54 protein-coding genes and 6 pseudogenes (2 of these 60 running past the window's edge) are annotated in these 55,338 nt (G+C 72.9%); 41 read left to right on the top strand and 19 right to left on the bottom strand.

From position 1 onward, the window contains the following. Window positions 1–220, top strand: the final stretch of a protein-coding gene (locus tag V2W30_RS37680; RefSeq protein WP_338703092.1) for an erythromycin esterase family protein. It extends 992 nt beyond the left edge of the window; the window shows 220 of its 1,212 coding nt (coding positions 993–1,212); its start codon lies off the left edge, out of view; it ends in the stop codon at window positions 218–220. Here the strand turns inward: V2W30_RS37680 and V2W30_RS37675 are convergent. Next, entirely contained in the window at window positions 217–960 is a 744-nt protein-coding gene (locus V2W30_RS37675; RefSeq protein ID WP_338703091.1) for an MgtC/SapB family protein, read from the bottom strand. The genes V2W30_RS37680 and V2W30_RS37675 overlap by 4 nt on opposite strands. A 191-nt stretch (window positions 961–1,151) precedes the next feature. Between V2W30_RS37675 and V2W30_RS37670 the strand changes: the two genes are divergently transcribed. From V2W30_RS37670 to V2W30_RS37630, 9 genes and pseudogenes are all read left to right on the top strand, one after another. After that, complete coding sequence (locus tag V2W30_RS37670) at window positions 1,152–1,355, top strand: hypothetical protein (RefSeq protein WP_338703090.1); 204 nt, start codon at window positions 1,152–1,154, stop codon at window positions 1,353–1,355. Window positions 1,356–1,441: 86 nt separating this feature from the next. Then, a complete protein-coding gene (locus V2W30_RS37665; protein WP_338703089.1) occupies window positions 1,442–2,704 on the top strand; it encodes a cytochrome P450 in 1,263 nt (420 codons plus the stop codon). A gap of 10 nt (window positions 2,705–2,714) precedes the next feature. After that, window positions 2,715–3,518, top strand: coding sequence for an arylamine N-acetyltransferase family protein (locus V2W30_RS37660; RefSeq protein ID WP_338703088.1), 804 nt, complete (start codon window positions 2,715–2,717; stop codon window positions 3,516–3,518). Window positions 3,519–3,605: 87 nt separating this feature from the next. Further along, window positions 3,606–4,735: pseudogene (locus V2W30_RS37655) on the top strand (substrate-binding domain-containing protein). A 103-nt stretch (window positions 4,736–4,838) separates the two neighbouring features. Further along, window positions 4,839–6,191 (top strand): sugar ABC transporter substrate-binding protein, encoded by a 1,353-nt coding sequence (locus V2W30_RS37650; RefSeq protein ID WP_338703087.1) that lies wholly within the window; start codon window positions 4,839–4,841, stop codon window positions 6,189–6,191. A 31-nt stretch (window positions 6,192–6,222) separates the two neighbouring features. Beyond that, window positions 6,223–7,209 carry a sugar ABC transporter permease gene (locus V2W30_RS37645; protein WP_338703086.1) on the top strand — a complete coding sequence of 329 codons (987 nt, stop codon included), beginning with the start codon at window positions 6,223–6,225 and terminating at the stop codon, window positions 7,207–7,209. Beyond that, a complete protein-coding gene (locus V2W30_RS37640; protein ID WP_338703085.1) occupies window positions 7,206–8,069 on the top strand; it encodes a carbohydrate ABC transporter permease in 864 nt (287 codons plus the stop codon). Before V2W30_RS37645 ends, V2W30_RS37640 begins: the two co-directional genes overlap by 4 nt. A 23-nt stretch (window positions 8,070–8,092) precedes the next feature. Next, window positions 8,093–9,073, top strand: a complete 981-nt coding sequence (locus V2W30_RS37635) for a hydroxyacid dehydrogenase (protein WP_338703911.1) — start codon at window positions 8,093–8,095, stop codon at window positions 9,071–9,073. Beyond that, window positions 9,070–10,956: a DUF2264 domain-containing protein gene (locus V2W30_RS37630; protein ID WP_338703084.1), complete on the top strand. Its 1,887-nt coding sequence runs from the start codon at window positions 9,070–9,072 to the stop codon at window positions 10,954–10,956. The genes V2W30_RS37635 and V2W30_RS37630 overlap by 4 nt, the downstream gene beginning before the upstream one ends. On the opposite strand, the gene V2W30_RS37625 is transcribed toward V2W30_RS37630, so the two are convergent. Continuing rightward, window positions 10,932–11,525, bottom strand: a complete 594-nt coding sequence (locus tag V2W30_RS37625; protein ID WP_338703083.1) for a TetR/AcrR family transcriptional regulator — start codon at window positions 11,523–11,525, stop codon at window positions 10,932–10,934. The genes V2W30_RS37630 and V2W30_RS37625 overlap by 25 nt on opposite strands. A gap of 3 nt (window positions 11,526–11,528) precedes the next feature. After that, window positions 11,529–13,001 (bottom strand): MFS transporter, encoded by a 1,473-nt coding sequence (locus tag V2W30_RS37620; RefSeq protein WP_338703082.1) that lies wholly within the window; start codon window positions 12,999–13,001, stop codon window positions 11,529–11,531. A gap of 160 nt (window positions 13,002–13,161) precedes the next feature. Here V2W30_RS37620 and V2W30_RS37615 point away from each other — a divergent pair, with 160 nt between their 5' ends. Next, on the top strand, window positions 13,162–14,091 hold the full coding sequence (locus V2W30_RS37615; RefSeq protein ID WP_338703081.1) for a Gfo/Idh/MocA family protein: 930 nt from the start codon (window positions 13,162–13,164) through the stop codon (window positions 14,089–14,091). On the opposite strand, the gene V2W30_RS37610 is transcribed toward V2W30_RS37615, so the two are convergent. After that, window positions 14,059–14,586 carry an aminoglycoside phosphotransferase family protein gene (locus V2W30_RS37610; RefSeq protein ID WP_338703080.1) on the bottom strand — a complete coding sequence of 176 codons (528 nt, stop codon included), beginning with the start codon at window positions 14,584–14,586 and terminating at the stop codon, window positions 14,059–14,061. The genes V2W30_RS37615 and V2W30_RS37610 overlap by 33 nt on opposite strands. Window positions 14,587–15,044: 458 nt before the next feature. On the opposite strand from V2W30_RS37610, the gene V2W30_RS37605 reads away from it, so the two are divergent. Further along, on the top strand, window positions 15,045–16,241 hold the full coding sequence (locus V2W30_RS37605; protein WP_338703079.1) for a DUF4032 domain-containing protein: 1,197 nt from the start codon (window positions 15,045–15,047) through the stop codon (window positions 16,239–16,241). 19 nt (window positions 16,242–16,260) lie between these two features. On the opposite strand, the gene V2W30_RS37600 is transcribed toward V2W30_RS37605, so the two are convergent. Beyond that, on the bottom strand, window positions 16,261–16,815 hold the full coding sequence (locus tag V2W30_RS37600; RefSeq protein WP_338703078.1) for a hypothetical protein: 555 nt from the start codon (window positions 16,813–16,815) through the stop codon (window positions 16,261–16,263). Window positions 16,816–17,268: 453 nt separating this feature from the next. On the opposite strand from V2W30_RS37600, the gene V2W30_RS37595 reads away from it, so the two are divergent. The 5 genes from V2W30_RS37595 (at window position 17,269) to V2W30_RS37575 (ending at window position 21,982) form a co-directional block, all read left to right on the top strand. Further along, the gene (locus V2W30_RS37595) at window positions 17,269–18,123 is read left to right on the top strand and encodes a helix-turn-helix domain-containing protein (protein WP_338703077.1); all 855 of its coding nucleotides are present in this window, start codon (window positions 17,269–17,271) and stop codon (window positions 18,121–18,123) included. 51 nt (window positions 18,124–18,174) lie between these two features. Next, window positions 18,175–19,215: a PhlD gene (locus V2W30_RS37590; RefSeq protein ID WP_338703076.1), complete on the top strand. Its 1,041-nt coding sequence runs from the start codon at window positions 18,175–18,177 to the stop codon at window positions 19,213–19,215. A gap of 80 nt (window positions 19,216–19,295) precedes the next feature. Further along, window positions 19,296–19,967 (top strand): TetR family transcriptional regulator, encoded by a 672-nt coding sequence (locus V2W30_RS37585; RefSeq protein WP_338703075.1) that lies wholly within the window; start codon window positions 19,296–19,298, stop codon window positions 19,965–19,967. Between the two features lie 7 nt (window positions 19,968–19,974). Then, window positions 19,975–20,766, top strand: coding sequence for an SDR family NAD(P)-dependent oxidoreductase (locus V2W30_RS37580; protein WP_338703074.1), 792 nt, complete (start codon window positions 19,975–19,977; stop codon window positions 20,764–20,766). A 115-nt stretch (window positions 20,767–20,881) separates the two neighbouring features. Beyond that, window positions 20,882–21,982, top strand: coding sequence for an acyltransferase family protein (locus tag V2W30_RS37575; protein WP_338703073.1), 1,101 nt, complete (start codon window positions 20,882–20,884; stop codon window positions 21,980–21,982). Here V2W30_RS37575 and V2W30_RS37570 read toward each other — a convergent pair. Then, complete coding sequence (locus V2W30_RS37570; protein WP_338703072.1) at window positions 21,963–22,658, bottom strand: DUF2470 domain-containing protein; 696 nt, start codon at window positions 22,656–22,658, stop codon at window positions 21,963–21,965. The two genes, V2W30_RS37575 and V2W30_RS37570, sit on opposite strands and share 20 nt — an antisense overlap. Before the next feature lie 290 nt (window positions 22,659–22,948). Between V2W30_RS37570 and V2W30_RS37565 the strand changes: the two genes are divergently transcribed. Then, window positions 22,949–23,533 carry a sigma-70 family RNA polymerase sigma factor gene (locus V2W30_RS37565; RefSeq protein WP_338703071.1) on the top strand — a complete coding sequence of 195 codons (585 nt, stop codon included), beginning with the start codon at window positions 22,949–22,951 and terminating at the stop codon, window positions 23,531–23,533. Continuing rightward, window positions 23,530–24,282, top strand: coding sequence for an anti-sigma factor (locus V2W30_RS37560; RefSeq protein ID WP_338703070.1), 753 nt, complete (start codon window positions 23,530–23,532; stop codon window positions 24,280–24,282). Before V2W30_RS37565 ends, V2W30_RS37560 begins: the two co-directional genes overlap by 4 nt. A gap of 130 nt (window positions 24,283–24,412) precedes the next feature. On the opposite strand, the gene V2W30_RS37555 is transcribed toward V2W30_RS37560, so the two are convergent. Beyond that, window positions 24,413–25,051, bottom strand: coding sequence for a fasciclin domain-containing protein (locus tag V2W30_RS37555; RefSeq protein ID WP_338703069.1), 639 nt, complete (start codon window positions 25,049–25,051; stop codon window positions 24,413–24,415). Between the two features lie 78 nt (window positions 25,052–25,129). Continuing rightward, window positions 25,130–25,720 (bottom strand): annotated as a pseudogene (locus V2W30_RS37550) (molybdopterin-dependent oxidoreductase); the annotation flags it as partial. 447 nt (window positions 25,721–26,167) lie between these two features. On the opposite strand from V2W30_RS37550, the gene V2W30_RS37545 reads away from it, so the two are divergent. From V2W30_RS37545 to V2W30_RS37535, 3 genes are read left to right on the top strand one after another with little or no spacing between them, the layout of a single operon-like run. Then, window positions 26,168–26,458, top strand: a complete 291-nt coding sequence (locus V2W30_RS37545; RefSeq protein ID WP_338703068.1) for a hypothetical protein — start codon at window positions 26,168–26,170, stop codon at window positions 26,456–26,458. A 48-nt stretch (window positions 26,459–26,506) separates the two neighbouring features. After that, window positions 26,507–27,106 carry a VanZ family protein gene (locus V2W30_RS37540; protein ID WP_338703067.1) on the top strand — a complete coding sequence of 200 codons (600 nt, stop codon included), beginning with the start codon at window positions 26,507–26,509 and terminating at the stop codon, window positions 27,104–27,106. A 5-nt stretch (window positions 27,107–27,111) separates the two neighbouring features. Continuing rightward, the gene (locus V2W30_RS37535; protein WP_338703066.1) at window positions 27,112–27,513 is read left to right on the top strand and encodes an ATP-binding protein; all 402 of its coding nucleotides are present in this window, start codon (window positions 27,112–27,114) and stop codon (window positions 27,511–27,513) included. A 51-nt stretch (window positions 27,514–27,564) separates the two neighbouring features. Here the strand turns inward: V2W30_RS37535 and V2W30_RS37530 are convergent, their stop codons facing one another. Together V2W30_RS37530 and V2W30_RS37525 are read right to left on the bottom strand one after the other, a co-directional pair. Further along, entirely contained in the window at window positions 27,565–28,194 is a 630-nt protein-coding gene (locus tag V2W30_RS37530) for an MBL fold metallo-hydrolase (protein ID WP_338703065.1), read from the bottom strand. Then, on the bottom strand, window positions 28,194–29,279 hold the full coding sequence (locus tag V2W30_RS37525; protein ID WP_338703064.1) for an S-(hydroxymethyl)mycothiol dehydrogenase: 1,086 nt from the start codon (window positions 29,277–29,279) through the stop codon (window positions 28,194–28,196). The genes V2W30_RS37530 and V2W30_RS37525 overlap by 1 nt, the downstream gene beginning before the upstream one ends. Window positions 29,280–29,452: 173 nt before the next feature. Here V2W30_RS37525 and V2W30_RS37520 point away from each other — a divergent pair, with 173 nt between their 5' ends. Further along, the gene (locus tag V2W30_RS37520) at window positions 29,453–30,184 is read left to right on the top strand and encodes an ABC transporter permease (RefSeq protein ID WP_338703909.1); all 732 of its coding nucleotides are present in this window, start codon (window positions 29,453–29,455) and stop codon (window positions 30,182–30,184) included. 145 nt (window positions 30,185–30,329) lie between these two features. Continuing rightward, a complete protein-coding gene (locus tag V2W30_RS37515; RefSeq protein ID WP_338703063.1) occupies window positions 30,330–30,821 on the top strand; it encodes a glutathione peroxidase in 492 nt (163 codons plus the stop codon). 249 nt (window positions 30,822–31,070) lie between these two features. Here V2W30_RS37515 and V2W30_RS37510 read toward each other — a convergent pair whose 3' ends face one another. Further along, a complete protein-coding gene (locus V2W30_RS37510) occupies window positions 31,071–31,985 on the bottom strand; it encodes an aminoglycoside phosphotransferase family protein (RefSeq protein ID WP_338703062.1) in 915 nt (304 codons plus the stop codon). A 39-nt stretch (window positions 31,986–32,024) separates the two neighbouring features. Continuing rightward, window positions 32,025–32,465 carry an SsgA family sporulation/cell division regulator gene (locus V2W30_RS37505; RefSeq protein ID WP_338703061.1) on the bottom strand — a complete coding sequence of 147 codons (441 nt, stop codon included), beginning with the start codon at window positions 32,463–32,465 and terminating at the stop codon, window positions 32,025–32,027. A gap of 218 nt (window positions 32,466–32,683) precedes the next feature. Between V2W30_RS37505 and V2W30_RS37500 the strand changes: the two genes are divergently transcribed. The 5 genes from V2W30_RS37500 to V2W30_RS37480 all read left to right on the top strand — a co-directional run bounded on the left by V2W30_RS37500 (window position 32,684) and on the right by V2W30_RS37480 (window position 37,859). Continuing rightward, the gene (locus tag V2W30_RS37500; protein ID WP_338703060.1) at window positions 32,684–33,892 is read left to right on the top strand and encodes a sigma factor; all 1,209 of its coding nucleotides are present in this window, start codon (window positions 32,684–32,686) and stop codon (window positions 33,890–33,892) included. Window positions 33,893–34,122: 230 nt separating this feature from the next. After that, window positions 34,123–34,305, top strand: a complete 183-nt coding sequence (locus V2W30_RS37495) for a hypothetical protein (RefSeq protein WP_338703059.1) — start codon at window positions 34,123–34,125, stop codon at window positions 34,303–34,305. Between the two features lie 37 nt (window positions 34,306–34,342). Beyond that, a complete protein-coding gene (locus V2W30_RS37490; RefSeq protein WP_338703058.1) occupies window positions 34,343–35,890 on the top strand; it encodes an ATP-dependent DNA ligase in 1,548 nt (515 codons plus the stop codon). Between the two features lie 156 nt (window positions 35,891–36,046). Then, entirely contained in the window at window positions 36,047–36,532 is a 486-nt protein-coding gene (locus V2W30_RS37485; protein WP_338703057.1) for a cation:proton antiporter regulatory subunit, read from the top strand. A gap of 4 nt (window positions 36,533–36,536) precedes the next feature. Further along, window positions 36,537–37,859 carry a cation:proton antiporter gene (locus V2W30_RS37480; protein ID WP_338703056.1) on the top strand — a complete coding sequence of 441 codons (1,323 nt, stop codon included), beginning with the start codon at window positions 36,537–36,539 and terminating at the stop codon, window positions 37,857–37,859. 14 nt (window positions 37,860–37,873) lie between these two features. Here V2W30_RS37480 and V2W30_RS37475 read toward each other — a convergent pair. Continuing rightward, window positions 37,874–38,047: pseudogene (locus V2W30_RS37475) on the bottom strand (PepSY domain-containing protein); the annotation flags it as partial. Window positions 38,048–38,088: 41 nt separating this feature from the next. Between V2W30_RS37475 and V2W30_RS37470 the strand changes: the two are divergent. The 5 genes and pseudogenes from V2W30_RS37470 to V2W30_RS37450 all read left to right on the top strand — a co-directional run. Beyond that, window positions 38,089–38,250, top strand: a pseudogene (locus tag V2W30_RS37470) (sigma factor-like helix-turn-helix DNA-binding protein); the annotation flags it as partial. 144 nt (window positions 38,251–38,394) lie between these two features. Continuing rightward, on the top strand, window positions 38,395–39,921 hold the full coding sequence (locus tag V2W30_RS37465; protein WP_338703055.1) for an MFS transporter: 1,527 nt from the start codon (window positions 38,395–38,397) through the stop codon (window positions 39,919–39,921). Between the two features lie 79 nt (window positions 39,922–40,000). After that, window positions 40,001–40,561: a GAF domain-containing protein gene (locus tag V2W30_RS37460; RefSeq protein ID WP_338703054.1), complete on the top strand. Its 561-nt coding sequence runs from the start codon at window positions 40,001–40,003 to the stop codon at window positions 40,559–40,561. Window positions 40,562–41,140: 579 nt separating this feature from the next. Continuing rightward, window positions 41,141–41,617 (top strand): NUDIX domain-containing protein, encoded by a 477-nt coding sequence (locus V2W30_RS37455; protein WP_338703053.1) that lies wholly within the window; start codon window positions 41,141–41,143, stop codon window positions 41,615–41,617. 93 nt (window positions 41,618–41,710) lie between these two features. Then, window positions 41,711–43,105 (top strand): NADP-dependent succinic semialdehyde dehydrogenase, encoded by a 1,395-nt coding sequence (locus V2W30_RS37450; protein WP_338703052.1) that lies wholly within the window; start codon window positions 41,711–41,713, stop codon window positions 43,103–43,105. On the opposite strand, the gene V2W30_RS37445 is transcribed toward V2W30_RS37450, so the two are convergent. The 6 genes and pseudogenes from V2W30_RS37445 to V2W30_RS37420 all read right to left on the bottom strand — a co-directional run. Beyond that, window positions 43,080–43,646 (bottom strand): DUF2877 domain-containing protein, encoded by a 567-nt coding sequence (locus V2W30_RS37445; protein ID WP_338703051.1) that lies wholly within the window; start codon window positions 43,644–43,646, stop codon window positions 43,080–43,082. The genes V2W30_RS37450 and V2W30_RS37445 overlap by 26 nt on opposite strands. Continuing rightward, a complete protein-coding gene (locus V2W30_RS37440; RefSeq protein ID WP_338703050.1) occupies window positions 43,639–43,920 on the bottom strand; it encodes a hypothetical protein in 282 nt (93 codons plus the stop codon). Before V2W30_RS37440 ends, V2W30_RS37445 begins: the two co-directional genes overlap by 8 nt. Then, the gene (locus V2W30_RS37435; protein WP_338703049.1) at window positions 43,917–45,332 is read right to left on the bottom strand and encodes a DUF1116 domain-containing protein; all 1,416 of its coding nucleotides are present in this window, start codon (window positions 45,330–45,332) and stop codon (window positions 43,917–43,919) included. Before V2W30_RS37435 ends, V2W30_RS37440 begins: the two co-directional genes overlap by 4 nt. A gap of 205 nt (window positions 45,333–45,537) precedes the next feature. Continuing rightward, window positions 45,538–47,094: a transcriptional regulator gene (locus tag V2W30_RS37430; RefSeq protein ID WP_338703048.1), complete on the bottom strand. Its 1,557-nt coding sequence runs from the start codon at window positions 47,092–47,094 to the stop codon at window positions 45,538–45,540. 123 nt (window positions 47,095–47,217) lie between these two features. Next, window positions 47,218–47,727 (bottom strand): PucR family transcriptional regulator, encoded by a 510-nt coding sequence (locus tag V2W30_RS37425; RefSeq protein WP_338703047.1) that lies wholly within the window; start codon window positions 47,725–47,727, stop codon window positions 47,218–47,220. A gap of 112 nt (window positions 47,728–47,839) precedes the next feature. Further along, window positions 47,840–48,727: pseudogene (locus V2W30_RS37420) on the bottom strand (PucR family transcriptional regulator ligand-binding domain-containing protein); the annotation flags it as partial. A 263-nt stretch (window positions 48,728–48,990) separates the two neighbouring features. Between V2W30_RS37420 and V2W30_RS37415 the strand changes: the two are divergent. The 7 genes and pseudogenes from V2W30_RS37415 to V2W30_RS37385 form a co-directional block, all read left to right on the top strand. Then, complete coding sequence (locus V2W30_RS37415) at window positions 48,991–49,599, top strand: hypothetical protein (protein ID WP_338703046.1); 609 nt, start codon at window positions 48,991–48,993, stop codon at window positions 49,597–49,599. Next, entirely contained in the window at window positions 49,551–50,042 is a 492-nt protein-coding gene (locus tag V2W30_RS37410; protein WP_338703045.1) for an amino acid kinase, read from the top strand. Before V2W30_RS37415 ends, V2W30_RS37410 begins: the two co-directional genes overlap by 49 nt. A 325-nt stretch (window positions 50,043–50,367) precedes the next feature. Next, complete coding sequence (locus V2W30_RS37405) at window positions 50,368–51,528, top strand: acetamidase/formamidase family protein (protein WP_338703044.1); 1,161 nt, start codon at window positions 50,368–50,370, stop codon at window positions 51,526–51,528. A 209-nt stretch (window positions 51,529–51,737) separates the two neighbouring features. After that, window positions 51,738–52,376, top strand: a pseudogene (locus V2W30_RS37400) (amidohydrolase family protein); the annotation flags it as partial. Between the two features lie 167 nt (window positions 52,377–52,543). Next, the gene (locus V2W30_RS37395) at window positions 52,544–53,014 is read left to right on the top strand and encodes an amidohydrolase family protein (protein WP_338703043.1); all 471 of its coding nucleotides are present in this window, start codon (window positions 52,544–52,546) and stop codon (window positions 53,012–53,014) included. 1 nt (window position 53,015) lies between these two features. Further along, window positions 53,016–53,600: a DUF1097 domain-containing protein gene (locus V2W30_RS37390; RefSeq protein ID WP_338703042.1), complete on the top strand. Its 585-nt coding sequence runs from the start codon at window positions 53,016–53,018 to the stop codon at window positions 53,598–53,600. Window positions 53,601–53,703: 103 nt separating this feature from the next. Then, window positions 53,704–55,338: the 5' portion of a polysaccharide lyase 8 family protein gene (locus V2W30_RS37385; protein WP_338703041.1), read on the top strand. The gene runs 822 nt beyond the window's last position; only the first 1,635 of its 2,457 coding nucleotides appear in the window; the start codon lies at window positions 53,704–53,706; its stop codon lies off the right edge, out of view.

Raw genomic sequence — 55,338 nt, 5'->3', positions numbered from 1 at the left:
GGACATCCCCCCGGCGGACACCCTCGAAGGACTCCTGTACGCGCTCCCCGAGGACCCCTGCGTCGTCGATGCCCGACGGCTGTCGAGCATCCTCGGAGACACGCGTCCCGCGCAGCGCGTCTCCCCCTGGTTCGGTTACGCGCCGTTCGACCCGGCGCACCTGTCGGACAGTGACGGCCTCGTGTTCGTCCGGGACCTGCGCGACACGTCCGCGGGCTAGTCGTCCGCGGACGCCACCATCGACGCCACATCCAGTACGCCGTCCGACTCGGCCAGTACGGCGACGAGTTCGGGCACGTCGGCCATGCCCTCGATCTCCATGCCGACGGCCATCGTGCCGGGTCTGCCGGGCTCCGCCTCCCCGTCCGTCCGGTCGGTGCGCACCTCGACGACGCGGGAGCCTCGGCCGGTGCACTCCTCCAGGACGCGGGTCAGGACGCTGCTGCCGACGCGGTAGGCGAGATGGAGCCCCGAGCGCCGTTCGACGGTCAGGGCCGGGCCGCGGCGGGTCGGCCAGGGGTAGCCGCGCACGACGAGGAAAGGGCAGGCGGTCGCGGCGAACGCCAGGAGCGGAAGGCCGCCGCCGCAGGCCATTCCTATGGCGCAGGTCAGCCAGACGGTGGCGGCGGTGGTCAGGCCGCGGACGGCGTCCCTGCGGACGAAGATGAGGCCGCCGCCGATGAACCCGATGCCGGAGACGATCTGCGCGGCGACGCGCGACGGGGCGAACGAGACGCCGTCCAGACCGAGTACGGAGGTGAAGCTGTGCTGCGAGACCTCCCTGAACAGGGCGCTGCCGACCCCGACCAGGGTGTGCGTGCGCAGTCCCTCGCTCTTCTGCCGGACCGCGCGCTCCGCGCCGATCAGGGTGGACAGGACCAGGGCGAGACCCAACTCGGCCAGTCGCCCGGCGCCTTGGCCCGCCGCGGGGTCGAACAGCGGTCCTGCGAGCGACGACACGGGTGATCACTCCTCTCGCCTCACGACGCGACTGGCGTCGCACGGCGTTTCCGGGGAGGGGAATTGTCAGACCCGTACGCAAGAGTGGAGGCATGAACGGGACCAGGAACACCAGGCAGTACGGACCGCATGGACCTCAGGGAGCGCACGGAGCGCACGGAGCGCATGGGCCGCAGAATCGGAGTCGCGAGGTGGCGGCGGCGCAGGCGTGCCTGCGCCTGCTGCACACGGCGCGTGCCGCGCTCTCCGGCAGCGAGCCACCCGGCACCGCGACGGTGCTCGCCGTGCCGCTCGCGGAGGCCGACGAGGCGCTGCGCCGGGCGGGACTCGCGGGCAACGAGGGGTGGCTGCTGGAGCGGATCTACGACCTGGGCCTGGAGCCGGAATCGCCCTAGGATCCAAGAGCGCTTCACGCGGGGGGAGTTGGCGGGTCGACCGGGAGTTCCCCCGTGCCCGTGCCCCGACCTGTCAGGAGTCCGCGTTGACGTCGTCCCCCGAAGTACCCGCCGCCGAGGTGCCGTACCGCATCGACCCGGCGGGCGGCTGTCCGCACGCGGTGAACGCGCGGCTGAGGGAGCGCGGCTCCGTCGCGCCCGTCGTGCTGCCCGGTGACGTGCCGGGCATGCTCGTCCTCGGGCACGACACGCTCAAGGAGTTCCTGGCGCACCCCGATGTCGCCAAGGACGCCCGGCACTTCACGGCGCTCACCGAGGGCCGGATACCGGACGGCTGGCCGCTGCGGACGTTCGCGACGGTGCGCGGGATGACGACGGCCGACGGCGACGACCACCGGCGGCTGCGGTCGCTGGTCGGCCGCGCGTTCACGGTGCGCCGCGTCGAGGCGCTGCGGCGGCGCGTCGAGCAGCTCACGGACGAGCTGCTCGACGGTGTCGCCGAGGAGGCGGCGGCCCAGGGCGTGGTGGAGCTGCGCAAGCGGTTCGCGCTGCCGTTGCCGATGCGGGTGATCTGTGAACTCTTCGGGGTGGACGAGGAGTTCAGGGCCCGGCTGCACCATCTGTCGAGCCAGGTCGTGTCCACCCGGACGCGGCCCGAGGACGCGGTCGCCGCCAACCGGGAGATGGTGGCGGTGCTCGCGCAGGTGGCCGCCGCGCGGGAGCGGGAGCCGGGCGACGATCTGACCAGCGCGCTGCTCGCCGCACGGGAGGCGGACGGGGACCGGCTCGCGCAGGAGGAGTTGATCGGCACGCTCATCCTGTTCGTCATCGCCGGTCACGAGACGACGCTGAACCTGATCACGAACGCGGTGCGGGCCCTGTGCGCGCACCGCGACCAACTCGCGCTGGTGCGCGCGGGCCGGGCGTCCTGGTCGGACGTGGTGGAGGAGACGCTGCGCTGGGACAGCCCGGTGAGCTACTTCCCGTTCCGCTACCCGACGCGCGATCTGACGGTGGACGGCACGCTGATACCGAAGGGCACACCGGTGCTCGCCGGCTACTCGGGGGCGGGCCGCGACACGGCGGCGCACGGCCCGGACGCCGACCGGTTCGACGTGCTGCGGCCCGCGCGGCGGCCGCATCTGTCCCTCGGGCACGGCGCGCACTACTGCCTGGGCGCGCCGCTGGCCCGCCTGGAGGCGACCGTCGCCCTGGAGCGCCTGTTCACCCGCTTCCCGGACCTCGCTCTCGCCGTCCCGGACGAGGAGCTGCCCGCGCACGCCGGGTTCGTCGGCAACAGCGTGCGGGAGCTGCCGGTGCGGCCGGGGCCCGACGCGGGGCATCGGTGACACTGGGCGCATGAACCACGAACCGCTGGACCGGCCCCGTACCGACGCCTACCTGACCCGGATCGGCGCGGCGCGACCGGCCGCGCCGACCGGCGCGGCGCTGCGCGCCCTGCATCTCGCGCATCTGCGGACCGTTCCGTTCGAGAACCTGTCGGTCCATCTGGGCGAGGAGGTACCGCTCGACACCGACGCCCTCGTCGCGAAGCTCGTGGACCGGCGGCGCGGTGGCTTCTGCTACGAACTCAACGGAGCGTTCGCCGCGCTGCTCGGCGCTCTCGGGTACGAGGTGACGCTGATGCAGGCGCGGGTCGCCGGCAAGGACGGCCGGTTCGGGATCCCGTACGACCATCTGGCGTTGCGGGTCCGTGCCGAGGACGGCTCGTCGTGGCTGGCCGACATCGGGTTCGGCACGCACACCCACTTCCCGCTGGCGTACGAGGAGCGGGGCGAGCAGCGGGACCCGGGCGGTGTCTTCCGCATCGAGGACGCCGCCGACGGGGATCTGCTGGTGCTGCGCGACGGCGATCCGCAGTACCTGCTCGACCCGCGCCCGCGCGCGCTGCGGGACTTCGAGGCGGGGGCCTGGTACCACCGCACCTCGCCCGCCTCGCACTTCACACAGTCCCTGGTCTGTTCATTGCTCACGGAGGACGGCCGGGTGACCCTGAGCGGTCATACGCTCACGACGACGACCGGCACGGACCGCGCGCGGACCGAGCTGCCCACCGACGCCGCCGTCCTCGCCGCCTACGACCAGCACTTCGGCATCGTGCTCGACCGGATTCCGGCCGAACCGAATACCGCCGAGGGCTGACCCCGCGCGGCACCCCCTGGTTATGCTGCCGCCGAAGCGTTCAGTGAAGCGCTCAAACGAACAGCGGGTTGTGAGGGGGCCAACAGCATGCGCGAACCGGTCGATCTCAGGCGGCAGCGGATCCTCGCCGTCGTGCAGTCGCGCGGGGCGACCCGGGTCAGCGACCTGGCCGCGGAGCTCGCGGTGTCGGTGGTGACCCTCCGGCGCGACGTGGAGGAACTCGCCCGCGAGGGCAGGCTGCGGCGCGGCCACGGAGTGGCCCGTCCGGTGCTCGGCGAGACGGAGCAGGCGGCGGCGCCCCCGAGCCGACGGCGGACGGCGGGCCTGTCGCCGTCGTCGTGCCGGAGCGCCACGCGTATTTGTACGAGGCGCTGCACGGTGCGCGCAGCGCGTTCGAGGAGGCCGGGATCCGGATCGCGCTGCACATCGCGCCGGCTGCTCCGGGGGCCGAACAGCCCCTGGTGGAGCGGGCGTTGGCCGAGGGGGCGCGGGGTCTGCTGATCGCGCCGCGCTGGCGCAGCCGGGCGACGGAGGAGGCCGACTACACCTGGCTGTCTCGCCTGACGGTCCCGACGGTCGTGATGGAGCGCAGGCCGCGGCGCGGCAGCGCGCTGCACGCCGTGGACACGGTCTGCACGGACCACTGGTACGGCGTCCATCTGGCGGTCGAGCACCTCACGGGACTCGGGCACCGGCGCATCGTGCTCGCCGCGCGCGACGACAGCCCGACGGCGCGCGCTGTGCGCTCCGCGTTCCGGGAGATCGCGGCGGACCACCCGGACATCGACAGGTGGGCGGTGGCCCTGAGCGCACCGACCGCGGTGCCCGACCCGGCGGCGGCCGACGACTGCGCACCCGTCGAACTGCGCGCCCTGCTCGGCGAGTTGGGCGCGACCGCCGCCGTCCTGCACGGCGACGTGGACGCGCTGATGCTGGTGCAGGCGCTGCGCGACAGCGGTCTTCGGGTGCCGGAGGACTGCTCGGCCGTGGCGTACGACGACGTGGTCGCGGGGCTCGGCAGCACGCCGCTGACCGCCGTGTCCCCGCCGAAGGCGGAGGTCGGCCGGGCGGCGGCGGAGCTGTTGCTGCGCCGGCTCACGGACCCGGCAGCGGCGGCCTCGCCGGTGCGACGCGTCGAACTGCTCCCGTCGCTCCAGGTGCGCGGCTCGACGCAGCCCCCGCCCGGAGCCGTCGAGCCAACACCTGCACCAGAGTGAGCGTTTGACCGTTTCATTTTCTTCTGATCGATCTATTGACCAGGTCCGCTCAGCCGATCAGTATTCCCGTGACTCGAACACGCAGGAGCCGCGGGAGGCGCCCATGCCTGGTCGACAGAGCCGTCGATCCCTGCTCGCCGCGATCACCGCGCTGCCGCTGACGGGCGCCCTGAGCGCCTGCACCGGAGACGACAGCGCGTCGCATCGCTCGGCGAGCACCAGCACGTCCGGTACCAAAGGCACCACCACCATCACCTTCTGGTCCGCTCTGCGCGGCAGCCAGGAAGTGGTGGACGCGTTCAACAAGACCCACGACCACATCCAGGTCGCCTTCGAACAGATACCGTCCGGCACCCAGGGCGGCTATCTCAAGCTGAGCAACGCGGCGCGGGCGGGCAACGCCCCCGACGTCGCGACCATCGAGTACCCCCAGCTGCCGGGATTCGCCATCGACGGCGTCGCCCGCGACATCACCTCGATGATCAGCGACGACCTCCGGTCCAAGCTGCTGCCGCAGTCGCTGGGCCTCACGACGTTCGAGAACCGCACGTTCAGCGTGCCGCTCGACGTCGAACCGATGGTGATGCACTACCGCAAGGACCTCTTCGACCGGTTCGGCTTCGACGTCCCCACGACGTGGGACGAGTTCGCCGAACTGGCCCGCAAGGTGCCGCGCACCGGCGGGGGCCGCAGGCTCACGCTCTTCCCCACCGACAGCTTCACGCAGTTCGCCGCCTGGTCCTGGCAGGCGGGCGCCCAGTGGTTCGACACGTCGAAGGGCGCGTGGAACGTGTCCCTGGCGGACGCGCCCACCCGCAAGGTCGCCGCGTACTGGCAGCGCCTCATCGACGAGGACCTGGTCTTCGTGAACTCCGCCAGCAGCCGGCTCGCCGACGCGCAGATCGGCAACGGCCTGGTCCTGACCCGGCTCAGCGGCGCGTGGGACGCGGGCGCGCAGATGAACGCCCGCCCCGAGCAGAAGAACACGTGGCGCATCGCCCCGCTCCCCCAGTGGGATCCGGCACGCCCCGCGCTCGGCACGCACGGCGGTTCGACGTTCGCCGTGACGAAGGACAGCCGCCACCCCGAGGCCGCCATGGAGTTCATCGAGTGGCAGGTCTCGCACCCGGACGCGCTCAAGGCCCGCCTCTCCAGCGGCGCGAGCAGCCAGTACCCGGCCGCCACCGGGCTGATCCCCGTGGGCCGCAAGGCGTTCGACGCGTCGTACTACGGCGGCCAGGACATCTACACCCTCTTCGAGGAAGAGGCCCGCAAGATCAGCGACGGCTGGACCTGGGGACCGCGCATGACCGCCACCGGCAACGTCATGCAGGACGCCTTCGCCCGCGCCGGCAGCGGATCGGGCACGGTCCTGTCCTCCGTACGGGCCGCGCAGGACGGCACGATGCCCGACCTCAAGGCGCTCGGCCTCGCCACCACCCAGCGCTCCACGTGAACGCCCGCACCCCGAAAGGCAGGTGACCCCCATGACCGCGACGACAGCTCACGCCCCGACGGCGCCGCCCGCTGCGCAGCCGGCCGTCGACCCCGCACACGGCAAGGCGTACAAGGCGGCCGCGCGCCGCCGCACCGGCGCTGCGGGCGTCCTCATGGCGCCGTTCCTCGTCCTTCTCACGCTCGTCTTCCTGATCCCGGTCGGGACGGCGGTGTGGCTGAGCTTCTTCAGCGACGACCAGCCGGGACTCGGTTTCGGCGCGGAGCGCACGGTGTTCGTGGGCCTGCGCTCGTACGGCGCCGTCCTGACCGACCCGACGTTCCTGTCCGGCCTCGGGACGGTCGCCCTCTACTGCGTGATCTACATCCCGCTGATGGTGATCGGCTCCCTGGCGCTCGCGCTGCTGCTCGACTCGGGTGTCGTACGGCTGCGCTCCTGGGCCCAGTTGGGCCTGTTCCTGCCGCACGCGGTGCCCGGCATCATCGCCGCGCTGATCTGGCTGTACCTGTACACGCCGGGCATCAGCCCCGTCATCGAGATCCTCGGCAAGGCCGACATCACCGTCGACTTCCTCGGCCTGCACACCACGCTGCCGTCGATCGTGAACATCGCCCTGTGGTCGAACCTCGGCTACAACATGGTCGTGTTCTACGCGGCCCTCCAGGCGGTCCCCCGCGAGGTGCTCGAGGCGGCGGTCGTCGACGGCGCGGGCCCGGTGCGCACGGCACTCCAGGTGAAGGCCCCACTGGTGCGCTCCTCGATCGTCATGGTCGCGATGTTCACGCTGATCTGGGCGCTGCAACTGTTCACCGAACCGATGCTGCTCCACCAGTCGTCGCAAATGATCAACACCCGGTTCTCGCCGAGCATGTACATCTACGACGCGGCCTTCAGCCGCAACAACTACTCGCTCGCGGCAGCCGCCTCGGTGATCCTCCTGATCATCACGATCGCCGTCTCGTACGGCGTCACCCGCTGGACCAACCGCGTCGCCCCGGCCGAGGAGAACGCCCGATGAGCACCACGGACAGCCGGCTCCTGCGCCCTCGCCTGCTCGGCCGGGCGACCGTCAACGTCGTCGTCACGATCTCCGTCCTGTACACGCTGCTGCCGGTCCTGTGGCTGGCCCTGGCCGCGACGAAGTCCCGTGACGCCCTGTTCAGCAGCAGCATCCTGTCGTTCAGCGACTTCTCCCTGGTGCAGAACGTCAAGGACCTGTTCGCGATGGACGGCGGGCTGTACGGACGCTGGTACGGCAACAGCCTCCTGTACGCGGTCCTGGGCGCGGCGCTCGGCGCGCTGATCAGCGTCGCCGCCGGGTACGCCTTCGACAAGTACGCCTTCCGGCACAAGGAGAAGCTGTTCGGCCTGGTGCTCGCGGCGGTCATGGTGCCGCAGACGGTGCTCGCGCTGCCGCTGTACCTGCTGGCGTCGCAGACCGGCGTCGTGAACACGTTCTGGTCCGTGTTCATCCCGGTCCTGTTCAACCCGTTCGGGGTGTACCTGGGCCGGATCTTCGCCCAGGGGTACGTACCGAACGAGGTCCTGGAGGCTGCGCGCGTCGACGGGGCCGGCGAGCTCGCGACGTACTTCAAGGTCGCGCTCCGCATGCTCGGCCCCGGCCTCGTCACGGTGTTCCTGTTCCAGCTGACGACGATCTGGAACAACTTCTTCCTGCCGATGGTGATGCTGTCCAACCAGAAGCTGTATCCGGTCAGCCTGGGCCTGTACCAGTGGAACAGCCAGGCGTCCGTCTCTCCCGAGTACTACCCGGTGGTGATCATGGGTTCGCTTCTCGCGGTCCTTCCCCTCATTCTCGCGTTCGTCCTCCTCCAGCGGTTCTGGCGGTCGGGCCTGACGGCGGGGGCGGTCAAGTGACCCTCCCTCGCGTGGCATTGGCCATGTCGCCGCAGGCCGCCGCGGCCGTCTTCACGCCGCGGTCCCTGGCCGCGCTCGCCGAGGTCTGCGATCCGGCGCCGCTGCCCGCTCTGGACGACCTGACGACCGTACGGGCCAAGGAGGTCCTCGCCGACGTCGAGCTCCTGGTCACCGGCTGGGGCTGTCCGCCACTGGACGCGGCCGTCCTGGCGTCGGCACCCCGGCTCAGGGCCGTGGTCCACGCGGCCGGTTCGGTGCGCGGGCACGTCACCGACGCCTGCTGGGAGCGGGGCATCGAGGTGACGTCGGCGGCGTCGGCCAACGCGCTGCCGGTCGCCGAGTACACCCTCGGCATGATCCTGCTGTACGGCAAGCGGGTCCTGGAGCGGGCCCGCGACTTCCGGCGGACCCGCGAGCGCGGCAACTGGCTGCTCACCCCGGATCAGGTCGGCAACTACCGCCGCACCGTGGGCATCCTCTCCGCCTCGCTGATCGGCCGCCGGGTCGTGGAACTCCTGCGGCCCTTCGACTTCGAGGTGCTGCTGCACGATCCGTACATCACCGACGCGGACGCCGCCGCACTGGGCGTGGAGCGGGTCGGGCTGCCCGAACTGTTCGCGCGCAGTGACGTGCTGACCGTCCACACACCGCTGCTGCCGGCGACCCGCGGGCTCGTCAGCCGGGAGCTGCTCGGCTCGATGCGGCCGGGCGCGACCCTGATCAACACCGCGCGCGGCGCCGTCGTCGACCAGGACGCCCTCACCGACGTGGTGTGCGCGGGCCGGATCAGGGCCGTGCTCGATGTGACGGACCCCGAGGTCCTGCCCGCGGACCACCCGTTGTGGGACTCCCCGGACGCGCTGATCACCCCGCATCTCGCCGGTTCCCAGGGCAACGAGTGGGAAAGGCTCGCCGACACCGCCGTCGGCGAGGTGGCCCGCTGGGCCGCGGGCGACGGCTTCGCCCATCCCGTACGACGTGAAAGGCTGGCGTTCCTCGCATGAGCATCCCGTTCGAACTCCCGGCGGAAGACCGGGCGTTGAGCCCGTACACCGGTTACACCCGCGCGCACGTGGAGGCCGTCGCCGACGGGCTGCTCGGTGCCGCGTGGCGCTGGGCGACTCCGGAGGGCGCCCTGCTCGACCTGCCGGGCCGCCCCTCGGGTTCCGGGGTCCGCTCGGACGGCCTCGAAGGCTATGCCCGTACGTTCCTGGCGGCCGGATTCCGGGTCGCGGGCGCGGACGGCAAGGACCCGCACGGCTGGCTGGAGCGGTACGCGCGGGGTCTGACCGCGGGCACCAGGACGCCCGGCCAGGACGACGCCGAGTCGTGGCCGCTGATCCTCGACCACCATGTGCAGGGCCAGCCGATGGTGGAGTCCGCGTCGGTGGCGCTCGGCCTGATGCTGACCAGGCCGTGGCTGTGGGACCGGCTCGACGAAGACGTGCAGGACCGGGCGGAGACGTGGCTGCGCGGCGCGATCACGCACACGCCCGCGCCGAACAACTGGTACCTGTTCCCCTTCATGGTGGCGTCGTTCCTGGAGTCGGTGGGACGCGGTGACTCGGCCACGGCGCGGTCCATGGAGCGGGCCCTCGACCTGATGGAGACGTGGTACCGCGGCGACGGCTGGTACGCGGACGGCGACGGGCGCGCCTTCGACCACTACAACGGGTGGGCGCTGCACCTCTACCCGATGCTGCACGCCCATCTCGCGGGCGACCAGGCGCTCGCGGAGCGCTTCGGGCCGCGGCTGCGCGAGCACCTGGAGGGCTTCTCGCTGATGTTCGGCGGGGACGGCGCGCCGCTGCACTACGGGCGGTCGCTGAGCTACCGGTTCGCCGCGTCGGCGGCGGTCGGCATCGGCGCCGTCACGGGCCGCACGCCGCTGTCCCCGGGTGCGTCGCGCCGCCTGATCAGCGGAAACCTGCGCTACTTCCTCGACCGGGGCGCGCTGACACCGGACGGTCTCCTGAGTCTCGGCTGGCACGGTCCGCACGACGCGACGCTCCAGCACTACTCGGGGCCCGCGTCACCGTACTGGGCGTCGAAGGGGTTCGTGGCGCTGCTCGCGGGCGACGACCATCCGCTGTGGACGGCCACGGAGGAGCCCGCGCCGAGCGAGGGACCCGACCGGGTCGTCGCGCTGCCCGCGCCGGGTCTGCTCGTCCAGTCGACGCGGGACGACGGCATCGTGCGCCTGCACAACCACGGCAGCGACCATGTCCGGCCGCACGAGGGCGAGTTCGCGGAGCAGGCCGACGCCCACTACGGCCGTCAGGCCTACTCCACGCACACCGGCCCCACGTCCCTGACGAACGTGGCCGACAACCATCTGTCGGTCGAGGTCGGCGGCGTCACCAGTGTGCGGCGGCGCATCCATCCGCTGGGCGCGGGGCACGGCGACGGGTGGGGCTGGGCGGCCTCCTGGCACCGTCCGGTGTTCGTCTCGGGTCCGCCGATGGTGCCGGGGCTGCGCGTCGAGAGCGTCACCGTGGCGCGGGGCCACCACGAGCTGCGGGTCCACCGCGTCGTGGGCGCGCCGCACGGAGCGCGGCTCACGCTGACCGGCTGGGCGACGGACGCGCTGCGCTCGGAGCTGGTCGGGGTGCACGGCTGGAGCGAGCGGGACACCGTGCGGGCGCCCCAGGGCACCGCGTTCGAGCCGTGGGTCACCGTCCCGCGGCTCTCCGCGCAGGCCGAGGGCACCGCGGTGTTCGTCGCCCTCGCGTCGCTGAGCGCCGAGGAGCGGGCGACGCCGCTCGCCGAGGCGGTGGCCGAAGTGGCCTGCGCCGACGGCGGGGTGACGGTGCGCTGGGCCGACGGCCACGAGACCGTCGTGCGCTTCGAGCCGCTGTCGGTTCAGGGGGCCGACGGGTCCAGCTGAGCCTGGACGGCGGGACCGTAGCGGTCCACCACGTCGTCGATGCCCGCGGCCCGCACGTGCGGGCCGCGGGCGATGCCGTACATCACGCCGAGGCCGAGCAGCAGGCCGACGGCGAGTTCGGCGCGCAGGCCCGCGTCGTCGCCGGTGAGACGGGCGGCGAGGCGTTCGCTGACCTGGGTGCGGAAGTTGGCGCGCAGGATGTCCCCCTGGGCGCCGTGCAGCGGGGCGAAGACGATCCGCAGGATCGGGTCGACACCGCGCTCGGCCTGCCCGGTCAGGACGGAGCGCACCATGTGGCGGCCGAGGTCCTGGAGGGGCGCGTCGAGGAGGGCGTCCACGTCGGCCTCGAAGTTCATGACGCCGGAGAACAGGGCGTCCTTGTTCCCGAAGTACTTGAGGATGAGCGGCGGGCTGACACCCGCCCGGTCGGCGACCGCCTTGAGGGTGATGTCGCCGTGGGCGTGCCGGGCCAGCAGGTACCGGGCGGCGCGGACGATCGCCGCCTTGGTCGCCTCCGCGTCGCGGCGCCCCTGCGCGGGCTGCCGCTCGTCGGTGTACGCCATGGTCATCGCTCACGCTCCTTTCGCCGTGGCCACCGGGGCCGCCGCACGCGCCCCGGCCGGTTCGTCGGCGCGGTCGGCCGGGACGGCCAGGGCGACGGCCGCGGCCAGCAGTGCGACCGTACCCGCCATCGTGAAGGCGATCCGGTACCCGTGCAGCGACGGCACCTCGCCGCCGGAGAGCGGCATCGTGTGGTGGACGAGGACCGCGGCGACGGCGGCGCTGGAGACGGCCTGGCCGATGGTGCGCATGAGGACGTTGACGCCGTTCGCGGAGGCGGTGGCGCCGGCCGGGACGGCGCGCAGGATCAGCGTGGGCAGCGCCGAGTAGGCGAGGGTGGTGCCGGTCGAGACGACGGCCGCGCCGACGAGGATCACCCACAGGTCCGTGCTGTCGGCGATCCGCACGGCGTAGCCGAGCGCGAGGACGCCGCCGCCGACGGCGAGGGTGACCCGGGGGCCGCGCGCGGTGGAGATCCGGGCGGACACGGGCGAGAAGAGCAGCATGATGACGCCGCTGGGCAGCATGCACAGGCCGGTCGCGACGATGGACAGGCCGAGGCCGTAGCCGGTGGCGACGGGTGCCTGCACGAGTTGCGCGGTGACGAGCGAATTGGCGTAGAAGGCGAACCCGGTGAGCAGCGCGGCGACGTGCGGCAGGCCGACACGGCGGCCGGCGGCGAGCCGCAGGTCCACCAAGGGGGCGGCGCTGCGCAGTTGCTGCCATGCCCACAGCCCGAGGATCACGATCGCGGCGGCGAACAGGCCGACGACGGGGCCGCTGCTCCACCCCCACTGGCCGCCCTGGGAGACGCCGAGCAGCAGGCAGACGAGGCCCGCGGCGAGCCCGAGCGTGCCGAGCATGTCGAACCGGCCGGGTGCCCTGACGGGTGACTCGCTCACCGTCCACCAGGCGAGGCCGAGCCCGAGCGCGCCGAGGCCGCTGGTCGCCCAGAACATGACGTGCCAGTCGGCGTACTGCACGATGAGCGCCGCGAGGGGCAGACCGAGGGCGGCGCCGACGCCGACGGTGGAGCTCATCAGGGCGACGGCGGATCCGGTGCGGTGGGGCGGCAGTTCGTCGCGCAGGATGCTGATCGACAGGGGCACGACCGCGGCGGCTGCGCCCTGGAGCGCGCGGGCCGCGACGAGGATGCGGATGTCGGAGGTCAGCGCGCACAGGACGGAGCCGACGGTCATCAGGCCGAGCGCCCCGAGCAGCACGCGCCGCTTGCCGTACATGTCGCCGGCCCGGCCGAGGACGGGGGTGAGGACGGCGCCGGCCAGGAGCGTCGCGGTGACCATCCAGGAGACGGCGGCGGGGGACGCGCCGGTCAGCCGGGGCAGGTCGGGGAGCAGCGGCACGACGACCGTCTGCATGACCGCCATGAGGATGCCGCCGAAGGCGAGCACGGGCACGGCGAACCGCTCGCGAGGGCGCGACGGCACGGGGATCGGCGGGCCGGGTATCGGGGCGGGGTCCATGGGTCTCCTGCTCGGGGACGCCGGGGTGAATGGCCATTCACCCGGATCGGTGAATCAGTATTCACCACGGTCGGCGGGCTGTCTGCGGCATACGTCCGCCTCCCGCGGCGACCAGCCCGGTCCGTGTGACGCGCGGGGATGCCGGGGAATACTGCCGACCATGACCTCAACTGACACACCGCGCTTCGGCCTGGTCGGTACGGGCTCGTGGGCCCGGCGCACGTACGGTCCCGCGCTCCAGGCCCACAAGGGCGTCGACCTGGTGGGCGTGTGGGGGCGGCGCCCCGAGGCCGCGGCCGAACTCGCCGCCGCGCACCACACGACGGCGTTCGACGACGTGGACGCGCTGTTCGCGGCGTGCGACGCGGTGGCGTTCGCCGTCCCGCCGGACGTCCAGGCGCCGCTCGCGGCGCGGGCCGCGGCGGCGGGCTGCCATCTCCTGCTCGACAAGCCACTCGCGTTCGATCCGGAGGCGGCCCGTGCCGTGGTGGCGGCCGCGGACGCGGCGGGGGTCGCGTCGGCCGTGTTCTGCACGCTGCGCTACGCGCCCGTGACGGCGGAGTGGATCGCCTGCCAGGCCGCCGCGGAGGGCTGGTTCACGGGGCGGGCCGACTGGTTCGGGGCGCTGTACGAGGCCGGTGACGACGCCGCGGTGCGCGCCGCGTCCCCGTGGCGCGCGGAGCGGGGTGCGCTGTGGGACGTGGGTCCGCACGCGCTGGCGGTGCTGCTGCCGATCCTGGGCGACGTGGTGGCGACGACGGCGCGGCGCGGTCCCGGCGACACCGTGCACCTGGTGCTGCGGCACGCCTCGGGCGCGTCCTCGACGGCGGCACTGAGTCTGACGACTCCCCCGGCCGCGGCGGGCATCTCGGTCGAACTTCGTGGCGCGCAGGGCCTGTTCGCGATGCCGACGGAGTTCGGGGTGGCGCAGGAGTCCCTGGCCGTGGCCGTCGACACCCTCCTGGAGTCGGCGCGTACGGGCGTCCCGGCGGCGTGCGACGCGCGGTTCGGGCTGCGCCTCACGGAGATCCTCGCGGCGGCGCAGGAGTCCCTGGAGTCAGCCGGTCCCGAACCCCGCCTCGGCGAGTGAGCCGAGGTCGGTGACGCCGTCCGGCGACGGCAACTCCCGCAGGTACCAAGGGAGAGCGCTGTAGACGTGCAGCAGCGTGGACGCCATCACGGCGCGCGGCTCGACGGCGCGGCCGCACGCTTTCGTGAAGCGGGACATGAGACGCGGGTCGGCGCGGGTGACGAACAGGCCGACGGCGACGACGTCGTGGACGGGGTCGCCGATCATCGCGGGCTCGACGTCGAACAGCCCGGTCAGTCGCGCAGGCCCGGTGTCGACGAGCAGGTGCCGGCGCATGAACTCCGTGTGCGGCAGGGCGCGTTCACCGTCGTACGCGGGCACGGCGCCGTCGAGGAACGCGTCGATCCGCGCGCACCACTCCTCCGGCAGCCCCTTCTCGCGCTGCCGCACCACCGCTCGTACGCGCTGTCCGGCGACGAACGCGGTCCAGTCGTCGGGCCCGAGGGCGTCCACCAGCGGGCCGGGGTCGAGCCCGTGCAGCGCGGCCAGGGCCACCCCGCGGCGTCGACGAGCCGGTCCTGGTCCGCGCGCGGGACGCGCGGCCAGGCGAGGGCGGCTCTCCCCGCCGGCCGTTCCATGAGGACGTAGCGCCAGCCGTTCTCGTAGGCCCCGGCGGCGGGCACCTCCGGCGTGGGGACGGGAAGCCGGCCGTGCAGATGCTCCAGGACGCGGGCCTCGCGCACCCCGTCCTCGGCGGCCACGGCCGGGAAGAGCTTCAGGACGTGCGCGTCGCCGACGGCGCAGACCGGCCGAGTGCCCTCGGCGAACCGCACGGGATCGGTGTCCGGCAGGCCCAGGCGGGCGCACAGGTCGAGCACGCCGGGACGCAAGCGGGCCTCGTCCCTCATCCGGCACGACCCGGTCCCACGCGTAGTCGCTCTCCACCGGCGGCAGCATGATCGGCACCGTAGCCGCGCCCCTGACCTGCCCGACAGCCGTTTACGCTGGTGACCATGCCGCTCCAGATCAGCGCCACCAACCCCGAGCACCCGGTGCTCCTCCTCGCCCTGCCGTGGCACATACCGCTGGAGGAGTGGCCCGACGAGTACCTCGTGCCGCTGCCGCGCGGCATCTCGCGGCACGTGGTGCGGTACGCGCGCGCCGGTGACGAGGTCGTCGCCGTGAAGGAACTCGCCGAGCGTCCCGCGCTGCGCGAGTACGAACTGCTGCGCACGCTCGACCGATTGGGGATTCCCTCGGTCGACCCGCTGGCGGTCGTCACGGGTCGCGAGCAGCCGGACGGCAGCCCCCTGGAACCGGTCCTGATCACCCGTCACCTCGGCGGGTCGCAGCCGTACCGGTCCATGTTCGAGACGACGATGCGTCCCTCCACGGTGCACCGGCTGATGGACGCCCTCGCGGTGCTCCTCGTTCGCCTGCACCTCACCGGGTTCGCCTGGGGCGACTGCTCGCTGTCCAACACCCTGTTCCGCCGGGACGCGGGCGCCTACGCCGCGTATCTCGTGGACGCCGAAACGGGCGAGCTGCACGAGAAGTTGAGCGACGGGCAGCGGGCGTACGACATCGACCTGGCGCGGGTGAACATCAGCGGCGAGATGCTCGATCTGGAGGCCTCGGGGGCGCTGCACCCGTCCATCGACCCGATCGAGTTCGGCGCGGAGGTCGGGCAGCGCTACGAGAACCTGTGGAACGAACTGACCCGCACGTCGGTGTACCCGGCGGGCAAGCACCACTACATGGAGCGGCGCATCCGCCGTCTCAACGACCTGGGCTTCGACGTGGCCGAGATGCAGATCTCGCGCTCCCCGCAGGGCGACACCGTCACGTTCGTGCCGAAGGTCGTCGACGCGGGCCACCACCAGCGCCAACTCCTGCGCCTGACCGGCATGGACGCGGAGGAGAACCAGGCGCGGCGGCTCCTGAACGACCTGGAGAGCTGGATGGCGACCCAGGACGACGCACCCGGGGCGCGGCCCGAGGTCCTCGCGCACCGCTGGGTGCGCGACGTGTTCCGGCCGACGGTGCGCGCGGTGCGCGACCGGGTCCCGGTGCCGATGGACCCGGCCGAGCTGTACCACGAACTCCTCGAACACCGTTGGTACTTGTCCGAGCGCGCGCAGCACGACATCGGCCTCGACGCGGCGACGGAGGACTACATCAGGACGCGACTCAAGCCGCAGGACGACTGACCGGGCAGGGGCGGGCGGGTCAGTGCCCGCCCTGCGGCTTCTCGCAGCCGGTGCCCTCGAGGTACGCGCCGTGGGTCTCCAGGCGGAGCATGCCGCCGAGCGAACCGTCCAGGCAGAAGGCCGGGCTGCGGTCCACGACGAAGCTGACGAAGCCGCGGGTCCCCCGCACCGTGACCTTCTCGTACCCGGCGTCGGCCAGCGCGGCGGTGACCTGCCGGTCGGTGACGTCCCGCCGCCGGGCGTACGGCGCGAGGGCCTTCTCGACCCGCTCCTTCGCCTCGGCCGCGTCGCAGACGGCCTGCCCGCTGAGGTCGGCGGTCGACTGGAAGGCGTGGTTCTCCTCGTACTTGGGGTTGGCGTCGCCGGCTTCCGCGGGCTGGGAGGGGCGGACGGTGGGGCGTATGGAGACTCCGGCGCAGTCCACGGGGCGCGGGGAGGGCGGTGCGACGGCGCGGGGCGCGGCACTGGGGCCGGCCTCCCCGGCCTTCTCCTGGCCGCATGCCGTCAGGAGCGACAGGCATGCCAGCGCGGTGAGCGCGACTCCCGCCCCCGCGGCGCGTCTTCGTATCGTCATGGGCCCGAGTATGCCCGGGCGGGCGCGGGTGACCGGGCGCGGCCGGTGCCGTGGCCGCTACGTAATGGCGAGTGACGGCACCGACCGCAGCCAGTGACCTTCGGATGCCGCCGGGGAACGAGTGCGGGACGTGCGTCGGACAACGCATTTTCCGGCCACATCGAGCGAATGGGTGGCCCGGTCCCGCTCTCACTTCCTCGAACAGCCCGAAGGCTCGCGGGTTGTTGTCCGACGCCGGGAAATTTCGGCCATTTTCGAACGGCCCGGCACAGGTGCCGCATCACTGTGTCCACGTGCTCACAGATGAGGAAACCGGCAGGTGGGCAACCCCGCACGACCCATCATGACGGATCGTCTGATCGTTTTCTTCGGGCAATGTTTATTACCAAAGGCGTTGGGAGTATTTAGACTGCTCACGCTCAACTCGGCGTGCACAAAAAGGGATTACTCACCATGAACAAGAAGGCGCTGCGCGCCCTGCTCCGTGAACGTCGCGCCCTCATAGCCCCCGAGTCCCACGGATTCACCCGCCCCACGGGCCAGGGCCGCCGCGCCCCCGGCCTCTCCCAGCACCAGGTCGACCAGCTGCTGCACCGGACGCTGGGGACGTATCACCGGCTGGAGTCGGGCAACTATCCCAATCCGCCCACGTCTCTCTTGCGCGACATCGCCCTTCTGTTCGATCTCAACGAGCAGGAATGGACGTCGCTCTGCAGGTTCTCGCTCCACCAGGATCCGCCAGGGCCACTCCTCTCGTCCTCGGGAAAAGAGATTCCGGGGATCTGGCAGGAGGCTGTCGACGGAATCGAGCACATCTCGTACGTCACTGACGCCTCGTGGGACCTGCTGACCCACAACTCCGCCTTCGCCGAGCTCTTCCCCGACAGCAAAGTGCCCACCAACACGATGCGTTGGATGCTCCTCGACCCCTCGGCACGCGACACTTTGATGGACTGGTCGACAGCCTGGGTCCCGTGGATCATCCCGCAGCTGCGGGCCGCGATCATCGCTCGCCCCGAGGACGAGACGCTGGCCCGCATCGAACGGGACATCGCCTGCGTCCCCGAGATCGCCGCCGCCTACGACGAGGGGGGCGCGGTGGTCCACCCGGACGGTCACGAACGCCCGCTCCGACACGCCCTCAAGGGCCCGGGCTGGGCTTCGATCTGCGCCGCCCAGCCGATGACGGCCCCCGGTTCGCGGATGTTCATCATCCTGTTCCGTCCCGGCGCCGATCGCCCCGGCCCGACACCTCCCATGCTGCGCGCCCACCGGGACAACCACCGGAACCGCGCCCGCACTGGGTGAAGTACGTTGAGCTACGCCCCCCACGCCCTACATCCCCAGTGGGAGTTGCCCATGCCCGCGTACGTCTCGCCACCCAGAACCGTCCTCGGCGCCCACAAGGTGTCCACCGAAGAGATATCCGACGACATACGCCGCCACCATCCGGACCACCCGAGGCTCGCTGCGATCCTGCGGGTCATCAACAACTGCGGTGTGCTCACACGGCACTTCAGCCGCCCGCTCGACTCCGCCTGCGTCTCCGGGCCCGCCGGTGTGCAGGAACGGACGCGAGCAGCCTTCCACGATGCTCTGGACATGGCCGAACGCGCCTCGGTGAGCGCGTTGGAGACAGCGGGTCTCGACCCGAACGACATCGACGCCATCGTCACCACACACGCGACAGGCTGGGCCGTCCCGAACCTGGACATCCATCTCATCCACCGCCTGGGACTGCGCCCCACGACACGACGCATCGCCATGACGACCGCGGCCTGCGGAGGCGGCGCCCAGTCCCTGATCCGAGCCGCCGACCTGGTCGCCGCCCGGCCGGGCACCAAGGTCCTCGTCGTCGCCGCCGAGACCCTCTCCACGTCGTACAACCACGCCTCTTCGACGATCGAGGCGATGATCTACAAAGCCCTGTTCGCGGACGCCGGTGCGGCCACCGTGGTGACCGACGAGCCGCTCGGCCCGGGCCTCGCCATCGATGACACCTTCGAATACACCCTCCCGGAAAGCTTCGATCGCTACCGCGGACGACTCGACAGCGACGGCATGCACTTCGACTCCACCAAGGCCGCCCCCACGACTGCCGCCGAGACGCTCGCGGTGGTCAAGGAGTGGGTCGGAGCGAGGACGCTGGACTTCGCGGTGATCCACCCGGGCAGCCTCAGCATCATCAGGGACACCGCCGAAGCCTTCGACCTCCCAGCCGAGCTGACCCGCCACTCGACCGAGTCCTTGATCGACGAGGGAAACCTCGGAGGCGTGAGCGTCCTCCGCGTTCTCGAGCGCACGCACGCCTCGCCGCCGGCGCCCGGGGGCCAGGGCTTGATGGTCGCCTACGGACCCGGATTCTTCAGCGCCGCCCTCCACGGCCACTGGCACGCCTGACTCCGCCCCCCACCTCCCCCTCCAAGACGTCCCACCGAGACTTATGTCCCATTGGGACATGAAGGTGTATCCTCGACGGCATGAAGGCGAACGAACCCACCACGAGTCGGTCCACCGAGGACCGGCGGCAGGTCAAGGCTCGGCGGACGCGGGACGCGTTGGCCGAGGCCGCTGTCGCGCTGGTGCTCGAGCGGGGGCTCGGGGACGTGACCGTCGAGGCGATCGCCGAGCGGGCCGACGTCACGCGGCGCACCTTCAGCCGGCACTTCGCCGGCAAGGAGGACGCGGCGCTGGACTTCACCCGCGCCGACGGCGCCCGGATCAACGCGGCGCTGCGCGAACGCCCCGCGGCCGAGCCCCCGCTGCTCGCCTACCGCAGGGCCGTCGCGGAGTGGCTCGCCGACCGGGACACCCCCGGCTGGCACCACCGTCCGCAGCTGCGCGAGCTGTACGCGGCCGTGGACCGCGAACCCGCCCTGTTCGCCGCGTACGAGCGCATCCGGGTCGACGCCCAGGACGAGTCCGTACGCATCATCGCCGAGCGCCTCGGCACCGACCCGGCCCGGGACATCCGCCCCGAGGTCGTCGTCGGTGCCGCCGCCGGCGTGCTGACCGCCGCGATGCGCACCTGGGCGCGCGGCGACGGCTCGGACGCCGAGGACCTCGCCCTTCTGGTGGCGGGGGCCTACGACGCCCTCATCGGGGAGGCCGCCCGATCGGCGGCGACCTCCGACCCCGCAATCAGAGAGTGACCGCACCATGAGCACCACCACCCCCACCGGCCAGTTCACCGAGTACGCCGCCGAGTTCGCCGGGAAGACCGCGCTCGTCACCGGCTCCGCCTCCGGCATCGGCCTGGCCACCGCCCGCCGCCTCGGCCGCGGCGGCGCGAACGTCGTCATCGCCGACTACAACCAGCAGGGCGCCGAGGAAGCCGCGCGGACCCTGAAGGACGAGGGCATCAAGGCCGCCGCGGTCGCCCTCGACGTGACGGAGCCCGCCTCCGCCGAAGCCGCCGTGCGGTTCGCCGTCGACACCTTCGGCGGGCTGGACCTGGCCGTGAACAACGCCGGTATCGGCGGCGCCAGCGCCCCCACCGGCGAGTACGACATCGATGTCTACAACCGCGTCGTGCGCACGAACCTCGACGGCGTCTTCTACTCGATGCGCTACGAGCTGCCGGTCATCGAGGCCGCGGGCAAGGGCGGCGCCATCGTGAACGTGGCCTCGATCCTCGGCTCGGTCGGCTTCGCGGGCTCCCCCGCGTACGTCGCCGCCAAGCACGGTGTCGTCGGCCTGACGAAGACGGCCGCCGCCGAGTACGCGGCCAAGGGGATCCGCGTGAACGCGGTGGGTCCCGGCTTCATCGAGACCCCGCTCCTCAAGGACATGGACAAGGCCGCCTACGACGGTCTCGTCGCCCTGCACCCGGCCGGCCGTCTGGGCCACGCCGAGGAGGTCGCCGAGCTGATCGTGTTCCTGCTCTCGGAGCGCGCCTCGTTCATCGCGGGCAGCTACCACCTGGTGGACGGCGCCTACACCGCCGTGTGACATCCGATCCCTCCCGTTCCCTTGCGGCGCTTGTGTCACACGCCCAGCCATGGAACGGTCTGCGTGGGGCAGGCGGGGGGCCTGACCCACGCAGGAGGAGGGGCACGGGCGCACGATGGAACGGCAGGCCGCACAGACCATCAACCGGGGCACGGGGAAGGCGCGCGAGTCGTACTTCGACAACGTCAAGTTCCTGACGATCGTGCTCGTCGCGTGCGGGCACGCGTGGGAGCCGCTGACGTACGGCTCCCGCGCGGTCACCGCGCTGTACCTGACGGTGTACGCCTTCCACATGCCGGCGTTCGCGCTGGTCTCGGGGTACTTCTCCCGCAGTTTCGACATGGCCCCGGGCCGGCTCAAGCGGCTGGTCACCGGGGTCGTGGTGCCGTACGTCGTCTTCGAGGTGGCGTACACGCTCTTCTACCGGTGGGCGCGGGACGACCCGTCGTACCCGATCAGCCTGCTGGACCCCTGGTATCTCATGTGGTTCCTCGCGGCCCTGTTCGTCTGGCGGCTCTCGACGCCGCTGTGGCTGCAACTGCGCCACCCCGTGTGGGTGGCGCTCGCCGTGGGGACCGCCGTGTCGATGTGGCCGGGCGCGGGCGGTGACCTCGCGCTCCAACGGGTCCTGCAATTCCTGCCGTTCTTCGTGGTGGGGCTCGTGCTGCGGCCCGAGCACTTCTCGATGCTGCGCACCTGGGGGACGCGGCTCGCGGCGCTGCCGGTGCTGCTCACCGCGGTCGTCGCCGCGTACTGGGCGGCTCCTTGGTTCGACGCGGGCTGGTTCTACCACCGCGGGAGCGTGGTGGGTCGGGGCGTGCCCGCGTGGGCCGGGCTGTGGGCGACGCCCGCCCTGTTCCTGCTGGCCCTCGTGCTGACGGCGTGCTTCCTGGCGTGGGTGCCGGGGCGCAGGCTGTGGTTCACGGCGCTGGGGACCGGCACCGTCTACGCGTACCTGCTGCACGGTTTCGTCATCAAGTCCTCCCGGTTCTGGGAGTGGTACGCGCATCCGTGGCTGCACACCCCGGCGGGCGAGCTGGCCGTCACGGCGGTCGCGGTCGCCGGCATCACGCTGCTGTGCACGCCGCCGGTGCGCGTGGTGTTCCGGTACGTCGTCGAGCCGCGGATGGACTGGGCGTTCCGGCGTCAGCAGCCGTCGCCCGGGCCCGAGGAGCGGCCCGCCGCCCGCGCGAAGGTCACCTCCGGCGACGGCTGACGGTCTGCGCCGAGGCGAGCAGGCAGTGCATCCGCTCGCCGAGGGAGGTCAGGTCGTCGGCGGGCGCGTGGAACGGGATGCGGGCGTCGGCCTGGCCCCGGACGCGCTCCAGCCGCAGCGTCAGTCCGTGCCGGTCGACGGCCAGTGGCTGGACGCGGACGACGCCGTGCAGGCTCTCGGGCGCGAGGAGCCGGGTGAGTTGTTCGACGGCTTCGGGGTGGGCGTCGGCGAGGTGGAGAAGCAGCCGCGGTTCGGCGAGGGCCAACGGGTCGGGCGCCGCTTCGGCGAGTTCGCCGAGGTCGACGCCGAGGCGCTCGGTGCGGGTCTGGAGGACCACGCGTTCGGGGCGGAGTGTCATCTCGTCGCCGTCCGGGACCAGCTCGCCGGACATCCACAGCCGGGCGCGGATCCGGTCGCGTACGGGGACGGGCGCCGCGTCGGCGAACTCCAGGAGCGCGGTGGGCCGTCCGTACGGGGCGAGGAGCGCCGACGCGGCGAGCACGCTCTCGGGCGGCGGCGTGATCCGCACCGTACCGTCGTCGGCGACGCGGTGGGCGCCGACGAGGTCGTCCTGTCCCACATCGGTGGTGACGCCGCAGGTCCACGCGGCGGCGAGCACGGAGCGTGCGCGCGACGCGGTGGTGGGCACGGCGGTAGCGAGCTGACGGACACCCATTCCGACCTCCTTAGGTAAGCCTTGCCTAACTTAGCGGAGATCGTCGCCGGGGGTCCACCCCGTGTCCGCCGCCCGGCCCCGTGTCGCCGCCGCACCACCGCGAGTTCGACCGCCCTGGACGTCGACGACCGCTTGTGACCAGCGGGCTTCCAGGGAGTGCATCTGTTCGGGCCGTGCGGGCCGAACGGGGGACGGACGGGGGTCACGACCCATCCGTGCGCCCGGCCGCGACGGATTACTCGTGTAGCCGTCGCCGCCCAGGCACCGGACAGATCATGGAGGCCCCGAACGTGAAAGAAGCCGTCCACATCGGAAGAGGCCCGGCGCCCCGGCCCGAGCTCGATGAGCTCATGGCCGAGGTCGCCAAGGGCGATCACGAGGCGTTCGCCGCGGTGTACGACGCGGTGGCGGGGCCGGTGCTCGGCGTCGTGCGCGGTGTCCTGCGCGACCGGGCCCAGTCGGAGGAGGTCGCCCAGGAGGTCCTGGTGGAGGTGTGGCGGACGGCGGCCCACTACCGCAAGGACCGCGGGACCGTCATCAACTGGGTGCTCACGCTCGCCCACCGGCGGGCGATCGACCGGGTGCGGTCGTCGGAGGCGTCGGCGGCCCGCGACCACCGTGCGGCCCTCCTTGAGCGCACCCCGGAGTTCGACGAGGTGACGGAGGAGGTCGAGGCGCGGATCGAGCGCGAGCAGGTGCGTCGCTGTCTGCGCACGCTCACCGAACTTCAGCGCCAGTCCGTGTCGTTGGCGTACTACCGCGGGCTGACGTACAGCGAGGTCGCCGAGTTGCTGTCGGTGCCGCTGGGCACGATCAAGACGCGGCTGCGCGACGGCCTGATCCGGCTCCGCGACTGCCTGGGGGTGACGGCATGAGCACCGCCGAACTCCACACCCTGACGGGTGCGTACGCGCTGCACGCCCTGTCCGACGACGAGCGCGACGCCTTCGAGCGGCATCTCGGCGACTGTGCCGCGTGCGCGCAGGAGGTGCGCGAACTGGGCGCGACGGCGGGCCGGTTGGGCCTCGCGGTGTCCGTGACGCCGCCCGCCGGGTTCAGGGACCAGGTCTTGCGCCGGGTGACGACGGTCCGCCAGGAGCCGCCCCGGACCTCCGGTGGCGGTGTCAGCGTGGCGGCCGTACCGCGCCGTCGCCCTGTCGCGCGCTGGGCGCTCGCCGCGTGTCTGGCGGCCGCCGCCTCGCTCGGCGGTGTCGCCGTGTGGCAGCACGAGCAGGCCGACCGGGCGCGGGAGGAGGCCCGTGCCGCGCAGCGGCAGGCCGACCAGGTGGCGCAGGTGCTGTCCGCGCCGGACGCGAAGGTCGCCTCGGCCCGGCTGGCGGGCGGGGCGCGCGGGTCCGTGGTCGTCTCGCACGACCGCGACCGGGCGGTGTTCGTCGCCGCGGGGATGGCGTCGCCGCCGGACGGAAAGGTGTACCAGCTCTGGTTCGACGACGGCGGGCACATGCGCCCGGCCGGTCTGCTCGACCCCGCGCGCCCGGACCAGTCGGTCCTCATGAAGGGCTCGGTCGGCGAGGCGTCCGGCATGGGGGTGAGCGTCGAACCGAACGGTGGCTCCGAGCAGCCGACGACTTCGCCCGTGGCCCTGATGTCCCTCCCCGCCTGACGGGGGAAGGCGGCCGACGTGGATCCGGTGATCCGCGCCGACCGCCTTCATGAGTGATCCGGGGCGGGGGCGCCCACGGTTTCGTGGACGCCCCCGCCCCGGCATGGAGCCCCGTCGCCGGGCCCCGGGGTCAGCTCTTCGGCATCAGGACGGTGTCGATGATGTAGACGGTGGCGTTGGCGGTCTGCACGTTGCCGCAGACCACGTTGGCACTGTCGTTGACCTTGTACGACTCACCGGATCCCGAGGTGGTGAGCTTGGACTTCTCCAGCGTGTCGAAGGAGCCGTCGCTCAGGTCGGCGGGCGCGAGGCGCTTGCCGACGACGTGGTACGTGAGGATCTTGGTGAGCTGCTCCTTGTCGTTGAGCACCTTGTCGAGGTCCGCCTTCGGGATCTTGGCGAAGGCGTCGTTGGTGGGCGCGAAGACGGTGATGTTCTGCGCGTTGTTCAGGGTGTCGACGAGGCCGGCCTTCTTCACCGCGGTGACGAGGGTGGACAGGGCCGGGTTGTTCGAGGCGGCGGTGGCCACCGGGTCCTTGGCCATGCCGTCGAAGGAACCCGCGCCGTCCTTCGGCACGGAGGCACAGGCAGAGCCGAACGGCTCGTCCGTGTCCTTCATGCCCTCCGAGCTCTGGGAAGCGGCCGGCGTGGCCTTGCCGCTGTTCCCCGAGGCACTGTCCTTGGTGTCGTCGGAGCAGGCGGCCAGTGCGAACGGGAGCACCGCGGCGAAGGCGACGGCGGTGGCGGTACGGCGGATTCGGGTGTTCATGTTCTCTCCTCGGGGGTGCGCCGACGGGCTCGGACCCGGGCGCGAAGGGGTGACAACTGCCATGCGGATAAGAGCGGTTCAGTCCACGGCGACCACCCCCGCATGCCTGCCTGACGCTCCGTCAGGGATGGTGGGGGTCCGGCGCGCGGTCTGCACGTCGCCGGTCCGGTCGGTGGCGCGGACGGTCAGCGTGTGGGTGCCCTTGGGGGCCTTCCACGCGTACGACCACTGCCGCCGGGTGTCCCTGGAGTCCTCGGCCGCAAGGCGCGCGGGCCTCCAGGACCCGTCGTCGACGCGGACCTCGACGGTGTCGATGCCGCGGTGCTGCGCCCGGGCCACCCCGGCGACCCTCACGGTCCCCGCGCGGGGCCGGGCGAAGGGCTTGGGCGTGTCGATACGGGACTGGGTCTTGTCCGGCGCCTCGCGGGCCCAGCCGCCCCGGACCCCGTACGGGTCGTCGGCGTCGAACGTGGTGAGTTCGAGGTCGCGCAGCCATGTGCGGGCCGAGACGTCACCGTGGAGACCGGGCACCACCATGCGGACGGGGAAGCCGTGCGCGAAGGGCAGCGGCCTGCCGGTCATGCCGACGGCGAGGAGTGGGTCCCTGCCGTCCGGCACGTCGTCGACGGGGGTGCCGAGCGTCATGCCGTCCACGGAGCGGGGGACGACGCACGCGAAGAGTCCGACTTCGAGGATGCCCGAGGTCAGGACCATTTTGTCGGCCGTGCCGAAGGCGCGGATCGCCCAGTCCTTGCCCCCGGGTGGGGTGCGGTCGACGGCGGCCGACCCCACCACCAGAAGCGGCCGGGACTCGGGCCGCAGGACCGCCGCGGTCACCTCGGCGACCCCGAGGGCGACCCCGCCCGCGATCGGTCCGCTGACGGCACCCCGCACCGGACGTCCCACCCGGAACGTGCTCCGCTCGCTGCTCTTCGTCCTCACACGGGGAATCCGGAGCGCCGGCCGCACCGGATGGGTCCGTCACTCGAAAGAGTGAGAAAGGTGCTCCGCTCCCAGGCCCGGCGCCCTTTCGGCTCTTCCGTCCAAGTCCACGCCTTCGGGCGGCGAATATGCCAACTGCCCGCGCCCGGCGATCCGGAGCGGCATCATGCCGCCATGGACGGTACTGCGCTCCTGCGGGAGCTCTTCACCCCCGACGAGTACGACGCGGTCCGCAGGCATGCGGACCATCTGGGTGTGACGGTCATCGAGTACGTTCGCCGGTCGGCCGCCGAACGGGCCCTGGAGCGAATGCACTTGGCGGAGGCCATCGAGACCCAGGCTCTCCATCTGGGCAAGTTGTCGATACCGCAGGTCGAGCGGGCGCGTTGCAGGGACGGTGCGTCGTCGTCCCCGGCCCTCGACCGCTTCCTGGACGCCCTCGCGCATCCCTCGGACGGAACCTGACCTCTCGTCACCGCGCGTGATCGCGGCCCGGCGGGGCACACGGTGCACATGACATCGGTGACGGCACGACGCAGGAAGGTCACGACCCGGGCCGACGGCCCGGCCCACTGGTGGCGGACGCCCGTCCGTCTCCTTGTCGCTCTCGTCGCGTTTCTCGCGCTCGTCGCCTTCGCGGCGGTGCTCGCGCGCCTCACGCTCTCCCCCTCCCCCGCGTCCGACCGGATCGCGGGGGCCAATATGCGGCCCGGGGCCAGCCTGCGGCAGTACGCGCAGTCGTACACCTTCCTGGCCGCGTGCAAGCAGATCGGCGGAAATCTTCTGCTCGGGGCGCCCTTCGGCGTGTTGCTGCCGGTCCTGGTGGCCCGCCGGATGCGGCTGTTGCAGGTGCTGCTCGTCACGGCGGCCGTCATGGTCCTGGTGGAGCTGGCGCAGGGGGCTGTCGTCCAGGGGCGTGCCTTCGACGTGGACGACATCATTCTCAACACGGGAGGTGCGTTGATCGCGTACGTCCTGGTCGGGCGGCGCATCGGCCACCGGTACCACGCGCTCTCAGGTCCGCGGGAGCGGTCCCGCTTGGCGATCAGGTTCCGTGGGAATGGGGATCGTTACCGAAGCAAGGCCCACGCAGGAGTCAAGGAAAGGGAGTGATCGTCATGCGTGCGTTCGGGGACGCCGAACGGCGTGCCGCGCGCGTGGAGTACCTCATGCCGCGGGGATCCGGGGCCGCCCGCTGGGCCAGGCGCCTGACCCGGTCGTTCCTCGCCGGCCGCACCGGCGACGGGGCGGCGGACGCGGAGCTGGTGGTGTCGGAGCTCGTCACCAACGCCGCTCGTGTCCAGGACGGCCACTGCCGGATGAGCCTGTGCCTGGACGCCGGGGAGCTGACGGTGGAGGTGCGCGACGACGGGCCGGGGATGCCTCGGATGGCGCCCGCGTCGGAGACGGCCGAGTCGGGCCGCGGCATCGCGCTGGTGCACGCCCTGGCGAACCACTGGAGCGTGGAGCCCCACCCGCTGGGCGGCAAGACGGTCCGGGCGGTGCTGGAGCACTGCTGACCGCCGGGCGCGGGCGGCAGCCTCCGAACTGCCGCCCGGCCCTACGGGCTGTCAGTGCCCGCGGCTGATCCACTCGTCGAGCTGGGGTGCTTCCGCCCCGATGGTCGTGCTGTCACCGTGTCCGGTGCGCACGACGGTCTCGGCCGGCAGGGTCAGCAGGCGTCCGCGGATCGACTCGATGATCGTCGGGAAGTCGCTGAACGTCCGGCCCGTGGCGCCCGGCCCGCCCTGGAACAGGGTGTCGCCGGTGAAGACGGTGCCGAGCGCCGGGGCGTACAGGCTGACGGCGCCGTGGCAGTGTCCCGGCGTGTGCAGCACGGTCAACTCCACGCCCGCGACGGTCAGTCGCTGCCCGTCGGCCAGGTCGCCGTCGGGGGCGCGGTCCGGGTGCGTGCGCTTCCACAGGTCGGTGTCGGCGGGGTGCAGCAGGATCGGCGCGCCGGTGCGGTCGGCGAGCGCGGGGGCCGCGTCGATGTGGTCGTCGTGGGCGTGGGTGCACACGATGGCGACGAGCCGCCGGTCGCCGACGGCGGTCGCGATGGCGTCGGCGTCGTGGGCGGCGTCGATGACGACGACCTCGGTGTCGTCACCGACGAGCCAGACGTTGTTGTCGACGTCCCAGGTGCCGCCGTCGAGGGAGAACGTGCCGGAGGTGACGAGGTGTTCCACGCGTGCGGACATCAGAACATCACCACCGAGCGCAGCACGTCGCCGTGGTGCATCCGCTCGAAGGCCTTCTCCACGTCGGCGAGCCCGATGGTCTCGGTGACGAACGCGTCCAGGTCGAGGCGGCCCTGGAGGTAGAGGTCGATGAGCATCGGGAAGTCGCGCGAGGGCAGGCAGTCGCCGTACCAGGACGACTTGAGGGCGCCGCCGCGGCCGAACACGTCGAGGAGCGGCAGGTCGAGGCGCATCTCCGGGGTGGGCACGCCGACCAGGACCACGGTGCCCGCCAGGTCGCGGGCGTAGAAGGCCTGTTCGTACGTCTCCGGGCGGCCGACCGCTTCGATGACAACATCGGCGCCGAACCCGCCGGTCAGTCCGCGCACCGCCTCGATCGGGTCGGTGGCGCGGGAGTTGACGGTGTGGGTGGCGCCGAGGGTGCGGGCCGTCTCCAGCTTCTTGTCGTCGATGTCGACCGCGATGATCTTCGAGGCGCCGGCCAGGAGGGCGCCGACGACGGCCGCGTTGCCGACGCCGCCGCAGCCGATGACCGCGACGGAGTCGCCGCGGGTGACGTTGCCGGTGTTGATCGCGGCGCCGATGCCGGCCATCACGCCGCAGCCCAGGAGGCCCGCGGCGGCGGGCGAGGCGGCCGGGTCGACCTTGGTGCACTGCCCGGCGGCGACGAGCGTCTTCTCGGCGAACGCGCCGATGCCGAGCGCCGGGGACAGCTCGGTGCCGTCGGCGAGGGTCATCTTCTGCTTGGCGTTGTGGGTGTCGAAGCAGTACTGCGGGCGCCCGCGCAGGCAGGCACGGCACTGGCCGCACACCGCGCGCCAGTTGAGGACGACGAAGTCACCGGGCGCGACCTCGTTCACGCCCGCGCCGACCGATTCCACGATGCCGGCCGCCTCATGGCCGAGCAGGAACGGGAACTCGTCGTTGATGCCGCCCTCCCGATAGTGCAGATCCGTGTGACAGACCCCGCACGCCTGGATCTTCACCACGGCCTCACCCGGGCCCGGGTCCGGCACGGTGATCGTCTCGATCGACACCGGCGCGCCCTTGGCCCGCGCGATCACGCCCTGCACCTGCTGTGCCATGACGGTCAGCCCTCCTTCTCCTCGCGGATTCCTCACAACGTGTTGCCCGTCCATCGTCGCTCACGGACGAGGCGGGGAACACCACCGGTGCCCAGGTCGGAGCGGCTTAGGCTGCCTGTGTGGGTGAGCGAAGCGTGGCCGCGGCCGGTCTCCTGCCCGTCGGCGGCGCCCTCATGGGGGCGCTCGTCGTGCTGCTGGTGGTGGCCGCCGCGGTGGCCGCGGTGTTCCGGCTGGCGCCGGACGCGTCGTGGCGGCGGGCGCGGGACATCGCCGTGGCGGGGGTGCGGGCCGCGGTGCAGTTGGGGGTCGTGTCCCTGGTGATCGGCCGGGTGGTGCAGCACGGTGCGGCGCTGCTCGCCTTCCTGCTGCTCATGTTCGCGGTGGCCGCGCGGACGGCGGGGCGGCGGGTCACGTCGAACCGCACCTGGAGGTGGGCGGCGCTGCCGATCGCCCTGCCGGTGGTGCCCGTCGTCGGGGCGCTCGTGGCCTGCGGTCTGCTGCCCGCGCGCGGGATCGCGCTGATCCCGGTGACCGGCATCCTGATCGGCGGGGCGCTCACGGCGACGGTCCTCGCGGGCCGCCGTACCCTCGACGAACTCACCGCGCGCGGGGGCGAGGTGGAGGCCTGTCTCGCGCTCGGTCTCCTCCCGCACGAGGCGCGCCTGGAGATCGTCCGCCCGGCCGCGTCGGACGCGCTGCTGCCCGGCCTCGACCAGACCCGGACGGTGGGCCTGGTGACGCTGCCCGGCGCGTTCGTCGGCATGCTGCTGGGCGGGGCGTCACCGGTGGCGGCGGGCGCCGTGCAGCTGTTCGTCCTGGTGGCGCTGATGGCGGTGCAGACGATCTCGGTGGCCGCGACGGTGGAACTGGTCGCGCGGGGACGGCTGTACCGGCCGCCGCGATGACCTTCGCCGAGGATCGCGGTCCTCCTCCCTGCGGTTCCCGCCGCTCGGCCCCGACCACCTCGGTGACTCGCTGCGCCCCCTGGCCCGACTCGTCTCCCCGACGCCCCGGACGTGAGGGGCGCGGGGCAGGCGTACGCTCCGGACCATGTCTGTTTACGACGCAGTAGAAATCGACCGCCTGCAAGGCGGGTCCGCCGATCTGGCCCAGTACCTGGGCTCGGCCGTCCTGATCGTCAACGTCGCGTCCAAGTGCGGCCTCACCCCGCAGTACGCGGGCCTGGAGCGGCTGCACGAGCAGTACGCGTCGCGCGGGTTCACCGTGCTCGGCGTGCCGTGCAACCAGTTCATGGGGCAGGAACCCGGTTCGGCCGACGAGATCGCCGAGTTCTGCTCGGCGACGTACGGCGTGACGTTCCCGATGACGGAGAAGGTCGACGTCAACGGCGCGGACCGGCACCCGCTCTACGCGAAGCTCGTCGAGGTCCCCGACGCCGAGGGCTACACCGGTGACGTGCGCTGGAACTTCGAGAAGGTGCTGATCGACGCGTCCGGCACCCCGGTCGCCCGTTTCTCCCCGCAGACCGAGCCCGACGCCCCGGAGCTCGTCGCGGCCATCGAGAAGAGCCTGCCGCGCTGAGCACGCGCACAGCGCTCAACCGGCCCGCAGCGCGGGCCGGTTGACGCGTAGGTGTTCAGAGATCGAAGTGGGCGGCGACGGAGCGTCCTGGGCCGCTGGACGACACCGGCCGGAGCCGGCGACGGGGTTCGAACCCGCGTCGCACTCTGAGCAGGAGAAGGAGCCGCGGCCTGCGCACCTGCACGCGGTCGACGGCAGCGGGAGGCGCCGCCGGGCCGCACCTGAAGTGACGCCCCCTGGAGCGCGTGGTCAGACGGTGATCAGCAGGCGTTCCAGCGCCGCCCGTCCCGCGGGGCCCCAGGTCGGCTGGCCTCCGGGCAGGCCGCGTTCCCCGGCCCGGCCGATGCCGATGAGTCCGACGCCGCGCAGCACGGTCCAGCCGCGGGCGCGGCGGATCGTCGCCTCGTCGGCGGTGGCGTAGGCATCGAAGAAGGGTCCCGCCTCGCCGTCCGGCAGCAGCAGCCAGGCCGCGCAGAGGTCGGTCGCCGGGTCGCCGGCGCACAGGTCGCCGAAGTCGATGACGCCGGCGAGGGTTCCGTCACGTACGACGACGTTCGCGGGGTGCAGGTCGCTGTGCAGCCACAGCCTCGGGCCGGTCCACCGCGGTGCCGCGAGCGCGTCCTCCCAGATCTCCCACAGCGCGTCGGCCGTCGGGTCCCCGTCGAGCACGTCACGGAACCCGGCCGCGAAGCCGTCCGCGTGCGTGGACAGCGCGACGCCGCGCTGCTGCGGATGGACGGGGGCGTCGTCCGGCGCGGGGTGGTGCAGGGCGCGCAGGAAGTCGGCCAGTGCCTTGGTGGACAGGGAGCCGGGGCCGATCGGTGCCACGTCGGCCGGCTCACCGGGCACCCACGTCGTGACGGTCCAGGGCCAGGGGAAGCGCTCCGACGGCCCGCCCGCGCGCCGTGGCACGGGCACCGGCAGGGCGAACCGGTCCACCAGTTCCGGCAGCCAGCGCTGCTCGTTGCGCACGTTGCGCACGGCGGCCTCGGTGCGCGGCAGGCGTACGACCAACTCCTCGCCGATACGCCACAGTTGGTGGTCCCAGCCGGACGCGGCATGGCGCAGGTCGAGGTCCGCCAGGTCGGGGTGCTGCTCCCGCAGGAGGGAACGCACGAGATCCGCGTCGATGGCACGGTGGTCCGGGCTGTCTACGTCACTCATGCGCCGTAGGGTGCCAGACCGTCACGGAGTGCCGGACGGTCACGCCTGGCCGTCGTGGCGGAAGAGCGAGGCCAGCGCACGGTCCACGACCGCCGTGACGTCCTCGCCGCCGGCCGGCACGAGGGCGTACGAGCGGCGCAGGAAGCGGCGCAGCGCCGACGTGTCGAACTGGACGACGGCCAGGCCCTCCGGCGCGTGCAGTTCGACGACCGTACGGGCCCGGCCGCACGGCCACACATGAACGTCGCCGGAGCCGGTCGGGGCGCGCAGCCCGTCGCCCAGGAGCGTGCGCGCGAACGCCCACGTGACGCCGGCGCCCGTGAGGGTCACCTCGGCGGGGAAGCACAGCCGGATCGCCAGCGGGTCGTCGCAGGAGTAGCGGAGTGTGACGGTGACATGACGGTCGGGGCCCTGCCCTCCGGCCGTGACGAGCCGGGCGCGGGCGGACTGTTCGAGGGTGGCGGGGACGGTGGTCGGCATGTCGGGCTCCCTTTCTGCGCTGCACGTGAGATGCGGTTGCCCGTTCGACGCGGGAGCGGGGCGGCGCATTACGGAAGTTTCGGCAATGGTTCATGTGACCTGCGCCACTCACCCCTCCATAATCCGACATTTCTCGCTTAACGTTTCAAACTTGCCGCACGATCTCGCCCGATCCGCAGTCGGGCAGCCCCCCGACGTCAGACGGAAGAGTTCCTGTCATGGCCGACGGCCCCGCCGCCGCACCGATATCCCCTGCCGCCTACGCCCGCATCTACGCGGACGAACAGCCGCGCCTGGTCGCGTACGCCCGCTCGCTGACGGGGAGCCCCTGGCTCGCCGACGATCTCGTCGCCGAGGCGCACTTCAAGGTGTGGCGCCGGCTGTCCGCCGAGCACGCGATCGAGAACGTGGCGGCGTATCTGACGACGACCGTGCGACATCTGGCGGCGACGGCGGGGCGCGGCGCCGCGCGTGAGACACCGCTCGACCCGCACGACGGGGTGGAGTCGGTGCGGGCCGCGCCCAGTGCGTTCGGTTCCTACGAGGAGGAGGACCCCGCCGCTCGCGCGTCCCGTGTGGATCTGCTGACCCGGGTGCTGGGCCAGCTGCCCGAGCGCTGGGTGAAGGCGCTGTGGCTGGCCGAGGCGGAGGGGCAGCCGCTGGAGGCGGTGGGCCGTGGCATCGGCGCGGGCAGCGGCGCCACGGCGGTGCTGCTGCACCGGGCGCGCGAGGGATTGCGGCAGGCGTTCCTGCGGGCGCATCCCGGGACGCCCGCGGATCCGGCGTGCGAGGCGCACTGGGACCGGATGCCGGCGCACGTCCGGGGTGTCGCCTCGGCGCGGCAGTCGGAGAAGCTGCTCGCGCACGTCGACACGTGCGAGGACTGCCGGGCCCGGCTCGCTGTCCTGCTGCGCGCGAACGACCGGCTGCCCGCCCTGGTGGGCCCGGCGCTCCTGGTCTTCGTGTTCGGCGGCGCGGGAAAGTTCCTGGTGCCGCTCGCGGCGGGAACGGGAGCCGGTGCCGGTGCCGTGTCCGGTGGGCACGGGGCGGGTGTGCTGCACGGCGTGCGTCATGTGCTGGCCGGCGGGGCGAAGGCGCCTGCCGCCGTGGCCGGGGTGGTCGGGGTCTCGGTCGCCGGAGCGGCGGTCGCGGCGGGGCTGGTGCTCGGCGGGTCGGATGCGTCGGTACCCGCACCGCGTGCGCAGGCGGCGGTGGCGAACGACGCGCCCACCCCGCAGGCGCCGCGCGGGGCGTCGCCGGGGCCTTCGACCTCACCCGCGGATCCGGCACCGGCGCGGACCGATCCTCACGGCCCGCCGCGCCGAGCACGCCCGCCGCTTCCCGGGCTCCGGACACGGCCGCCGCGCCCGACGCTCCCGCCGCGCCCGATACGCCTGAGGGGCCGGATCGGCCTGATGCCGCGGTGACGGAGGCGGCGCCCGCGGAACCGATCGCGCCGTCCGCACCCCCGACGACGACACCCCCCACGACCGCACCTCCGACGACCGCCGCCCCGATGGCACCCCCGGCGTCAGAGCCGTCGCGGCCCGATCGGCCCGCGTCCCCGCGGCCTTCGGCCACCCCTGACTCCCCCACGGCTCCCCCGACTCGTACGGTTCCGGCGGCTCCCAGCGCTCCGGCTGAGCCCCCGGCCCCCGTGGAGCCCACACTCCCTGCTCAGCCCACCGAGGAACCCACCGAGGAACCCACCGAGGAGCCCACCGAGCAGCCCGCCGAACCCGCGCAGCCGACCCCACCGGCCCAGCCCGTCGAGCCCACTTCCCCGTCGCACACCTGCGTGCCCTGGTTCGGGCCGGTCCACGTCTGCCGGGTCGGCTGACCGTGCGTGGCCCCGCCCCGCGTTGCACCATGGCTGCATGTTGTTGGCCCGGCTCGCTCAGGTGTCCCAGGACGTCGCCGCCACGTCGGCGCGGTCGCGGAAGATCGCGCTGCTCGCCGAGTTGTTCCGGGACGCCGACCCCGATGACGTGCCGATCGTCATCCCGTATCTGGCGGGGCGGCTGCCCCAGGGGCGGCTCGGTGTCGGCTGGCGGGCGCTGAGCCGGCACGTGGAGCCGGTCGCCGAGCCGCGATTGACCGTGCAGGACGTCGATGCCGCGCTGACCGTGCTCGGCGATGTGGCGGGTGCCGGTTCGCAGGCCGAACGGGCACGGCTCGTCGGCGAGTTGATGGGGGCCGCGACGCAGGACGAACAGCGGTTCCTCATCGGCCTGGTGACCGGCGAGGTGCGGCAGGGCGCGCTGGACGCCGTCGCGATCGAAGGGCTCGCCCAGGCCACCGGCGCTCCCCCGGCGGGCGTGCGCCGTGCGGTGATGCTCGCCGGTGGCATCCAGCCGGTCGCGCAGGCGCTGCTGGGCCGGGGTCCGCAGGCGTTGGAGGAGTTCCGGCTCACCGTCGGACGGCCCGTGCAGCCGATGCTGGCCCACGCGGCGGGTTCGGTCGGCGAGGGGCTCGACAAGCTGGGCGCGTGTGCCGTCGAGGAGAAGCTCGACGGCATCCGCGTACAGGTGCACCGGGACGGGGACGACGTCCGCGTGTACACGCGGACCCTCGACGACATCACCGACCGGCTGCCCGAAGTGACCGAGGCGGCGGCCGGGTTGAAGGGTGAGCGGTTCGTTCTCGACGGCGAGGTCATCGCGTTCGACGACCGGGGGCGGCCGCGGCCGTTCCAGGAGGTGGCCGGGCGGGTCGGGTCGCGGGTGGACGTGGCGCGGGCCGCCGAGGCGGTGCCCGTCTCCCCCATCTTCTTCGACATCCTGTACGTCGACGGTCGCGACCTTCTCGACCTGCCGTTCGGGCAGCGGCACGAGCAGTTGGCGCGGCTCGTGCCGGAGCCGATGCGGGTGCGGCGCCTCGTCGTCGAGGACGGGTCCGATCCCGAGCAGCGGGCCGCCGCCGACGCGTTCTTCGCCGCGACGCTCGACCGCGGGCACGAAGGGGTCGTCCTCAAGGGTCTCGAGGCGGCGTACAGCGCGGGCCGCCGGGGCGCGTCCTGGCTGAAGGTGAAGCCGGTGCACACGCTGGACCTGGTGGTGCTCGCCGCCGAGTGGGGGCACGGGCGGCGTACGGGCAAGCTCTCGAACCTGCATCTGGGCGCGCGGCGCGACGACGGCTCGTACGCGATGCTCGGCAAGACGTTCAAGGGGCTCACCGACGCCCTGCTGTCCTGGCAGACGGAGCGGCTCCAGGAGTTGGCGGTCAGGGACGACGGCCATGTCGTGACGGTGCGACCGGAGCTGGTCGTCGAGATCGCGTACGACGGGTTGCAGAAGTCGACGCGGTATCCGGCCGGGGTGACGCTGCGTTTCGCGCGGGTCGTGCGCTATCGCGAGGACAAGACGGCCGAGCAGGCGGACACGGTGGACACGGTCCTCGCGGCGCACCCGGCTCTCGACGCCTGACGGAGACCACCGGCGCCGCCTGACCGATATCGACGGCGCCTGGCCGAGACCCGGCGCCTGACCGTTTCTTTGCCAAAACATGAGCCGTATAGGGTGACACCCAACCGAAAGATGCATGGACCACATATCAGACACGCACGGAACAAGGGGAGAGACGTGCCCGCTTCACGCCTGAGCAGGACTCCGTTGCCGGGGATCGGCTTCCGTTACGACCTCACCACTCGCGAACAGCGTCAGTTGTCGGTCATCGCCCACCGGGACGGAGGACGCACGCTCAGCGCCTACCGCTCCGACGATCCGGACGCGTGCGAGCTGTCGCTCAGACTGTCCTCCAGCGAAGCGGCGTACCTCATCGACGCGTTGGCGCCCTCGCACCACAGCCCGAACCTGCTGCACACCACCGACCTCGGTCTGGTCGCCGAGCGCATCGAGGTGTCCGGCGTCTCGTACTGGAACGGGCGGCTGCTCGGCGAGACGCAGATGCGGACGGAGACCGGCGCCTCGATCGTGGCCGTGCTGCGCCGCGCGGAGGCGATACCGTCGCCGGCCCCGGACTTCCGGCTCGCGGGCGGCGACACGGTCATCGTCATCGGCACCCGTGAGGGTGTCGAGGCGGCGGCGACCATCCTGGGGCGGGAGTGATCGGATGCACTCCGCTGTCTTCCTCATCGAGTTCGGGGCGATCATCCTGGCGCTCGGCCTGCTGGGCCGGCTGGCCGGGCGACTGCGCTTCTCTCCCATCCCGCTCTATCTGCTGGCCGGTCTCGCGTTCGGCGAGGGCGGGCTGCTCCCGCTCGGCGCGAGCGAGGAGTTCGTGGCGATCGGCGCCGAGATCGGCGTGATCCTGCTGCTGTTGATGCTCGGCCTGGAGTACACCGCGAGCGACCTCGTCAGCAATCTCAAGACGCAGTACCCGGCGGGGCTCGTCGACATGACGTTCAACGCGCTGCCCGGCGCGGCGGCCGCGCTGCTCATGGGCTGGGGTCCGGTGGCGGCCGTGGTGCTCGCCGGTGTCACCTGGATCTCGTCGTCGGGCGTCATCGCCAAGGTGCTCGGCGACCTCGGCCGGCTCGGCAACCGTGAGACGCCGGTGATCCTGAGCATCCTCGTGCTCGAGGACCTGGCCATGGCCGTGTACCTGCCCATCATCACGGCCCTGCTGGCGGGCGTCGGCTGGGCCGCGGGCGGTCTGACGCTCGCGATCGCGCTCGGCGCGGCGGGTCTGGTCCTGTTCGTCGCGGTGCGGTTCGGGCGGCACATCTCGCGGTTCGTGTCGAGCGACGACCCGGAGAAGCTGCTCCTGGTCGTGCTCGGTCTGACGATCCTCGTCGCGGGTCTGGCGCAGCAGCTCCAGGTGTCCGCCGCCGTCGGCGCGTTCCTCGTCGGCATCGCGCTGTCCGGCGAGGTCGCCGAGGGCACGCACACGCTCCTGTCACCGCTGCGGGACCTGTTCGCGGCCGTGTTCTTCGTCTTCTTCGGTCTGCACACCGATCCGGCGAGCATTCCGCCGGTGCTGCTGCCCGCGCTGCTGCTCGCCGTCGTGACGGCCTGCACGAAGATCTTCACGGGGTACTGGGCGGCCCGCCGCGCCGGTGTCTCGGTGAAGGGACGCTGGCGGGCCGGCGGGGCGCTCGTGGCGCGCGGCGAGTTCTCCATCGTGATCGCCGGGCTGGCCGTGACGTCCGGCATCGAGCCGCGGCTCGGACCGCTGGCGACCGCGTACGTCCTGATCCTGGTGATCGTGGGGCCGCTCACCGCGCGCTACACGGAGCCGCTCGCGCAGCGGCTGTTCGGCCGGCGTCAGGTGCCTGCGGGCGCGGTGCCCGCTCCCCGCTCGGCCTCGGCCTCGTCGGTGGAGCCGGTTCCGGTGAAGTCCGGGGAGTCCGCGGCCGTCGACCCGGTCGAGCCGGTCGACCCGGCGCCGGTGAAGTCCGGCGAGTCGGCTCCGGTGGACGAGCAGATCGGCTGACTTCGCGTGTCCGGCCGCCTGCCGCGCCGGTGCGCGATCTCGCCGAGGACGACGTCCACGACGAGGAGGGCCACCAGCGGCAGGCCGAGCAGCGGCACGAAGCAGCCGAGGACGGCCACGCCCGCCATCGCCGGTACCAGGACGTACGGCGGGACGTGCTGCCAGGCGCCGCACGGGACGGCGACGCCGCCGCGTTCGAGAGCCGCGGACTTGCTGTCCGCGCTCGACGCGCCGCGCCGCGTTCCTCCTGACGCAGCTCGCGGGACTGCCGTACGCGGACGCGGCGGCGGCCTTCGGCTGCCCGGTCGGCACCGTACGCTCCCGGGTCGCGCGGGCCCGCGCGACCCGGGAGCGTACGGCGCTCCTCGCGGCCGCGGAACGCGCGGCCTGACCCGGCACGCCCTGGTTCCCGCGTCCACGCGGGGGGACCGGGGCGAACGGCCCCGTTCCCTCCCCGGTCGCCGACCGTGAGCAGGGCGCTTAGCGTGGTGGCGAGGTAGATCGGGGGGTGTACCTGGGTGCTCTGGAGGCCACCATGGATCGCTCGCCCGACCCCGCAGCCGCCGACTCCGGCATACGCACCGCTCCACCGGGAGGCGGCGCCGTCCCCTACGCGGGCGGCGGAAAACACGAACACCGGTGGCTGATCCTCGCCGTCATCGGCATCGCCCAGCTGATGGTCGTCCTCGACGCGACGATCGTGAACATCGCACTGCCCTCGGCCCAGCAGGACCTCGGGTTCAGCGACGGCAACCGGCAGTGGATCGTCACGGCGTACGCGCTCGCGTTCGGCAGCCTGCTGCTGCTCGGCGGGCGTATCGCCGACCTGGTGGGCCGCAAGACCGTGTTCATCGCGGGTCTGGCCGGGTTCGCGGCCGCCTCGGCGTTCGGCGGCGCGGCCACCAGCTTCGGCATGCTGGTCGCGGCGCGCGCGTTGCAGGGCGCCTTCGGCGCGCTCCTCGCGCCGGCCGCCCTGTCACTGCTGACCACGACGTTCACGGACCCGAAGGAGCGGGCCAAGGCGTTCGGCATCTACGGCGCGATCGCCGGTGCGGGTGGCGCGGTCGGTCTGCTGCTCGGCGGTGTGCTGACCGAGTACCTGGACTGGCGCTGGTGCCTGTTCGTGAACCTGGCCTTCGCCGTGGTCGCGATCCTCGGCGGTCTGCGGCTGCTGCACGGCGGCCGCCCCACGGACCGCCCGAAACTCGACGTCCCGGGCACGGTCCTGGTCTCCGTCGGTCTGTTCTGCATCGTCTACGGGTTCTCGAACGCGGAGACGCACGACTGGAGCGACGTGCAGACCTGGGGCTTCCTCCTGGTGGGCGTGGTGCTCCTGGCGGCGTTCTCCTGGTGGGAGACGCGGGCCGGACATCCGCTGCTGCCGCTGCGCGTGGTCCTCGACCGGGACCGCGGCGCTTCGTACCTCGCGATGTTCATCGCCGGTGCGGGCATGTTCGGCGTGTTCCTGTTCCTGACGTACTACCTCCAGCAGATCCTCGGATACTCGCCGGTGCAGACCGGTGTGGCCTTCCTGCCGTTGGTGGCGTGCATGGTCGTCTCGTCGATCATCACCACGAACAAACTCGTGCCGAGGTTCGGGCCGAAACCGATCGTGCCGCTCGGCATGGCCCTCGCGGCCGCCGCCATGGTCTGGCTGACGTTCCTCGGCCTCGACAGCACCTACGCCGCGCACGTGATGCCCCCGCTCCTCGTCCAGGGTGTCGGCATGGGTCTGATCTTCGCCACGGCGATGAACCTGGCCACCGGCGGTGTCGCCGCGCACGACGCGGGCGTGGCCTCCGCGATGGTCAACACCAGCCAGCAGGTGGGTGGTTCGATCGGTACGGCCCTCCTGAACACCCTGGCCACGACCGCCGCGACGAGCTACCTCGTCGGCAAGCAGCCCACTCCGCAGGTGCAGGCGCAGGCCTCGATCGAGAGCTACTCCACCGCCTACTGGTGGTCGGCGCTGTTCTTCGCGGTCGGCTTCCTGGTGACTCTGGTCCTGTACCGGCCGGGCAGGCCGAAGATTGTGGCGACCGAGGGCGCCGTGCACATGTGAGACGGTTCGGGCGGCCCGAACACGGGGCATACCCCTTCTGCAAAGTCCGCCCCTCGGCGTCCGAGGGGCGTCTTTGCCCGTGCGGGGCGGACGAGTCGAGGGGTGGGGCGTCATGCGCGGCGTGCCGTACGAGGCGTACCAGGTGGACAGCGAGCGGCTCGCGACGGCGTTCGTCGAAGTGGCGGACGCCGCTGTACGGGGCGGACCGCAGGCACTCGCGGCGCTCGTCGGCACCTGCGTCTCGCTGCTCGGGGTGCCGTCGGCCACGGCCGTGCTCAAGCCGCCGACGGGACGCGTCGAGGTGGCCGCGTCGGATCCGCGGGGGCTTCGCCTGGAGCGGGCCGCCCTGTCGTGGGGCGAGGGCCCCGGCGCGGACTGCCGGGCTTCCGCGCAGCCGATCCGCGGGGTGCCGCTCGCGCATCCGTACGCGCGCGCCAACTGGCCGTCGTACACGGCGATGGCGCGCAGCCTGGGCTTCGCCTGTGTCGTCGCGGTACCGCTGCGCACGGCGGACCGCTCGCTCGGCTCGCTCAGTCTGCTCTCGGAGCGGCCGGGCCCGCCGGGGCCGCTCCAACTGCGCCTGGGCCAGCACCTCGCGGACGCCGCCGCGCTCGGCATCCTGCCCCGCCCCCGCTGCTGAGGGCGTCCGGGGATCTCCCCAGCGGGGTCGGAGGGCGACCCCGTTGCGGCGCCCGCGCCGCGCTCCCGGCGTGGACCACATGCCGAAGAGCGCCGCCATGCGCTTCTCGACGCTGCCCGCGGACACATGCAGGCTCTGCGCGATCGCCGCGTGCGAGCGGCCCTCGGCCATCAGGGCCAGGACATCGCGCTCCCGGCCGGTGAGCGCGGAGATCTCCTCGGTGCGGCGGCCCGCCGCGGCGAGCCGGGTCACCACCTCCGGGTCGAGGGCCGTGCCGCCGGCGGCGACGCGGGCGAGCGCGTCCGTGAACTCCCCGACGTTCACGACCCGCTCCTTGAGCAGGGAGCCGACCCCCGCGGAGCCCTCCGCGAGCAGCCGCGTCGCGTACTTCGTCTCGATGTACTGCGAGAACGGGAGCACGCCCGTGCCGGGCCGCTCGCGCCGGATGTCGATCGCCGCGCGCAGCCCGTCGTCGGCTCGGGCTGCCCGCGTCGGAGGACCACAACCGCCGGGTTCTCGCCGTCATCCGGTATCCGCGCCGCACGACTGAGCGGCTGCGCATGCCCGACACTGGACGCTATGGCTGACGGGACGAAGCGAACGAAACAGAGCGCGGGCCTCCTCCTCTTCCGGCGCACCCCGGCGGGACCCGAGGTGCTGCTCGGTCACATGGGCGGCCCGTTCTGGGCGCGCAAGGACGCCGGGGCGTGGAGCGTTCCCAAGGGCGAGTACGGGGACGACGAGACGCCGTGGGACGCGGCCCGGCGCGAGTTCCGGGAGGAGCTCGGGCTGCCCGCGCCGGACGGGACCCCGCTGCCGCTCGGCGACACGGTGCAGTCGGGCGGGAAGCACGTGACGGTGTGGGCTGTGGAGGCCGATCTCGACCCGGCGGACGTGGTGCCGGGCACGTTCACGATGGAGTGGCCGCGCGGCTCCGGCAAGGACGTCGAGTTCCCGGAGCTGGACCGGGTCGCCTGGTTCGGGCTGGACGCGGCGCGCACCGCCGTCGTGAAGGCGCAGACCGTGTTCCTCGACCGGCTCGCCGAGCAGGTCTGAGGAGCGGCGGGGCGGGTACCCGGGGCGGTCCGCGTTGCGCCGCCCCGCGCAGCGCGGGAAGGTCGAAGGAACCGTGCTCAGGAGGTCTCCCCCATGCCCATCGCGACGGTGAATCCCGCCACCGGCGAGACGCTGAAGACGTACGACGCCCTGTCCGCCGAGGACATCGAGGTGAAGCTCGCCCGGGCGGCCGAGGCGTTCGCCGCGTACCGCACGACGACGTTCTTCGACCGGGCGCGGCTGCTGCAAGGCGCCGCCGACCTGCTGGAAGCCGACGCCCCCGACATCGCCCGCGTCATGACGACGGAGATGGGCAAGCCGGTCGCGGCGGCCCGTGCCGAGGCGGCGAAGTGCGCGAAGACGATGCGCTGGTACGCGGAGCACGCGCAGCATCTGCTCGCCGACGAGCACCCGGCCGAATCGGACGTGAAGGACTCCGGGGCGAGCCGCGCCCATGTCCGCTACCGGCCGCTCGGCCCGGTGCTCGCGGTGATGCCGTGGAACTTCCCGCTGTGGCAGGTCGTCCGGTTCGCGGCGCCCGCGCTGATGGCGGGGAACGTGGGCCTGCTCAAGCACGCGTCGAACGTGCCGCAGACCGCGCTCTACCTGGAGGACCTGTTCCGCAGGGCCGGATTCCCCGAGGGCTGCTTCCAGACGCTCCTGATCGGGTCCGGCGCCGTCGAGGACATCCTGCGCGACGAGCGCGTCGTGGCGGCGACGCTCACCGGCAGCGAACCGGCGGGCCGCTCGGTCGCGGCGATCGCGGGCGACGAGGTGAAGAAGACGGTCCTCGAACTGGGCGGCAGCGACCCGTACGTGGTGATGCCGTCGGCGGACGTGGCGAAGGCGGCGAAGACCGCGGTGACGGCGCGCGTGCAGAACAACGGGCAGTCGTGCATCGCGGCGAAGCGGTTCATCGTGCACGAGGACGTCTTCGAGGAGTTCCGGGACGCGTTCGTCGCGGGCATGCGGGCGCTGCGCGTCGGCGACCCGCTCGACGAGGACACGGACGTCGGCCCGCTCGCCAGCGAACAGGGCCGCACGGATCTGGAGGAACTGGTCGACGACGCCGTCGAGAGCGGGGCGACCGTGCTCTGCGGCGGGCAGCGGCCGAAGGACTTCGCGGACCGCGGCTGGTTCTACGAGCCGACGGTGATCGCCGATGTCACGCCGGAGATGCGCATCCACCGCGAGGAGACGTTCGGCCCGGTCGCGACGCTGTACCGGGTCGCGGACCTGGACGAGGCGATCGAGGTCGCCAACGACACGCCGTTCGGGCTGAGTTCGAACCTATGGACCGGTGACGAGGACGAGATCGAGCGGTTCGCCCGGGACAGCGGGGCGGGCGGTGTCTTCGTGAACGGCATGACGGCCTCGCACCCGGCGCTGCCGTTCGGCGGCGCCAAGCGCTCCGGGTACGGGCGGGAGCTGTCGGACCACGGCATCAAGGAGTTCTGCAACATCACGACGGTGTGGGTCGCCGCCTGAACCCTTCGGGGCCGACCGTACGGGTCAGCAGCCGTGCACCGGCGCACAGCCCGTGCAGCAGGTCGCTGCCGGAGCTGTGCCCGACGGCGAGCAGGGCGGTGACCGGCGCGGAGAGGTCCGCGCCGGTCGCGGCGGCGCGCAGCAGGTGGGCGGCCTGCGGCACGCAGTAGCCGTCCGCCGCGTGCCGCAGCAGCGCGGCGGACACCGGCGGGGTGTGGCCGGGAGCCTGCCGTACGACGTCGGTGAGCGCGGGCAGCCAGTGCGGCGGCCGGTGGGTGAGGCGGGCGGCGAGCAGCAGCCCGCACAGCAGGTCGTCGCCGGACGGCGTCGCGCCGGGGCCGAGGCCGAGCACGCCGAGCGCCGCGCGGCGCCGGTCGGGGTCGGCGCCGTCCGCGAGGGCGTGGAGCAGGGCCGAGGCCCCCGGCCGGACCTCGGCGGGCAGCGGCCGGGGCGGCCGGATCGCTGCGAGCCGGGCCGCGGCAGGGCCCCGCGGGGTGTCCTGGGCGCGGGGCGGCGCCCAGAACCCCCTGCGGTCAGGCACAGCGGCCCGACCGCGATCCGGCCGCCGCCCACCCGCCCGGGGGCGCCGGGCGCGAGCCCCGCGAAGGGCCGCTCCCCGCCGCGGGCGGCAGCACGACGGCGGCCGGAACCCGTACGGCGCCGGGCACCACCACGGCGAGCGGGGTGCGGGCGCCGGACGGGAGCAGGTACAGCGCCTGCCGGGCGACGGCGAGGACCGTGGCCGGGCGGAGCGGTCCGCGCAGGGCGGCGCGGGCGAGGACGCTGACGGTGCTCGGCAGCGCGGCGGGACTCATGCGGGGACGGGGAAGGCCGCGAGCGCGCCGCGGAAGCATTCCAGGGGGGCGTGCACGAGGCCCGCGCCGATCTGTCCGATGCCCGGTTCCCGGTGGGCGATCCCGGTGGTGACGACGGGTTCGATACCGGTGTCGAGGACGGCGCGCAGATCGATGCCGACGGGTGCGCCGATGCCGCCGAGAGCGGGCAGCCGGTAGGCCTCGTGCCGGGCCAGCGTGATCCGGGCCATGTCGCGGCTGGTGCGCAGCGCCAGGTCCACGGTGCCCCCGACGAAGCCGGTGATGGCGGGGGCGGCGGCGAGGGAGAACCCGCCCAGGCCGTTGGTCTCGGTGATGGCACTGTCGCCGATGTCGGGGTTGGCGTCCTGGGGCCCGTATCCGGCGAAGTACAGGCCCTCGACGTGGGCGGCGGGCGCGGTGAACCAGGCGTCGCCGAGGCCGCTGACGCGGATGCCGACCTCGACGCCGTTGCGGGCGAACGCGGTGACGAGCGTCGAGTGCGGGACTCCGTGGGCGGCGGACGTGGCGAGTTTCGACGCCGCCATGGAGAAGTTGAGGAACCAGTAGTGGTTGCCCGCGAGGAACTCCAGTACGTCGGGGCCGTGGGCGGTGCGGGCGAGCGGGGCGGCGAGTTCGCGCAGCAGGAGCGCCGAGGCGGCGGTGTTGCGGCTGTGGCACTCGTCGCCCATCTGGAGCGCCTGCGCGGTGACGGCGCGCAGGTCCACGCCGTCGGTCCTGGCACGCAGGGCTTCGCGCAGGGCGGGGGCGAGGACGTCGGCCATCCAGCGCAGGCGGTCCATGACGTCGTCGCCGAGCGCGCCGTAGCGCAGACAGCGTCCGGCGCCCTCGTTGAGGTTGGCGTAGGAGCGGCGTCCGGTGCCGGGGTCCTCGACGACGAGCACCGGCATCGACGGGGAGGTGATGCCGCCCATCGGTCCGACGGCCTCGTGGTGGTGACACGGCTCGAAGCGCAACGCGCCCTGGTCGGCGAGGCGTTGGGCCTGTTCGGGGGTGTCCGCCCAGCCTTCGAGGAGGGCGGCGCCGATGACGCCGGCGCGCATCGGGCCGCACATGTCGGCCCAGTCGACGGGTGGTCCTGCGTGCAGCAGGACGCGTTCACCGGTGGCACGGTCGTCGAGGACGGGGAGGCAGTCGCGGGCGGTGCGCACGTCACGCCACACCGGCCTCACGCCGAGCAGCCGCGCGACGGCCTCCTCGTTGGCCCGTTCCACGCGGGCGTGGCCGGTGAGTTCGGCGAGTTTCCAGGCGAGGTCCGGGTCGCCGCCGGCGGGGGGTCGCCAGTCGAGGTGGGTCACGTCGGCCCCGGCGGTACGCGGCACGTCGGCGAAGGCGGCGACGCCGACGGAGGCGATGCGTGCGGGGGCGTCGCCGAGGAGAGCGGGCGCGGTCATACGGGCTCCGTGAGGTCGTCGGGGGTACGGCGGTGCCGGGGGCGGCGCGACGGGTCGCGGCTGTCGACGGGGTGGCGGGTGAGGGGCACGACTGGCGGCGGGGCGGCGGATCTGACCATGGCCGACGATGGGGCGACGGATCGGTTCGCCACAGCCGGCGGTGCGGTGGGCCGGGTCACGAGTGTCGTCAGTGCGGTGGGCCGGGTCATGAGCGCCCGCCCGCGGCGGTCAACCGGCTTTCCCTCGCTGCGGTTCGGGGCGCGACCAGGTCGGCGGCCCAGCGCGCCGCGTCCGTGCTCGTCGGCGCGAGCAGCACGCCCGCGGCGGTGAGCAGGTCGCGCTGGGCGCGGGCGTCCTGGGGGTCGCGGTCGGTGCCGACGACGAAGGCGATGACAGGCGGTCGTTCCCGTACGGGGATCCGCTCGATCTCGGCGGTCAGCGGGGCCACCGGGTCCGGGCCCGCTCCGTGACCGAGGACCACGTCGAGGACGACGACGCGGGTCCCGGGGTCGGTGAGCGCGGCCCGCAGGTGGGCGGCGCGCACGGTCGGGTCGATCATCGGGTGGGGACGTCCGGCGGTGTAGGTGTCGTCACCGAGGTCGAGGATCACATGCCGCTCGGGCAGGGCGAGTTGTCGCCCGGGGACGAACGGGCCGAGCGTCTCGGCCGCGGCGGGCAGCACCTGCCGCGCCTCGTACGCGAACGTGCCCCCGGCGTACAGGGCTCGCAGGAAGGGCCCCGGGCCCGGCTCGGTGTGCGGCGCGGTCCACGGCGGGGTCGGGGTGCCGCCGAGGACGCGTACGGCGGTGTCGGCGGCGGCGCGCAGGGTCGTGACGACGGTGACGGATCCGCCCGGCGCCGGATGGTCGGCGCCGAGGAACGCGGCGACGACCGGCTTCTCGGCCCGCACGGCGCGGGCCAGGACGCGGGCGGCGACGCGCGGGTCCGGGGGCTTCGACACCAGCAGGATCAGGGCACAGCCGGGGTCGGCGTCGAGGAGCTCGAAGGCGTCGAGGGTGGTACGCCCCCCGACCTCGGCGCCGAGGTCGCGGCCGCCGGTGCCGATCATCTGCCGTACACCCTCACCGGCCGCGTCCAGGAGGCAGGAGATCTGTTGAAGTCCCGTGCCGGAGGCGCCGATCAGACCGATGCGGCCCGGTCGCAGCGCGTTGGCGAAGCCCAGCGGGACGCCGTCGAGGAGGGCGGTTCCGCAGTCGGGGCCCATGGCGAGCAGGCCGAGCCGGTGGGCCTCTTCCTTGAGGCGGACTTCCTGGTCGAGGGGGACGTTGTCGCTGAAGACGAAGGCGTGCAGGCCGCGGCGCAGCGCCTTGAGCGCCTCGGCGGCCGCGTAGGGGCCGGGGACCGAGATGAGGGCGAGGCCGGTGGCGGGGTCGGTCTCGGTGAGCGCGCGCGGCACGGGTGCGCCCGGTTCCTCGCCGGGCGGCACATCCTGGTCGAGCAGCCCGTCGACGGCGGCCACGGCGCGGTCGAGCGCGTCGGCACTGCCGCGCAGGGCGATCAGCAGGTCGGCGGGGCGGGCGCGGTCACCGTCGGCGGTGAGCAGGCCGGCGTCGGCGAGGAGGCGTTTGTTGGGGGCGGTGGCCATGACGAGGCTCGCCGTCTCGACGCCGGGCAGGTCGGTCAGGTGTCCCGCGGCGCGCATCAGGGCGACGGAGTCGGCGTACGCGTCGGACCTGACCACGTTCAACGTGCGTGCCTGCTCGGGCGGTTGGCCTGGGGTGGCGTGCGGGGTTCGCTCCATGGTCCGACGGTACGGCCGGACCCCCGGGTGCTGTCTTCGGCGACCGGTGCCAGCGCGCGGGCGGTGATCATCGGCATCCGCTGACAATGACCGACAGCGGCGGTCGGGTTCGGGGAGGGGTGCTCAGCGCGCGCGGGCGCGCAGCAACCGATGTGCGTGGACGGCGAGTTCGGTCTGGAGCCGGCGCATGGGGTCCTTGTCCGGGGCGCCGGTGAGCCGCTCGATCTGTTTGAGCCGGTAGCGCAGGGTGTTGTAGTGGACGTGGAGTTCCTCGGCCGCCTCCACGCCGTTGCGGTCGTGGCGCAGATAGACGCCGAGGCTGTGCACGAGGCTGCCGTCGTGCCGGGTGTCGTAGCGCAGCAGCGGTCCGAGAGCGTCGTCGACGAGGGCCCGCAGCTCGGTGGCGGGCAGCTGGTCGAGGAGCCGGTAGACGCCGCTGTCCTCGTGGAGGCGGATGAACGAGCCGGCGGCGCCGTCGAGTTCGCGGCCGAGGGCGAGCGTGCCGAGCGCCTGACTGTGACTCAGATGGAGCTCGGCGAAGTCGTCGCGGACGGTGCCCGCGGCGACGGCGACGGCGTGTCCGGGACAGGCCGCGGCGACCGCGCGGCGCAGTTCCTCGCAGCGGCGGCGCAAGGTGCCGTGCCCCTCGGGAGCGACCAGGGCGGTGAGCCCGCCGGGGTGCCCCAGGCGGGGTGTGGGCGCCGAGCGCCGTGCGGGCCGCGGCCAGCAGTCGATCCTCGGTGAGTCGGACGCCGGGTCCGTCGGCCGCGCCGGTGACCTCGACGACGACGGCGGCACGGGGCTTCTCCAGGTCCCAGCCGAGTGCGGCCGCGCGGCGCGCTGACTCCGCGCGCTCGCGCGGCGGATGGGCGACCAGTTCGGTCAGCAGCAGGGTGCGGTAGCGGCGCTCGCGCTCGGCCAGGACCCGCTCCTGCACGGCGAGCATCCCGGCGAGGCTCGCCACGTGTTCCACGGCGGTGGCGTGCTCGTCGTCGAGGGCCTGTCCCGGCGCCGCCCACAGGGCGACGTCGCCACTGCCGCGCTGCCCGGCGAGGATCGGCCGGGTCAGCCGTGGCGCGAGCGCTTCCGGTACGTCACCGCTGGCGGCCACGACGGTGCCGTCCGGGCCGCGGACGGCGGCCGCGCAGCCGGTCTCGCCCGCGAGGAGCGTGACGAGTTCGCGGTAGGAGCCGCCGCGGAGCACCGCCTCGGAGAGCCGGTCGCGCAGCGCCTGCGACCGTTCGAGGCTGAGGGCCTGCCGGTTGAGGACGGTGCCGATGACCTCGGAGAGGATGTCGTTGAGCATCACGTCGCCGGGCAACTCGACGATGGGGAAGCCGAGTTCGTCGGCCCGGCGCAGCATCGGGGTCGGCAGTCGCGGCAGGTAGGGGCCGACCTTGACGCCGAGGGCGGCCAGGCCGCGGGCGGCGAGGTCGGGGACCAGGTCGGTGAGCGCGCGTTCGTCGTCGCGGACCGCGTAGGCGGTGGTGAGCAGAAACTCTCCGCCGCGCATCCAGCGGATGATGTCCGGCACTTCCATGATGTTGGCGACCCGGATGGCGTGCGCCGCGCCCGCGTCGCCGGCCGCGAGGCGGGCACCCGCGAGGGCGGGCAGTTCCAGCGCCCCGGCCACGGTCAGGGTCGCGGCAGGCAGGGGCGCGGGCAGTGTCACGGTCCGGGAAACGGGGGCCACGCAGCTCACTATGGGCGGCCCCGACAGGGCTGTAAATGCTCGGGACAGCAGGTTGTATACGATTTTCGCGGGGTCGGAGTCCGGCGCCGCGAGGCCCGCCGGAGCGTGCCGTCGGGGCACTGTCAGCAGACGTCAACAGGCCCGCGCGCACGCTGGCACCGACTGCCCATGACCGGCCTCCGTGCCGTTCCTATGGTCCTGGCATGCCTCAACGAACCGCGACGCCACCAGCAGGTTCCCCGGCCGGTCCGCTCGCCCCGACGACCGTGCTCGCCATCGGCGGCAACGCGCTGCTGCGCGGCGGGGCCCGGGCCACGATCGCCGAGCAGTTCGACGCGGCCCGCCAACTGGCTTCCCCCGTCGCCGAGTTGGTGCGTCGCGGGCATCGCGTGGTGGTGACGCACGGCAACGGCCCGCAGGTCGGCTTCATCAAGAGGCGGGCCGATCTGGCGGCGGAACTCGCCCCCGAGCTGCCGCTGTTGGACCTGGACATGTGCGTCGCCGACTCGCAGGGGAGCCTCGGCTACATCCTCGCGCGGGGCCTGTCGGGCACCCTGCCCGACGGGGCCTGCCCGGTCGCGGTCCTGACGCACACCGTCGTGGACGCGGCCGACGAGGTGTTCGCCCGGCCGACGAAGCCGATCGGCGCGCACTATCCGCGGGTGGAGGCCGAGCGCCTCGCCGCCCGGCACGGCTGGGCCGTGGGTGAGGACGCGGGCCGCGGCTGGCGGCGTCTCGTCCCCTCCCCGCGCCCCGCGACGTCGTGGAACTCGACGCGGTCTCCTGCCTGCTCGACGCCGGGCACGTGGTGATCGCCGGCGGGGGCGGCGGCATCCCGGTGGTGCGCGGCCCCGACGGATCGCTGCGTGGGGTGGAGGCGGTCGTGGACAAGGACGCGACGTCCGCGCTGCTCGCGGTGGCCCTCGGCGCGGACGAGCTGATCGTGACGACCGGCGTCGAGCGCGTCGCCGTCGGCTGGGGCACCCCGCGCCAACGGGACCTGGACCGGCTCGACGCGGCGACGGCGCACCGGTATCTGGCGGCGGGCGAGTTCCCCGAGGGCAGCATGGGGCCGAAGATCCGGGCGTCCCTGGACTTCCTCGCGGCGGGCGGCCGCAGCGTGCTCATCACGTCGCCGCGGTCACTGGGCCGGGCGCTGACCGGGGCGACGGGCACCCGCATCGAGGCGACCGCCACGCCCGCGCGGGCCGTCGTCGCCGCGCCCGCCCGCAACACGGCGGGACCGAGGACGTAACAGCGAGGACGTACGAATCGACTCCCGGCTCGCTGATCACTCACGCCTCTCCATTCGCCTCCACCACTCGACCCGCTCCTGACCTGTAGCCCGCCTCGAACCCTCAACTCACTCCCACCTCTCAGCTCGCTCCCACCTCTCAGTTCACTCTCGACGCCCAGCTCATCCCCGACCCTGCGGTCATCCCCGACCGTCCGCTCGTCCCCGACCGTCCGCTCAGCTCCGGCCCTCCGCTCGGCCTCGCCACTGGCCCCGCCCGCCCCCGCTCCTCCCCTCGCCCAGCCCGCACCGCCGCCCCGCACTCCCGACCAGCAAAGGAACCCGGATGTCGCTGCGCACCGACGTCACCGCGCACCCCGCCGCCACCCCGTACGCGCCCGACCCGGAGGCAATTCCGCTCGACGGCCGGCATCATCTGGCCACCACCCCTGACACGGCCCGCTGGGGCGAACTCCCGCACGCGGGCAGCGTGCCCGTCCTCGCGGTGGCCGACGGCGACACGGTCACCTTCGACCTCGTCTCCCACGAGGGCATCCTCCCGGACCAGGGCCGCGACCCGGTGGCGTTCTTCGGCTCGTTCGGCGTCCCCGAGGACCGGGTTCCACGTGACGCACGCGAGATCGCCGAGTCCGGTCTCGGCCTCACGCAGACGCTGCCGGGACCACACATCGTCACGGGCCCGGTCGCGGTGCGCGGGGCGCGTCCCGGGGACCTGCTGCGCGTGGAGACGCTGAGTCTGCATCGCCGTACGCACTACGGGATCGTCTCCAATCGGCATGCGGCGGGCGCCCTGCCCGGTGAACTCCCCGACGGCGAGGCCGAGTTCACCGGACCCGACACCCGCCGGTGCATCGGAGGGACCGTCAGCTCCTTCTGCACCGTCGAGCGGGACGGCACGGGCGCCGAGTCGGGCGTCCTCCGTTACGGCCCCGGGCGCGCGGCCCGCTTCCCGCTCGGACCGTTCGTCGGGGTGATGGGCGTCGCGACGGCCGACGAGACGGCGCTCAGCTCCGTGCCACCGGGACGGCACGGAGGCAATCTCGACATCAAGCACCTGACCTGCGGCTCGTCCCTCTACCTGCCGGTTCAGGCCGAGGGCGCCGGCTTCTACGCGGGCGACCCGCACTTCGCGCAGGGCAACGGCGAAGTAGCGCTCACCGCCCTGGAGGCCCCGCTGCGTGCCACGTTCCGGCTGTCGCTCGTACGCGGCTCCGCGGCCCGGCGCGTGACCGGGCTGCTCGGTGAACCGTTCGCCGAGACCGCAGCGCACTGGATCGCCCTCGGGCTCGACGCCGATCTCGACGAGGCGATGCGCCAGTGCGTGCGCTCGGCCCTGGACTTCCTCACGACCCGCACCGGCATGGACCGGGCGACCGCGTACGCATATCTCAGCGCGGCCGCGGACTTCGAGGTCTCGCAGGTCGTGGACCGGATCAAGGGGGTGCACTGCATGATCCGGAAGGCAGACTTCCGCGCCGAGACGTAACCCCGGCGATCTCCGAGCCCCACCACAACCCCACCCGACCACAACCTCAACGCCGAACCCGAACCCGAAGCCCCAGCCCCGCCACACTCGCACCGGCACCGGCACCGGCACCGGCACCGGCACCCGCACCCGCACCCGCACCCGCACCCGCACCCGCACGAGCCGTACGCACGCACCGTTTCCGTCACGAACAGGCAAGGAGAACCCTCGTGACCGCACTACTGCTGCGCCACGCCCGCGTGGAGGACGCGCCGGAACCGGCCGACATCCGCGTACGGGACGGCCGCATCGAGGCGATCGGCCCGGCGCTCGAACCACCGGACGGCGCCGAGGTGCTCGACTGCGCGAGCCGGGTGGTGATCCCCGGTCTGATCGAGGCCCACCTGCACCCGGACAAGGCGCTGCTCGACGGCGTCCGCCCCCATCCGTCCGGCACGCTCGCCGACGCGATCCGGATCACCGAGGAGCTCAAGGCCGGCTTCACGCACGCCGATGTCCGCGCCCGCGCCGAGCGCGTCCTGCGCATGTGCGTGCTGCACGGCACCACGACGGTCCGCGCCCACCCGGACGTCGACCCCGTCGCCGGACTCATCGGGATGGAGGTGATGCTCGAACTGCGCGAGCGCTGGGCGCGGTTGGTGACGGTCCAGGTGGTCGCGTTCCCGCAGGAGGGCGTGTTCAAGGCGCCCGGCACGGAGAAGCTGCTGCGGGCGTCCCTGGAGGCCGGTGCGGACGCCGTCGGCGGCTGTACGTACAGCGAGGCGTCGGTGGCCGACTGCCGGCGCCAGGTGGAACTCGTCCTCGACCTGGCCGCGGAGTACGACGTGCCCGCCGATCTGCACGCCGACTTCGCGGACGACGGCGCCGACGAGCGGTTCACGCTCGCGGAGTTCATCGCGCGGGCCACGGCCGCGCGCGACCTGTCGGGCCGGGTCACGCTGGGCCACGCCACGTCGCTGGGCGGGCGCCCGGTGGCCGAACGGCGCGCCGTTCTGGCCGAGTTGGCCGCGGCGGGGTGGCGGTGGTGCCGCTGCCGGCGACGGACCTGTTCCTCGGCGGGCGCGGCGACGAGACGGCCGTGCGCCGCGGTCTCGCGCCGGTCCGTGACCTGTGGGACGCGGGCGTGCTCACGGCCTGCGCGACCAACAACATCCGCAACGCGTTCACCCCGTACGGCACCGGCGACGTCCTGGAGACGGCTCTGCTGCTGGCGCGGCTCGCGCATCTGTCGGGTCCGGCCGATCTGCGCCGGGTGCTGCGCATGGTGACGTACGACGCGACGCGGGTGATCGGGATCCCCGAAGCGGACTACGGGGTACGCGTGGGCGCCGTCGCCGACCTCGTGGTGCTCGACACCCAGGACCACGACTCCGTGCTGCTCGAACGTCCGGCACGCACCGCAGTCATCAAGTCGGGCCGTGTGGTGGCCCGTTCGCAGTGCACAGCAGAGCTCGACGACACGCTCGTCACGGACGGGAAGGCCTGACATGACCGAGACCACCACACCCCCGCACACGCCCACGACCGAGGCGCCCCCGGTGCGTGAGCGGATACCGCACGAGATCGTCGCGTCGGTCCTCGCGGCGACCACCGCGTTCATCGGCGGCACCGCGCTGCATCTGCCTCCGTGGGCGATCTTCATCTCCTGGGCGGGTACGTTCCTGCTCGGCGGTCCGAGCCTGGGCAACGCACGGCGGTTGTGGCTCGCGATGCCCATGGGGTCCACGTACGCGCTGATCATCGTGCTCCTGGAGACGCACGCCGGGACGGCCTTCGGCGAGGGGCAGTTCGCCAGGAACGCGTTCGGGGCGCTGTGCATCCTCGTCGTGAACACCACACTCATGTACACCGGCCGCCTGCATCTCTTCTCCCTGATTCCCGGCATGTTCTTCGGTTTCGCGAGCTATTTCGCGACGTTCTTCGGGGGGTTCGGCTACGACGCGGGCAACCCGTGGGCGGCCTGGGTGTGCGTGGTCGCCATGAACGCGCTGGGCCCGGTGTTCGCCTATCTGTCCCGACGGCTCGCGTTCCCCGTACGCGCCTCCGTCGACCCTCAGGACACATCCGCCTGAACGATCGAAACGATCAATTCGGACGATTCTCTTGAGCGTTTGGAGCAACGGGTGCTAGAAACCGCTTACTCCCAGCGGACCCTCCAGCCTCCCGGAGCTCCTCATGAAGTCGTCCCCCTGGTCCCGTCGCTCCTTCCTGGCCACGAGCGCGGCCGCCGGTACCGCGCTCGCCGTCGGCGCGCCCCGTCCGGCCCCGGCCGCCGCCGCGAGCGCGGCCGAGGCCGCCGACGACGAGTTCGCCCAACTGCGCGCGAAGTGGAGGGCGTTGTATCTCGGCGAGGGCTTCAGCCCGACCGCCGAGCCGTTCAGGTCGAAGCTCGCCACGCTCGGTACGCAGGCGAAGGCATGGCAGGACGCCATGGCCCCGGCGACCGGATCCCTGTGGCCCGACGCCGTGTTCGGGGATCCTGAGCCCGACACGGACACGGAGTCGTACGGCTACTCGGAGAAGATCCAGACGAGCTACGAGCGCCTGCGGACGATGGCGGAGGCCTACTGCCAGCCGGGCACGGGCCTCACCGCGGACGCCTCCCTCAAAGCGGCGATCCTGACGGCCGTGGACCACCTGAGCACCCAGGTCTACAACACGTCACGGGCCCAGTACGGCAATTGGTACAACTTCCAGATAGGCGCCCCGCAGCGGCTGCTCGACATCTGCGTGCTCATGTACGAGCACCTCAGCGCCGAGCAGCTGACGGCGGCGGTCGAGGCGATCGACCACTTCGTACCGGACTCGCTCGTGTCGGCGTACACCGGCACGAGCACCGGCGCCAACCGGATCGACCTGTGCCGGGTCCTCGCACTGCGCGGCATCCTCGACGGCACCGCGGCGAAGGTCGCCCTCGCCCGTGACGCGATCTCGCCGGTCTTCCCGTACGTCACGTCGGGCGACGGCCTCTACGCGGACGGCTCGCTCATCCAGCACACGTACGTGCCCTACACCGGCTCGTACGGCGCCGTCCTCATCGACGGTCTGAGCAAGTTGTTCGCGCTGCTCGGCGGGTCCACGTGGGCGATCACCGACACCCGGCGGCAGATCTTCCTGGACTCGGTGGAGAGCGCCTACGCGCCGTTCCTGCACGACGGACTGATGGTCGACAACGTCTCGGGGCGCGCCATCAGCCGCGGCCTGGTCGCCACCGACCCGTTGAGGATCCAGCAGGACGACCACACGCGCGGGCACGGCATCATCGCGTCGATCCTGCTCCTCGGGCAGGGCGCGAGCGCGCAGGAGAACGCGCGCTGGCGAGGGATCGCCAAGGGCTGGTACACACGGGACCGCTACAGCGACGTGACGACGGGCCGCACGCTCGGTGTCGCCGCCCTGTCCCGGGTCGCGGCCCTGCTCGCCGATTCCGGGGTGAAGCCGGCGGCCGAGCCTGCCGAGTCCCGTGTGTTCCCGTCGATGGCGCGGTCCGCGCACCGCACGAGCCGGTTCACGGCGTCGCTGTCGATGTCCTCGAAGGCCATCACGTTCTACGAGAACGGCAACGGCGAGAACGTCCGCGGCTGGCACACCGGTTCGGGGATGCTCTATTGGTGGGCCGCGGGCGACAGTGCGGGCGGCGGGCAGTACAGCGACGGCTACTGGCCGACCGTGGACCCGTACCGGCTGCCCGGCACGACCGTCTCGCGCAAGACGCTCGCTGACGCCGAGGGCGGGACGTGGGGTGCGGCCCGTCCGGCCACGACATGGGTCGGTGGCGCGACGGACGGCACCTACGCGTCGGCGGCCCAG

Origin of the sequence: Streptomyces sp. Q6, assembly GCF_036967205.1 — a bacterium.
GTDB lineage: Bacteria > Actinomycetota > Actinomycetes > Streptomycetales > Streptomycetaceae > Streptomyces > Streptomyces citrinus.
This window is presented reverse-complemented; position numbering and strand designations above follow the sequence as displayed.

Bases quoted from the DNA above. Each gene is read 5' to 3' on its own strand.
- V2W30_RS37650 (WP_338703087.1), top strand. From the start codon at position 4,839: ATGCCTGGTCGACAGAGCCGTCGATCCCTGCTCGCCGCGATCACCGCG.
- V2W30_RS37490 (WP_338703058.1), top strand. From the start codon at position 34,343: ATGTTGTTGGCCCGGCTCGCTCAGGTGTCCCAGGACGTCGCCGCCACG.
- V2W30_RS37600 (WP_338703078.1), bottom strand. From the start codon at position 16,815: ATGACGATACGAAGACGCGCCGCGGGGGCGGGAGTCGCGCTCACCGCG.
- V2W30_RS37645 (WP_338703086.1), top strand. From the start codon at position 6,223: ATGACCGCGACGACAGCTCACGCCCCGACGGCGCCGCCCGCTGCGCAG.
- V2W30_RS37500 (WP_338703060.1), top strand. From the start codon at position 32,684: ATGGCCGACGGCCCCGCCGCCGCACCGATATCCCCTGCCGCCTACGCC.
- V2W30_RS37505 (WP_338703061.1), bottom strand. From the start codon at position 32,465: ATGCCGACCACCGTCCCCGCCACCCTCGAACAGTCCGCCCGCGCCCGG.
- V2W30_RS37535 (WP_338703066.1), top strand. From the start codon at position 27,112: ATGCGTGCGTTCGGGGACGCCGAACGGCGTGCCGCGCGCGTGGAGTAC.
- V2W30_RS37605 (WP_338703079.1), top strand. From the start codon at position 15,045: ATGCCGCTCCAGATCAGCGCCACCAACCCCGAGCACCCGGTGCTCCTC.
- V2W30_RS37570 (WP_338703072.1), bottom strand. From the start codon at position 22,658: ATGGGTGTCCGTCAGCTCGCTACCGCCGTGCCCACCACCGCGTCGCGC.
- V2W30_RS37545 (WP_338703068.1), top strand. From the start codon at position 26,168: ATGGACGGTACTGCGCTCCTGCGGGAGCTCTTCACCCCCGACGAGTAC.
- V2W30_RS37510 (WP_338703062.1), bottom strand. From the start codon at position 31,985: ATGAGTGACGTAGACAGCCCGGACCACCGTGCCATCGACGCGGATCTC.
- V2W30_RS37520 (WP_338703909.1), top strand. From the start codon at position 29,453: ATGGGGGCGCTCGTCGTGCTGCTGGTGGTGGCCGCCGCGGTGGCCGCG.
- V2W30_RS37455 (WP_338703053.1), top strand. From the start codon at position 41,141: ATGGCTGACGGGACGAAGCGAACGAAACAGAGCGCGGGCCTCCTCCTC.
- V2W30_RS37580 (WP_338703074.1), top strand. From the start codon at position 19,975: ATGAGCACCACCACCCCCACCGGCCAGTTCACCGAGTACGCCGCCGAG.
- V2W30_RS37635 (WP_338703911.1), top strand. From the start codon at position 8,093: ATGTCGCCGCAGGCCGCCGCGGCCGTCTTCACGCCGCGGTCCCTGGCC.
- V2W30_RS37595 (WP_338703077.1), top strand. From the start codon at position 17,269: ATGAACAAGAAGGCGCTGCGCGCCCTGCTCCGTGAACGTCGCGCCCTC.
- V2W30_RS37430 (WP_338703048.1), bottom strand. From the start codon at position 47,094: ATGGAGCGAACCCCGCACGCCACCCCAGGCCAACCGCCCGAGCAGGCA.
- V2W30_RS37390 (WP_338703042.1), top strand. From the start codon at position 53,016: ATGACCGAGACCACCACACCCCCGCACACGCCCACGACCGAGGCGCCC.
- V2W30_RS37575 (WP_338703073.1), top strand. From the start codon at position 20,882: ATGGAACGGCAGGCCGCACAGACCATCAACCGGGGCACGGGGAAGGCG.
- V2W30_RS37440 (WP_338703050.1), bottom strand. From the start codon at position 43,920: ATGAGTCCCGCCGCGCTGCCGAGCACCGTCAGCGTCCTCGCCCGCGCC.
- V2W30_RS37640 (WP_338703085.1), top strand. From the start codon at position 7,206: ATGAGCACCACGGACAGCCGGCTCCTGCGCCCTCGCCTGCTCGGCCGG.
- V2W30_RS37465 (WP_338703055.1), top strand. From the start codon at position 38,395: ATGGATCGCTCGCCCGACCCCGCAGCCGCCGACTCCGGCATACGCACC.
- V2W30_RS37620 (WP_338703082.1), bottom strand. From the start codon at position 13,001: ATGGACCCCGCCCCGATACCCGGCCCGCCGATCCCCGTGCCGTCGCGC.
- V2W30_RS37515 (WP_338703063.1), top strand. From the start codon at position 30,330: ATGTCTGTTTACGACGCAGTAGAAATCGACCGCCTGCAAGGCGGGTCC.
- V2W30_RS37435 (WP_338703049.1), bottom strand. From the start codon at position 45,332: ATGACCGCGCCCGCTCTCCTCGGCGACGCCCCCGCACGCATCGCCTCC.
- V2W30_RS37405 (WP_338703044.1), top strand. From the start codon at position 50,368: ATGTCGCTGCGCACCGACGTCACCGCGCACCCCGCCGCCACCCCGTAC.
- V2W30_RS37555 (WP_338703069.1), bottom strand. From the start codon at position 25,051: ATGAACACCCGAATCCGCCGTACCGCCACCGCCGTCGCCTTCGCCGCG.
- V2W30_RS37590 (WP_338703076.1), top strand. From the start codon at position 18,175: ATGCCCGCGTACGTCTCGCCACCCAGAACCGTCCTCGGCGCCCACAAG.
- V2W30_RS37560 (WP_338703070.1), top strand. From the start codon at position 23,530: ATGAGCACCGCCGAACTCCACACCCTGACGGGTGCGTACGCGCTGCAC.
- V2W30_RS37415 (WP_338703046.1), top strand. From the start codon at position 48,991: ATGCCTCAACGAACCGCGACGCCACCAGCAGGTTCCCCGGCCGGTCCG.
- V2W30_RS37525 (WP_338703064.1), bottom strand. From the start codon at position 29,279: ATGGCACAGCAGGTGCAGGGCGTGATCGCGCGGGCCAAGGGCGCGCCG.
- V2W30_RS37530 (WP_338703065.1), bottom strand. From the start codon at position 28,194: ATGTCCGCACGCGTGGAACACCTCGTCACCTCCGGCACGTTCTCCCTC.
- V2W30_RS37625 (WP_338703083.1), bottom strand. From the start codon at position 11,525: ATGACCATGGCGTACACCGACGAGCGGCAGCCCGCGCAGGGGCGCCGC.
- V2W30_RS37585 (WP_338703075.1), top strand. From the start codon at position 19,296: ATGAAGGCGAACGAACCCACCACGAGTCGGTCCACCGAGGACCGGCGG.
- V2W30_RS37660 (WP_338703088.1), top strand. From the start codon at position 2,715: ATGAACCACGAACCGCTGGACCGGCCCCGTACCGACGCCTACCTGACC.
- V2W30_RS37480 (WP_338703056.1), top strand. From the start codon at position 36,537: ATGCACTCCGCTGTCTTCCTCATCGAGTTCGGGGCGATCATCCTGGCG.
- V2W30_RS37630 (WP_338703084.1), top strand. From the start codon at position 9,070: ATGAGCATCCCGTTCGAACTCCCGGCGGAAGACCGGGCGTTGAGCCCG.
- V2W30_RS37450 (WP_338703052.1), top strand. From the start codon at position 41,711: ATGCCCATCGCGACGGTGAATCCCGCCACCGGCGAGACGCTGAAGACG.
- V2W30_RS37615 (WP_338703081.1), top strand. From the start codon at position 13,162: ATGACCTCAACTGACACACCGCGCTTCGGCCTGGTCGGTACGGGCTCG.
- V2W30_RS37540 (WP_338703067.1), top strand. From the start codon at position 26,507: ATGACATCGGTGACGGCACGACGCAGGAAGGTCACGACCCGGGCCGAC.